The following is a 57,671-nucleotide window of genomic DNA, read 5'->3' as shown; positions in this document are numbered from 1 at the left end:
TTTCTCGTCAAATCCTGAAGAAAGATCGACCCTGTTCACATAATATGAGTTGATCACGATCTGCATGACTCTTTTCAATTCATTTCCCTCTATATCTTTTAAGGGGTTTTCCTTATAAAGCTTCAATGCTTTTTTAACATCTCCCGCAACACTGTTCAATAGATTTCGCAGGTAAAATTTTTCGGACTTATCCGCGATTAATTCACAGTCCTTGAAAGCATCGCTTATTAAAACTGGTTTATATTCTCTTAGTCCGATCTTTCCGGCGATAGTTGCCTTGTGCAGCGATTGCCGGACATAACCTGACATTTTTCGATTGCCGATGTCATCAAGGACAACCTTCATTTCTTTTTTAAAGGTTCCATCTGCTTGCTCTATAAAACGAATATTTTTATTCGCCTTTTTCCCATAGAGTTTTATATTTTTCTTAAACGAAACGACAATACCTTCCATATTTTTCATCGTTTCACTGACAAAGCCTTTCCAGGGCTTTTTAAATTTTCTGGATTGCAGATAATCTCCTGCTTTAGCCGATTCCAATAATTTTGGAAGTTTTTCCTTTAAATCCTCATCGGTCGGTGCTCTTCGGTATTGAGCAGCATTCAGATCGTTCAGGTATTTAATATGGCTGCGGGTAGTAGCTGCGACGATCAGGGCATCCAGTGCATGGTGTCTGTGGTCGATCCGCTTTTCATATCCTTTTAACCTCAGGAATCTCCGTCCCATCGCTTTTCCATCCTGATCTGTCTCCTCCACATACCAGGCATAGGGCTCACCTGTTTTCTCCTGCAATCTTTCAAAACGCCATCTGACCAATTCTTTCATTTTTTCACCCAGCCCCCAGGACGATTTTAATTCACTGGTTATATTTCCCGAAGTTGAAATGATCGGATCTTTCTGGTTTTCTGCGACAGGACCCAACAATTCGTGGAGTTTTCGGTTGATATAACGGGTATCCACCAAATGACGGTTCGAAAAACTATCAGGCACATCCTCACTCAATAATAAGCGTTTTTTCTTGCCATAGAAGTAGTGATTGATATGGTTTTCATAATCAGATAAGGAGAGACTCTCTTTCTGCCTGGCCTTTTTAATGTATTCGAAGGCCGTCATATTGTCCTTTTCCTTATTTAATTCCGTCTCAACAACAACCTTATTTTCAAAGGAATCATCGAAAAACCTTGAACGGGGGATAATATGGTCGATATCATAAGCTCTTGTGAATAATTGTGAGATGGGAATAGGTTTGCCGCTATAGGGCGATAAGAATTTCTGGTTGGCCCAGAGTTTATATTTTTGAATTTCATCTTTCGTCGGTTCCCCGGGTCTCCGGAATTTTATGTTCTGAAAATCAAGCTTGGCTGATTCATCTGCTTGTTTCTCCCATAATTTTAATCTTTCAATATCACCAAAAGAATCCGGGTTTCCCCATCTCAATTCACGAAGAATCGCTGAAATCCGCTTATTCTCATTTTCATTTTCGGCAATAACTTTTGAAATTTCCTGCCTTTCTTTTGCATTCTTTTTAAGATCCCGTGCCAGCTCGATATGAATCTCATAGGGCCTTCCATGTGTTTTCCAAATGTCCTGCACCAACCGGAGGGTTTCATTGACTACCTGCTCGACAATAGGATTGCGCAGATTTAGCGCTTCTTTAGGTACGACCTGCTCCGGCCTTTCAAAATAAGCCTGGTTCCGTTCACTATGAACTCCATAAACGGCATAGGAGGCCATTGGGACCATTAATCCCTGACAGGCTATTTCAGAATTCAAATTGTATTTAATGAACAGATCCCTGACCTGGTTGCTGATACCTTCATCGAATTCGCCGGAAAAGATTTTGCTCAATCGCTCCCTGGTATCTTCGCTAATGCACTCCCAGGACCAATATTTCCCAGCGCGCATCAACGGCAATAGTTTGTTCATGGCCTTATGAGAAAGTGAACCATACTGCTGTTTAAAGGCTGGCGCTTTTGAAATGATTTCTGCCTTTTCTTCCGGAATTTGTAATTGCCTTTGTAAGCCAGATTTAATATTTCCAGATTCCTCCAGCGAATAGAGAATATGCCAGAATAAATACAATTTATCAGGCTGATTTAATAGTTTTTCGCCCTCTGTCTGATAATCGGCTTTTTTTAAAGCCTTTCGTATAAGGGCTTTTGTCTCATTACCGGGTAATAATTTTCCTTCATTTTGCCGGTAAAGATTTACGGAATATTCGCTTTCACTCAACCCAAACTCTTTGAGAATTTGTTTTTGCTCCACCTTTTCTTTCCTGGAAAAAAGCTCATATAACTTTTCGATACCCGAAGTATTCAAATATTCCTGACTGATATCGTTATCTAATTGGAGCCTGCCATTTATATCCCGGCTTTCCCGTTTTAAAATACGGATATTGTTAATGGTCTGCCAAATACGAAACTCCTGAAATACGGGACTACTGATGGGCGCTGCCTTAATCCCGCTTTTCTTACCAGTTAAACGGTCCCGATAGTCTTTGAATTCCAGGCGGCAATCAGCAATGCTGCTCTTTTTGCTTTTAAGAGGTCGTTGAAAATAAATGATATCATTAATGAATAGATGAAGCAGGTCCTTGTTCTTAATTTCCTTTTGCTTTTCCAGATTTTTTGTGTAAAAATCTTCAGCGATCAAGGACATTCTCTGGGAATCATACAACGAAGGGTTGTATTCGATTTGTTTTTTAAGAATCGCCTCCAACTCATCGACATAAAACTGCCGGTCAATGGAAATATCCTTAATAATGTAGCCGGGATTCTTTTTTAATTCCTGGAAATAATAATTGCCGGGAAACTGGTCTCCGGATCTGCGAATGGCTTCTTCCCTGGCTACCTTTTGTTTGGCCCACAAATCCGCATCGGTATTATTCAGCTTTCTGAATTCATATCGCGCTGGTTCTTTTTTTGTCGGAGGAATCCAGGTAATCTCCAATTCCAACTCCTGGTTTACCCATTCCGGCTTTATTTTTCGGGCGATGTTTCCATATCGCCCATCTGCAAGCTCTACCTTATAAAGGACATTTCCTTTTATCTTTTCAGCAGTTTCTTCAACCGAAACAATGGTCACTATTTCTACTTTTTTCTCCCGCCTGCCTCTCCCGGATTCATTTTCCTCCTCCTCCTCTTGCGGCATCTCATTTCCGGCCTTTCGATTGCTTTTAAAGCCACGTCGTTGATTCATATGATACAGGATACGGGCAAGCTCATCCTTTTGTATGGGTTCGGTAAGGGCCTTGTGCCGGAGATAATAGACCACCCAATCATCGGAGATATCTTTTCTGCCAAAGGCTGCCTGCATTTCCCTCAGTAAATTTTCGGATACCGGCATTTGGTTGCCCACTTTAAAAGTCTCAGGCATCCAACCCAGGATCTTCATGGCGTCAATCAATCTTTGCCGTCTTAACTTATAGCGATACTTTAGTCTGCGGGCACCCCGGGCCTGCCTCCTCCCTGCATTTTTGGAAGCCGCCTGACCTGTTTCATATTTACTGAGCAGATCACTATCGGTGGGAATTATCCGACTGCCCATTCCCAGGATCTTTCCGGTTTCATTGTTAAAATCTCTTTCTATGAGGGACCATCCGATGGAGTTAGTGCCTATATCAAGGCCAAGGATTTTTTTCATAAGCGGTCTAAAGAGTAATTAGAAAATAAAAAAGCGGAATAAAAGAAGAAAGCAAATCACAACTAGTATCACTAAAACTAATACTTGACAGGAATTTTCTACTTAAATATCCGCTAATTTCATTATATTTATCGAGAAGGGGATGGATTCGAACCACCATATTACAGTTAGAATTCTGTTTCATTATCCTTTATGATACCCCTCAAAATAAACCATCTGGAGGGTGGTTATTTTCTCAATAAAGTTACGTATTAGTTTGTGATACTAACAAATAAAATAATTTTTTATTTTAATACATAAATTGTTATATATTTGCAACGAAGCAAATCACAATAAGGATTATTCCGTAGTGAACACTTTTACAGTAGTCCCACCGCAAGGTGGGATTGTTGTTTTAAGTCTTTTCGCCATGAAGCACGATTGCCGCATATCCGAGCCTCAGCGATCCGTCCTGCGTATGAGTTTCCAGCAGGGAGTATAATTCCTGTTGGGTCCTGATGCGGGTTGCTTCATCCGCTTTGGCCATGGCTGCCACTACAGGGGCTGCGACATCCATCATGATTTCCCAATACTTTTCTCTCGTCTCATAATCACTGTGACCAGTTAATTCTTTTTCGATGAGGTGACTGAAACCTGCCTTGGCCAATAAGCCTGTCATAAGACCGGGAACTGCGCAGCGGAACATGCCAGGAGATCCTGGAACGGGAGGCGGCAATTCAATATTTTTACCGACCACCTTCATCATGGCTCCGATCCAGAAGTTTTTCTCAGGCGCACCCCAAACGGAAGTAGCCATTCTGCCTCCCGGTTTAAGGACGCGGAACATTTCTTTTGCCGCAAGTTCCATATCCGGGAAAAACATAAAACCCATCCGGCAACTGATCACATCGAAGCTGTTATCGGCAAAGGGAAGTTCACAGCAATCGGCCAGTTTTGTTTCATAGTTGGTAATGCCTTTTGCCGAAGCGTGGGAGGCAGCTATAGATAACATATCTTCCGAAAGATCGGTACCCGTGACCTTCCCCTTGCTTACAAGCCCCGCAATGGTCAGACCCGGCTCTCCGGTGCCGGTGGCAATATCCAAAACCTGGTCTGTTTCTTTTACGCGAAGGAGTTCTATCATGGTTTGTCCCATGGGCCTTAAAAACTCCATATTAAAAACATCCCATTTTCGCCAGCCCGGTGAGAATTTGTTCCAGGTTGTTTTTTGATTTTCTCTGATTTGTTCCAGTTGCGATTCCATAATTATAAGATTTGCTGATTAAAGTTTTTTAGGTGGAAGATTAAAACAGTGGCTGTTTAAATTACATATATAATCAGAGTGCCCCAATAAATCTATCCCAAAGGCAGGGCGGGACTTTCCTTTGGCCGTATAAATCAGACAAAAGGCTCAAAAAAGAGAATTAAATTCTTTTTATTTTAAATTTTCAGTATTTTATTCTCTTTTTTGGTATATTTGCCAAAAAGAAAATGGAGCCCATTTTGGATAATATTGATCTTAATATTCTGCAATTAATGCAGGAGAATGCCCGTATCCCGAATGTAGATATGGCCAAAAAACTGGAGATGGCTCCTTCGGCTGTATTGGAACGGGTTAAGAAACTCGAGCAAAAGAAGGTGATCCGGAATTATACCGCCAATATTAACCCTGCTTCGATAAATCAGAAACTCCTGGCCTTTATTTTTATAAAGACCAATGATGGAATGGGGTGCAGTGTTACGGGAACCGCCCTGGCTAAAATACCGGAGGTCCAGGAGGTGCATAATTTAGCCGGGGAAGATTGTTTTCTAGTCAAGGTGCGTACGGCCGATTCTGCCAGCCTGATTGCGCTGATGAGGAATGAATTCGCCAAAATCCCGACTATTCAATCTACTAAAACGACCATTGTTCTGGAAACGGTGAAAGAAGATCAGAAACTGCTGATCCCGATCGCCAAAAAATAAAGTTATGACCGCTATTGAAAAAAAACCTGTTTCTACTGCAAAAGTAGTTCTTGCATTCGCTATCGTGTACATAGTATGGGGATCCACTTACTTTTTTATTCGTTTGTCCCTTGTCCATTTTCCCCCTTTTTTGTTGGGCACTTTGCGTTTTCTTTTGGCCGGGGTTATCATGCTGGCCTATTGTAAAATAACAGGGGAACGGATTTTTGAATGGTCCGTTGTTCGTCCGGCTCTTGTGAGCGGTCTGTTGCTCCTGTTCGTGGGAAATGGAGCCCTGATCTGGTCTGAACAATATCTGGCCAGCTCCCTGGCTGCCATTCTACTGGCTGCCGGGCCCATCTGGTTCGTTCTTTTGGACAAACGAAAATGGAAGGAGAATTTCAGCTCAAAGGAAACTATTATAGGTCTGATCATTGGGTTTATCGGCGTGATCGTATTATTCGGTGAAAGACTGTTGCAAACGTTTGCTCCCGGCTTGTCTGGTACGGGTGCACGGGCAGCCACTCCTGTACTTTCCCCCGGGCCTGCTGCAACCTCTGGTACCAACTGGGCGGTCATTGCTATGGTCGTTCTTATCCTTGGCTCTATTTCCTGGGCAGCCGGCTCCCTTTATTCCAAATACAAATCAACCGGAAGTTCAAATTCGGTGAATGCGGGCTGGCAGATGCTGGCAGCAGGTATTGCTTTTTTTCCGACAAGTATGCTAAGAGGAGAGTTTGCTTCTTTTCACCTCCAGGAAGTAAGCTTGTCATCCTGGCTTTCCCTTTTCTATCTGGTGACTATGGGCTCTCTTGCAGGGTATAGCGCTTTTGTCTGGTTGCTGCAGGTGAGATCTGCCACCCAGGTAAGTACCCATGCTTATGTAAATCCGGTGGTGGCCGTCCTCCTGGGAACCTTTTTCGCCGATGAACATATGTCAGCCTTCCAATTGCTTGGTTTAGCGATCATCCTTATCAGTGTGTTATTGATCAATCTGTCTAAATACAAGGCCTCCATACCTAAACGGCAAAAAGAAGGGATTGCATCCAACGAAGGATCACGACGGCTTATGAATACCTGAAGAACAGGTAAATGATACAAGTAATTACGCTGTTTATACTAGTTATACCCTCTTGCCAATGAAATTATAGACATAGTATTGGCTTATTTTGACTGGAAAAGGATATTTCGCTAAATTTATCGTTGCAAATTCTGCACAGGTTTACTGTTACCGGAAGGACGGTAGGTAAAAACTTTTTCAAAAAATAAGCCATGGATTATTCTAACATACGGGAGCAGGCAGAACATTACGTACGGACCTTCTTTGAGACGCATGATACTAAGCGATTTATCTATCACAATCTTTATCATACGGTGCATGTGGTGGAGGCCTGCTCGAAAATAGCCCATCATTATCACCTGCAGGAAAGGGAATTATTTATTGTTACCGTAGCTGCCTGGTTTCATGATATCGGTTATCTGCAAGGTGGTTCAAATGACCATGAGGAGAAGGGCGCATCCACGGCTGCCGCCTTTTTGTCGGCAAACGGAGTGGATACAGAGGATATCGATGCTGTAAAAAAATGTATCCTGGCCACAAAATTACCGCAGAGCCCAACAAATTTATTGGAAAGTATTGTCTGTGATTCCGATCTGTTCCATCTGGGTACGGACGAGTTCAGGGAGCGGAATAAACTGATGCGAAAAGAGGTTGAAGTCTCTCTTGATAAGAAGATTGACAAGGAAAACTGGCGCAGGGGTACGATTCACCTTCTGGAAATTCATCACTATCATACCGATTATGCCAGGTCCTTATTGGATGAGAAAAAACAGGAAAATCTGGCCAAACTAAAGGAGAAGGACGCTCATTCGAAGGAAAAAGAAGCGCAATTGCAGGAAAAAGAAATGCAATTACAGGATAAAGAAGCAAGTTCGTTTGTTCCCAAGGGACCCCGGGAAAGCCTAAAAGATCCTTCTTCCCCATCCGGTTTGGCAATTGCTCCCTCCATAAATTCCTTGGCCGGCCCTTCCGTCGATCCTCCTCTTGATCCTACCTTCGATCTTTCTGCTTTTGACCCGGGGAGCAATCCAATATCCCTTACGCGGTCTCAGACTCCCATTGAACCAAAGTACAAAGAGGAAAAGTTCAAAGAAAAAAAATCAAAAGAAGAAAAAAACAGGGAGGAAAGATGGAAAGAGGAGAAATCAAAAGAGGAGAAATCAAAGGATGATAAATCGAAAGAGGATAAGGATAAGAAAAAAGAGCCTAAGGATGCAGGAAGAGGAATCGATACGGTTTTCCGGATCGCATCCAACAATAATCAGCGGCTGAGTATTCAGGCGGATAATAAGGCCCATATCATGATCACGGTCAATTCCATCATTATTTCGGTGTTGCTGAGCCTGCTGTTACGCAAGATCGAGGATCACCAAAATCTGGCAATACCCTCTATTATATTGTTAACAGTTAATCTTGTCACTATTATTTTTTCCATTCTGGCCACCCGGCCTCATATTCCGGAAGGCACTTTTACCAAGGCTGATCTGGATGAAAAAAAAGTGAACTTATTATTTTTCGGGAATTTTTATAACATGAGTCTGGAAGATTATGCCGAAGGGATGTGGCAGATGATGGGTGACCGGGATTTTTTGTACGGCAGCCTTGTCCGCGATGTTTACTACCAGGGAATTGCCCTGGGAAGGAAATTCAAGTGGCTCCGTGTATCCTATAATGTATTTATGTTCGGTTTGATCATATCGGTTATAGCCTTTGTTTTTGGGGCATTGGCCTACCCAGGTAAATAAGTGTCAGATAAGACTACCCCCAATAGATTTGGATAAAAAATAGATTTGGACTAAAAGACTATGCAAAATGTTGTGCTAAATATAGCTGAGGACCTGGAAGGAGCGGATTTGCTGGATTCCCACCTTTCCTTTAATGGTTTTATCCGTTTCTTAAAAGAAAGAGCAGTTCATGAGAAAACCATGAAGGTTAAATTCCTGGAATATGTTATCGATACGTTTGAAAAAAAACTGTCCGGAAAAGATATACTGACCATTGACGAGATCGGGAAATATGAAGACCTGATGCAATTGATCTATGCTATCATTTTTCCAGCCATTGAAGAAGAAAGTCATAATCTATGGTCATTAAGTCTTCCTTTAAAACCAACCATATTTTACGCCACCCAACCTTTTTATGATCTGTTGAGAGATCAAAAAACGGGAAACCTGCGGTCCAAGCTGATAGATCAGGAGAACCGGCCCCGCAAAAAGATCAACCTGGAGTTTATTTATTCCTTTATCTTAAAAAAATTATATAATTACCGGTATATCCCTGCCAACAGCATGATTCACTCCATCTTTAACGAGGCTACCGGAATAACAAAGTTTTACCGGCTTAATATAGACATTCGTTTTGTGGAGATCATTCCAAAGGGCCCTTTGCCGGAATTGGACTTTAAGGTGCTTGGTTCTCATTTATACGACTCTTCGGGAATCAAATACCTGACGGAACATCTGCCGCTGAGCCTGTTCCGGTTTGAAGGGATCTCGGCTATTTCTGTGGTGGATATTTCGGCGGATTATGCCCTGGAGAATATTAAGAATATAATTCTGGATCGTACCGGTTGCGGAAGGGATTCTTATTACGAGCAGGTGATCCAGTCCCTGAAAATCCTTGCCGGAAAAGCCGGCGTTGAATTTGGGCTGATTCCCTTCCTGAAGGTCAACGGTAAACCTGTATTTTCAGGTGATAATTGTGATCACAGTATCCTGGCCTCTTCCGCCAAAAAATACGGTGAAGCCGAAATGGCCTATTTATCCCTGGCAGAAAATTATACGCAGGAACCCCGGTTACTTTTTTTCGAGACAATGCCCGCATCCCTTCCGGATACGGATATTTTTCTTAAGGTGCTCAAACAAAACGGGGTAAAGGCATATGGGATGCTGCCTGTTTTTCATAATAAACACCTGGCCGGTGTACTGGAGGTTTATTCGAAGGAGGATGACGTGCTCGATCAGGCCCTTCTGTCCAGGCTAACCATTGCTCTCCCCATATTGGCGCAGCTCCTGCAACAAAGCATCGACGAATTCGAATCCAAACTCACCCGGATAATCAAGACCAATTTCACTTCCATTCAGCCTGCGGTGGAATGGAAATTCAATGAGACGGCCTGGCTGTATTTAAAAGATCATCATTTGGGAGACGGAGGAGAAAAAGGTTCAGGCATCGATACCATTTATTTTAAGAATGTATATCCTTTATACGGAGCGGTCGATATCCGCAATTCTACGGTGGAACGCAACATGGCACTGAGAAAGGATCTGCAGACGCAGTTCTCCCTATTGATAACCACATTGTCGGCTCTGCAAAATGAATCCAGTCTGGAATTGGTAGATGAGTTGATCTATTTGTGCCGCAACTGGCAACATTCGTTATCCGATTCATTGACCACGGCGCAGGAAATGAATCTGAACGCTTTTCTGAAAAATGAGATCGAATTCTTTTTTTTACATCTTAAGGAAAGCAGACCGGATCTCCTTGCTTACATGGATCCCTATCTGTCGGCGATCGATGAGACGACCGGAATAGCCTTTGAGAACAGGCGGGCTTTGGAAACGTCCATTCAACTGATCAACAAGACGATTAATGGCCATCTGGAAGCCGCCAGGGACGAGTTGCAACAGGCTTATCCCTGCTATTTTGAAAAGTTCCGGACCGATGGGGTGGAATATGATATTTATGTAGGTCAATCCATTGCGCCTGACCGGCCTTTTGATATTATCTATCTGAAGAACCTGCATCTGTGGCAATTAAATTCAATGGCGACTATTGCGGAATTGACACATTCCCTGCTGCCGGGACTGCCTGGAAAATTGTTGACCACCCAGCTCATTTTTGTACATTCCAATTCCATCGATATCAGTTTTCGCAAAGATGAGCGAAGATTCGATGTGGAAGGCGGATACAATATCCGGTATCAGATCGTAAAAAAACGGATTGACAAGGTGCATATTGCGGGATCCAATGAAAGGCTGACCCAACCTGGTAAGATTGCCATTATCTACTTTAATGACCAGGAATCGGAAGAATATAAGCTTAATATAAAATATCTGCAGGAGCGAAATGTACTGAACGATGACCTCGAAGAACTGGACCTGGAAGAATTACAAGGGGTTACCGGGTTAAAAGCCTTGCGCGTAGGAGTGAGATTGGGATGAACAATAATTCGGCCTGATCTTTTAAGAACGGGAACAATAACATAAACCAGTTTGTATGGGTAATAGATATACAGGCAGCAGGTTCAGGCGATGTGTATTGATGGGTTTGGGGTTATTGTCGTTTGCCCTGGTTGTTTCCGGTTTTACGGGGTGCCAGGATTCCTTCCCGGTCAGTTCGCCTCCCGGATACGATCTGGGAGCCCCGAAAAAATTTATCATGAGTGAGGCGCTCCAGGAAATTTCAGGAATAACGTTTTTAAAAGGGAATAGTGATAGCCTGTATGCCATCGAAGATGAGACGGGAAAAATCTTCTTTTTCCATCCTGGAGATGGAAAATATAGTTATCAGAAATTCGGAGACAGAGGGGATTATGAGGACGTGACGATCCTGAATAATAAAGAGTTTGTGGTGTTGAGAAACGATGGTTCTTTATTTGTTTTTCCGGTTAGTCTGCTAAAGGATGGGAAGATTGACCAGGTCCGTGCATATGATCAGATCCTTCCCCCCGGAGAATACGAAGGCTTGTTTGGAGATGATAACGGTAAGCTGATCGCCCTGTGCAAAAATTGCCCGGATGTGGATCAGGGAGGAGAAGTAACCGGATATTTGCTGGCTAAAAATAAACAGGACCAACTGGTAGTTACTGGCAATTTTAAGATAGATGCATCGATGCTGAAAAAGAGCGGGGGAAAGAAAAAAGTAAAATTCCACCCCTCCGCCATTGCCCGGCATCCACTGACCCGTGAATGGTATATTCTTTCATCGGTCAACAAGGTCTTATTGGTGTTGGATGACGGATGGAACGTAAGAGCCTCCTATCCCCTTAATCCATCCCTATTCAAACAACCGGAGGGGCTGGCCTTTGATGAGAAAGGAAATTTGTATATTTCGAATGAAGGTCAGGAGGGGAATGCCAATGTTTTGCTGTTTGCGTACCATCAACCCAAATAATAGAAGTAACCAATATAACACCGACAACTAAAACAATATGGCAAGACTTATGCCCGGGCTTATGGGAAGAAAAATGCTAACCCTTTTCCGGGTAAAAAAGGTTTTGAGTAAGATTGCCTTTTTGATGGTTCTCCTGACTCCTGGTCTGGTCATGCAGGCGCAGGGGATAACTCAGGGAGCATCTAAGGGAACGACTCATGGAAAAACACCGGGAATTGATCAGATAGCAGCAAACGATCCGGTAACCCAGCGTTTGTTCCTCGTAGGAGATGCCGGAGAGCTAAAGGATGGCAAACACCCTGTTTGTGATTGGCTGAAGCAGCATGTGGATTGGAACGATTCGAATAATGTGCTGATCTACCTGGGAGATAATATTTACCCACTTGGTCTGCCTTCGAAAAACAGTAAACAGTATGAGCAGGCCCGTAGTATACTGGATTACCAGGTTTCTGTCGTGAAAGGGAAAAATGCCAAAGCTTTTTTTGTCCCGGGCAATCATGATTGGAAAAGGGGGAGGCGCGGAGGGCTGGACCAGGTAAATAATCAATCCGACTATATAGATTCCCTCGATCTTCCCAATGTTCAGTTCCTGCCGAAGAACGGATGTCCGGGACCGGTAGAGGTGACGGTGGGCGAAAAAATTGTAATGGTGTTTATGGATAGCCAATGGTGGCTACAGGGGGATGACCGCCCGGGGGCCGGATCCGGCTGCGATTGTAATAAAGAGGGAGAGGTCATTACGGCTTTAAAAGATATCATCAGCAAGTATCCGGACAAACTGATCGTACTGGCCATGCATCACCCCTTTTATACTTATGGCGGGCATGGCGGATATTATACGATCAAACAGCATATTTTCCCCTTTACGGATCTGAACCCGGCTCTCTATATTCCTTTGCCGGTGATCGGTTCGCTTTATCCGCTCTCCAGGCAGGTTTTCGGGAATATACAGGATACACGCAATGCCAATTATAAGGAACTTATACAGCGGGTGGAAAATGTCATCAAAGGGCATAAAAATGTAGTGCAGGTAGCCGGTCACGAGCATGCGCTGCAGCTTATTCAACATGATAGTGTTTATTATGTGGTTAGCGGGGCAGGTTCAAAAACCACCCGTATCCGAAAGGGTAAATATTCTTTATTCGCCGAACAGGCCGAAGGTCTGGCCGTTATTGAAATGCATGCGAGCGGAAAATCCGCCATCCGGTTCTACACGCTGTCCGCCACGGATCTGAGCCAAACGGCTTTTACGGCCTCTATCCCTGCCCTGGCGCCTCCTGTTACCGATACCTTAGCCCTGGCAAAGAATTTTCCCGATTCTGTTACCTTGGTACCCGTGCCTTATTTTAAAGCAGGCCGTTTCAAACGATTCCTGTTAGGAAATAATTACCGGACCGAGTGGACTAATCCTATCAAGGTAAAAGTTTTCGACATGAAGGGTTGGACCCCCTTACGCCGGGGTGGAGGCAATCAGACGAAATCACTCCGTCTGGAAAATAAGGACGGCGTTCAATATGTGATCCGGGGGGTGGAAAAATTTATCACCGATGATGCCTTGCCGGAACAATTAAAAGGTGCGGATTTCGTCAAGGACCTGGTATCCGATGGCGTATCTGCTTCTTATCCATACGCGGCGCTCTCCATCCCGCCTTTTGCCAATGCAGTGAACGTTCCGCATTCCAACCCGGTATTGGTGTATATGCCGGATGACCCCCGGCTGGGAAAATTCAGAAGTGATTATGGGAATACCTTCAATTTATTCGAGGAACGGGAACCCGGAAATGGTAAAAAAACCTATAGCAATGATGACCTGGTTAAAAAACTGGTGAAGGACAATGATAATGCCGTCGACCAGCAAAAGGTGTTGCGGGCAAGACTGATGGATATGTTCTTCATGGATTTTGACCGGCACGAGGATCAATGGCGATGGGGGGCGGAAGATAATGGTAAAGGGAAAACGTATTTCCCGGTTCCCCGTGACCGTGATCAACCCTTCTTCATCAATGAGGGTGTCATTCCCTGGGTAGTAGGATCTGCCTTTATATCACCCCAGCTCCAGGGTTTCCGGGCAAAGGCGCGAAATATAAAAACCTATAATTACAATGCCCGGAATTTCGACAGGAGTTACCTGACGGAGCCGGATGAAGCGGAGTGGCATAAGATGGCGGAGTCCGTGCTGGCAGTTATGACCGATTCGCTGATCGAATATGCCCTTAGGGAACAGCCCGGATCCGTGCAGCCTTATTCCATGGAATCCATCATTGCCAAACTGAAGGAAAGACGGAAATACTATATTGACGAGATGATGGCCTATTACCGGTTCCTCTCCCAAATCGTTACCATCTACGGCAGTGATAAAAAGGAGCTCTTTGATATCCTGCGTAAAGAGGACGGGTCCATGGTAGTGACGGTCTTTAAGGTGAATAAGGAGGGAGAGGCGAACAAAAAAATCTATGAACGAACCTTTAAGGAAGGGGAGACCCGGGAAATCCGTTTGTACGGATTGGGGGAAGACGATCGGTTTTATGAGCATGGCGCCGGTGCACATGGGATTTTGGTTCGCCTGATCGGTGGTCCCGGTGAGGATCATTTTGAGAATGAATCGGACGCTCCGGGAGGAAAGACGAGGGTTTACGATCTGAGTACGGAAAAGAGTGATTTTGCCGGAAAAGGAAATCTGCGCAGCTTTTTATCGAAAGATCCATCGGTAAATGCAGTGAACCGCCTGGGATTTAAATACAATGTAATGACACCCATTATCGATGCCGCCTTTAACCCGGATGATGGCCTGTTCCTGGGGCTTCAGTTCAGGTATACGACCCAAGGTTTTCATAAGGTACCGTATAAACAACTGCATATTTTATCGGTCACGCATTCGCTGGCCACCAAGGCCTATAATTTCAAGTATTATTTTGAGGCTACCGATGCGATAGGAAAACTGGATCTGTTGGTGGGCGCCAGCGCCAATGCACCGAATTACAGTACTAATTTCTTTAAATACGGGAATGAAAGTGTTTTTCAACACGGGCATGAAGACGCTATCCGGTTCTATCGGACGCGGTTCAATCTTTATGATGCAGGCACGCAGCTAAGGGCCAATCTCACCCCTTCTTTTAGTTTTGCGGTGGGCCCTGTATTCCAGTATTTTACGATGGACAGCAGTGAAAATACTGGACGCTACATCGACCAGACCAATGTTAACGGCCTGGACCGGGCCCGGCTTTATGCCTCCAAAGCTTACGACGGGCTGCGGTTTACGGCCACGCTGGATAGCCGGAATAATAAAATAATGCCGAGCAGCGGGATCAACTGGCAAACCAATTTCAGCGCCTATAATGGCCTGAGTCATCTCAGCAGTAATTATGCGCAACTTAATTCGAACCTGTCTTTTTTCCTGAGTTTTAACCGTCGCGCAGGCGTGGTGATTGCCTCCCGCGTCGGCTGGGGAAAGACTTTTGGCAACTATGAATTTTTTCAGGCCCAATACCTGGGCGGGACGGATAATCTGCGCGGTTTCCGGAAATACCGTTTTGGCGGTGATGAGATCGTCTATCATAACCTGGACCTGCGGGTAAAGCTAACCGATTTTACCACCTATCTTTTCCCAGGATCCTTCGGTTTTCTGGCCTTTAACGATATAGGCCGGGTCTGGCTCAAAGGAGAGGATAGTCATCAATGGCATGACGGATATGGCGGAGGACTCTGGGTCGATCTGCTGAAGACCGTTGTATTGACGGCCTCTTATACCCGGGGAACAGACGGAGGGCTTGCCCTGATCAGTTGGGGGTTTCAGTTTTGAGGGAAGAGCCGCTTCTAAGGGAAGAGCCGCTTCTACAAGGAAGATCCGCTTTTGAGGGAAGATCCCCGGATGATCAATTCCGATTTTATGATTATCGTTTCGGGATGACGCGGCGAGGATACACCTGACAATTGGTCGATCAGGCTGCGCGCGGCCCTTTCTCCCATTTCTTCCCCCGGATAATTAATGGTGGTGAGTTTGGGATCGATCAGTTTTGAGATGACATCGTTGTTAAAGCCTACGATGGCAATATCCTGTGGTACGCGGACTCCGGCTTCTTTGAGCGTTCCCTGAAAGATAGCGGCGCAAAAATCATTGGTGATAAAGACCCCGTCCGGCCGCGGATCCATTTTCAGGACTTGTTGTGCACAGCGGATGGCCGCTTCTTCGCCCAGGTCGTTAACCAATACCAGGGCAGGGTCGTAGACCAATCCATATTTCTCCAGGGCTTGCTGATAACCGGCCAAACGTCCTGCGTATACATTACGGGTCAGATTTGCCGTGATATGTGCGATCCTTTTGCAGCCTTCCAGGGCCAGGTGTTCGGTTGCTTCGAAACCGGCCATCTTATTGTCGATAATGACCCTTGTTCCATAGGGATGTTCTTCCACCCGGTCAAAGAAGACCATGGGAATACCTTTTTGCATAAAGGGTTCGAAATGATCCAGGTCCTTGGTATCAAAAGCCAGGGAAGCTATCAAACCATCCACTCTTTTGTGAAAAAGGTTATGGGCATTGGCGGCCTCTTTCCGGTACGTTTCCGAGGAATGTCCTATGATCAGGTCGTAACCGGCTTCGGCGGTTACCTTTTCAATTCCCGCCAGGACGGAGCTTATAAACTGGCTGTTCAGTTCATGAACGATGATCCCGATGGTACTTGTCGTTTGTTTGCGTAGATTGCTGGCGAAATTGTTGGAGCGATAACCCATTTCCTTTGCCATATCCGTAATCCGCTTCCTGGTCTTGAAATTTATAGCGGGATGGTCTTTCAGGCCCCTGCTGACGGTTGCAGGAGACAGTTCGAGTACGCGGGCAATGTCATATATGGTGATCTCTTTTTTGGACATCATGGTTCTTTAGGGAATTATTACCCCAAATTTAAGCATTTTAAAAATATTATTGCAATCGGTTGCAATTCGAAAAAACAATCTATATTTACCTGCCATTTTTTATTTCGGATGAAGGTTTTTTTAATTCGGACGAACGTTTTAGTATTTCAGATGAATCACTCATTAGTCTTTAAATATAGGAAATAACCATAATCATGTTGTTATTAGGGATCGATATAGGTACCTCATCCATTAAAGTGTCTGTTGTAGAGGCGGGTTCTCAGCAAATAATTGCCAGCGCACAATACCCGGATACGGAGACGACCTTTTTTTCCAAACAACCGGGTTGGGCCGAGCAGTCTCCTGAAACCTGGTGGGAGCATGTTCAACAGGCGATCCTGCGTATGCATAAGGGCGGCGGTTATAACCCTCAGGATATCGCTGCTATAGGTATAGCTTATCAGATGCATGGTCTGGTGCTGGTTGATAAAGACCAGCAGGTGTTACGCGACAGCATCATCTGGTGTGACAGTCGTGCGGTTCCTTATGGGGACAAGGCGTTCAATGCCATAGGGGAAGAAAAAAGCCTCGAACACCTTTTGAATTCTCCCGGCAATTTTACGGCGGCCAAACTGGCCTGGGTTAAAGAACAGGAACCGGCAATTTATGAAAGGATCGATAAAGTCCTTCTTCCCGGTGATTTTATTGCCATGCGGCTTACCGGAGAAACGACTACCAGTATTTCGGCCCTGTCCGAAGGTATATTCTGGGATTTTAAAGAAGATGCCCTGTCTGAAGATGTATTCCGTTATTTCGGGTTCGATAAAAAAGTGATACCTGCTATCAAGCCCGTTTTTTCGGCCCATGGGACAATCAAGCCGGAGGTGGCGAAGTCCCTTTCTTTACGGAACGGAATTCCAGTGACCTATAAGGCAGGTGATCAACCGAATAATGCCTTATCGCTGAATGTGCTGGAACCGGGGGAGGTCGCTGCCACAGCCGGTACGTCCGGTGTGATCTATGGAGTAAGCGATCAACTGACCTATGACCCCGGGTCCCGCGTCAATAGTTTTGCGCATGTCAATTATACTTCCCAAAAGAAACGGATCGGGGTACTGCTCTGTATCAACGGTACAGGTATCCTGAACCGCTGGATCAGGGACCTGGCAGGACCTCTTGCCAATTACGGCCGGCTTAATGAAGAGGCTGCCCGTATCCGGCCAGGAAGCGAAGGGCTGGTGATTCTCCCTTTCGGGAACGGAGCAGAAAGGATCCTGAATAACCGGATCATCGGTGCACATATCGAAAATATCGATTTAAACCAGCATGCTACTGCGCATCTATACCGTGCAGGGCAGGAAGGGATCGCCTTTGCTTTCCGGTATGGATTGGATATCATGCGATCCAGTGGAATGAATCCTTCCGTAATCCGTGCCGGCAGGGCCAATATGTTCCTCAGCCCCGTATTTACGGAAGCCTTTGTCAATGCGACGAATGTTCCGGTGGAATTGTATGATTGCGATGGCAGCACGGGGGCAGCCCTGGGCGCAGGGATAGGTGCGGGAATTTTTGGGTCGGAAAAAGAAGCTTTTGCCGGGAGGAAACCGCTGGAGCTGGTCGAACCACGGAAGGCTGATGTGTATAACGAAGGATACGAACGATGGAAAGCGGCCCTGGAAAGCCATTTGGGCGCCTAAATGATAATTTTTGCAAACGAAACAGTTCAAACAAAATAGTTCAAACAAAAAACGAATGTTATGTCAGTGATCATCGGAGAGAAAGAATTCTTTAAAGGAATCGGGCAGATCAAATACGAAGGCACCGGTACGGATAACCCCCTTGCTTATCGCTGGTATGACGCCGGCAAACTGGTTGCCGGCAAGACGATGAAAGAGCATCTGCGTTTTGCCGTTGCCTATTGGCATTCCTTCGTCGGGAACGGAGCCGATCCATTCGGCGAACCCACGCATGTGTATCCCTGGAATGAGAACAGCAACGCGGTAACACGAGCAAAGGATAAAATGGATGCCGCCTTTGAATTTATAACCAAACTGGATCTTCCGTATTATTGTTTTCATGATGTCGATGTAGTCGATTACACCAACGACGTCGTCGATAATGAAAAAAGGTTGCAGGCGCTGACGGCCTATGCCAAGGAAAAACAAGCCGCCAGCGGCGTGAAACTTTTGTGGGGAACCTCCAATCTGTTCTCCAACAGGCGTTATATGAATGGGGCGGCGACCAACCCGGATTTCCATGTACTGGCGCACGGCGGAGCCCAGGTAAAAGCTGCCCTGGACGCGACGATCGAACTGGGTGGAGAGAATTACGTTTTCTGGGGCGGACGTGAAGGGTATATGAGTCTGCTCAATACAAACATGAAACGCGAACAGGAACACCTGGCCCGTTTCCTGCATACCGCTAAGGAGTATGCACGCAGGCAGGGTTTTACCGGTACTTTTTTTATCGAGCCCAAACCTTGCGAGCCTACCAAACATCAATATGATTATGACAGCGCTACGGTCATCAGTTTCCTCCGGCAGTATGACCTGCTCGCCGATTTTAAACTGAATATCGAAGTAAATCATGCCACCCTGGCCGGCCATACTTTCACCCATGAATTGCAGGTTGCGGTGGATGCGGGTATGCTGGGATCCATCGATGCCAACCGCGGCGATTATCAGAACGGATGGGATACCGATCAATTCCCCAATAATATCAACGAACTGGTAGAAGCTCTCCTGATCATCCTGGAAGGCGGAGGTTTTAAAGGGGGGGGGATCAATTTCGATGCCAAACGAAGAAGGAACTCAACCGACCCGCAAGATCTGTTCCATGCGCATATCGGCGGGATTGACACCTTTGCCAGGGCCTTGCTGGTGGCAGATAACATACTGCAAAAATCGGAATATAAAAAAATAAGGGCGGACCGGTACGCCTCTTTCGATAAGGATAAAGGGGCCGCCTTTGAAAAAGGGTCTCTTTCCCTGGAGGACCTTCGCGAATTTGCCATCGCTAACGGAGAACCTGGTGTAATAAGCGGACGCCAGGAATACCTGGAAAATCTGATTAACCGGTATATTTAACTAAAATACGAGCTGCCATATGCAAACCCTACACGCCCTGGACTACCTGGTTTTCCTGGTCTATTTCCTGATCGTCGCCTTTTACGGCTGGTGGATCTACAACCGTAAAAAATCCGTCCAGGCCAACTCAAAGGATTATTTTCTGGCCGAAGGCTCGCTTACCTGGTGGGCTATCGGCGCCTCTCTGATCGCCTCCAATATTTCTGCCGAACAATTCATCGGCATGAGCGGCAGCGGTTTTAAACTGGGTCTCGCCATTTCCACCTATGAATGGATGGCGGCGGCTTCCTTGCTGATCGTAGCTATCTTTTTCATTCCGGTTTACCTGAAGAACAAGATCTATACGATGCCGCAGTTCCTCAGCCAACGGTATAACGACCGGGTGGCCATGATCATGGCTATCTTCTGGCTGACCCTGTATATTGTCGTAAACCTGATGTCTATTCTTTACCTGGGTGCTCTTGCCATCAGCGGGATCTCCGGGCTGAATATATACCTGTGTATCGTGCTGCTGGCCGTATTTGCCGTCATCATCACTTTGGGTGGAATGAAGGTGATCGGCTACACGGACGTGATCCAGGTGTTTTTTCTTATCCTGGGCGGTCTTGTGGCCACTTATATCGCGCTGAACCTGGTAGCGGAAAAATCCGGCCAGACCGGGTTAATAAATGGATTTAAATTACTGACCACCGAAGCGAACGATCATTTTCATATGATCTTTAAGAAGGATAACCCCAATTATGTCAGCCTCCCCGGTCTTTCCGTCCTGATTGGGGGTATGTGGATCACGAATCTGAACTACTGGGGCTGTAACCAATACATCACACAACGGGCGCTTGGCGCCAATCTGAATACGGCCCGCAGCGGGATCCTTTTTGCGGCTTTCCTGAAATTGCTGATGCCGGTAATTGTGGTTTTGCCGGGGATAGCGGCTTACGTGTTGTATCAGAAAGGTATGTTCCATACCGAGATGCTGGATTCAAAAGGAGTGGCGGATGTCAATAAAGCCTATCCGAATCTGCTTACGCTCTTGCCTGCCGGGTTAAAAGGGTTGGCTTTTGCCGCACTGACTGCTGCTATTGTGGCCTCTCTGGCCGGTAAGGCAAACAGTATTGCCACGATTTTTACGCTGGACATTTATAAGAAAGCCATTAACCGCGAAGCCAGTGAGAAAAAGCTGGTAGGAGTGGGAAAGATAGCGGTGATCGTTAGTATGATCCTGGCTATTCTGCTCTCGCTGGTAATAGGAGAGAAATTGATGGGAGAGGGTAAACAAGGATTTAATTATATCCAGGAATATACCGGTTTTGTTTCACCGGGGATCTTTGCGATGTTCATCCTGGGTTTTTTCTGGAAACGGACAACTTCCAACGCCGCGCTTTTTGCAACGATCGGCGGATTCGTCCTTTCCTGCGTATTAAAATTCCTGCCCATGTGGGTCGATCTCAGCTGGCTGACTCCATATGGATTTTTCCAGCCCAATAACGATAATAAAGGCATATACGAGATCCCTTTCCTGGACAGGATGGGTTTTGTTTTCCTTTTCTGTATTATCGGTATGGCTATCATTAATTTTGTGGAGAATAAAAGAGGGGTTAAGACAAACGGACTGGAAGTGGATGCCAGCATGTTCAAAGTATCCAAATCTTTTGCCGTCGGAACGATGGTAATTATCGGTCTGTTGATTGCGTTATATACTATTTTTTGGTAGACAGGACCGGCCAAGGGCCGGTCGCCTGAAAGGCCATCATAAGAGATAAAAAAAGGGACGCTGATGGCGCCCCTTTTTTTATATTGTAATGTGGGACTTTACCAGATAGATACTCTTAAACTATCGGGGCGGTACATTTTGTTGCCCGGCTTAACGCCAAAGGCTTCATAAAAGGCCGGGATATTGGCCATGGGACCATTGACTCTTTCTTTGGATGGGGCATGCACATCGGTCATCAGTTGTTTGGCCAGGATCTCTTTTCTTTCCAGGCTTAGCCATCCGTAGGAGTATCCCAGAAAATATCGTTGAAGCGGTGTAAGGCCTCCGATCTTTTCCCCTTTTTTGTAGGCATCCGTTTTTGAAAGGGCGTCCAGCCCGAGCAGAAGACCTCCCAGATCTGCAATATTTTCTCCCTGTGTAGCTTCTCCGTTAACATGAAGGGTATCGACAGGAGTGAATTCTGAGAATTGCCGGATGATCCTGGATGTCCTTTCTTTGAATTGTTTCTCATCTGCGGGCTGCCACCAATTCTTCAGGTTTCCCTGTTCGTCATACTGACGGCCCTGGTCATCGAACCCATGCGTTATTTCATGACCAATGGTAGAGGCGGCGGCATACCCGTAAACAAAGGCGTCATCCAATTCTTCATCCTTTTTCCCCGGAACGGTAAATATGCCTGCCGGCAATACGATCTCATTATTGCTGGGATTATAATAAGCATTATAAGTCTGGGGTGTCATGTCCCATTCCGTCCGATCGACGGGTTTGCCTAATTTGTTTATCCAATAACGATTCCACCATTCTGCTGCTCTTTCCATATTCAGGACAAAGGGCCCCCGGTCTATTTTCAAAGCGCTGAAATCTTTCCATTTATCGGGGTAACCGACCTTTTTGGTGATATGCGATAGTTTGCTAAGGGCTTTTTGTTTGGTACTGTCGCTCATCCAGGTCAATTGCCTGATCCTTGTTGCATAGGCATCCCGGATCCCTTCGACAAGATCGCTATAGCGTTTTTTTGACTTTTCGGGAAAATATTCTCTTACGAATAATTGCCCCATTGCTTCTCCCATTGCATTTTCCTGGGCGTCCAGTACCCTTTTCCAGCGGGGTCTGGGCACTTTAACGCCGGACAAAGTCTGTATATACAGGAAGCGATTGTTGAAGGTCTTCTGATCAAGATAAGGGGCGGCTTCCCGGATCACGTGAAAGGTCAGGTAATTCTTCCAATCCTGGAGAGGAGTCCTGGTTATTTCTTCATTCAATGAGGTGAAGAATTCCGGCTGGCGAACGATCAGGGAGTCCAGGTGGGTGATACCCATATTTTTGATCCAGGACTGCCAGGAAACTGAAGGGGATAGCTTTTGAAGATCGGCCATGCTCATCTTATGATAATTGGTATTCGGGTCACGGAGATCCTCCAGTTTCCGGGAGGCTTTGGCCAGCCTGCTTTCCAATTGAAATACCTTTTCTGCCTGCGTTGCGGCCAGGCTGCTGTCCCTGCCGAGTTGGAGGAAAGTAACGAACAGATAGTGCTGATAAGCCTTCCTTACCTGCACCGTTTTTTCATCGGTTTTAAAATAATACTCCCTGTCCGGCAAACCCAACCCGCCCTGTATCAATTGATAAGCCATCTGATCGCTGCTTTTGTCGTCCTGGTTGATCCCATCTTCGAACAGGACATACAGGGCCTTCCGGTGAAGGTCAGCCGCAACCCGCATGAGCTCTTCAGGGTTGCTGACGGCGCTGATCATATCCAGATGGCTTTGAATTGGTTTTATACCTTGTCGTTCGATATCAGCCGAATCCATTCCACTTGTCCAGAGGTCGCCGATCTGCTGGGTGACGCTGCCCGGAGTTCCATTTTCCGAAGCAGCCCGTTCGCTGATCGTTCTCAGGCGCTGGTAGATATCCTTTTGTACCATTTGACCAATGCCCCAGCTGCTTTCTTCCGGCGGGATCTGGTTTTTTTTCAACCAGCCTCCATTGGCATAGGCAAAAAAATTGTCAGTCGGGCTTACGGTGGTGTCCAGGTTTTCTGCCAGAAAATCGGGTATTGCCTTTTTCTCCGGGGTTTGACAGGCTGCCCATAATAGAGTAACGACAGCTAAGCTGCAAATTATTTTGATTTTGGTTTGCATACGGCTATTCAATTTTGCATACGGTGGTTAGATCCATCCAAATTTCCCATTCCTTGCTCATTGCGAAGGAGATTCTTGATCAACGGGATAATTAGCAAGACAGAAGGAGGGCTATACTCAGGTGTTTGGGTAGAAATTGGTTATATGCTGCGATTGATTATCTGCAGCAATCTTTTTTGCGGATAAAAACTGCTTTCAGTAGTTTGAGCAGAAATGTCCCTATGGATTGAAGTGCGGTCATGCAGCAAAGATACCCACTTATGACCGTTTGGCAAGTATATAGTCAATGACTGAACCTACGGTGGTCAGTTTTTCAGCATCTTCATCGGTGATTTTTATACTGAATTCTTTTTCCAATTCCACAAAGGTTTCCAAAACATCTAAGGAGTCGAGGCCAAGGTCATTGGTAAAGGAAGCGTTTCTGTCGAGGGATGATTCTTCTACTCCGAGTTTTTCCACTATGATCGTTTTGATCTTCGACGTAATTCCTGATGCACTAACAAGGGTGTCCATATACAATTTTCTGTTTTAACTAGGGGTACAAAATTAATACTAGAGCCGTTGTTCTTAACGTAAAAACCATAAATTTAACACGGCCGAAAGGCTCATTAACAATTAGACAACAATTGCCCGTTTACGGGGGGATTTTTGTTTCACCATGAAAACCAGTAGAATAGAGCGAAAAGAACAAATAATCTATCCATTGATCAGTTCGATGCCCTTTTCGGTGATCCTGATCTTTCTTTCCTTGTACAAATGTCCGGTTGTCATTTTGAAGGTTTTTTTACTCATGCCGAAAAAGGAATAGATGTCTTCCGGGCTTGATTTATCATGATAAGGGAGTTTGCCTTTATTCTCTGCCAACAAGCGTAATACTTTTCCGGTAGCGTCTTCCACTCTTTCATAACCAGGACGGCCGGCGACCACATCGATCTGGGCCTCGCCGGTTGGAGTGGTATCCGCAGGATATATCTTCTTTATAAAACCGGGGAATCGGTCTCCGATCATAATATCCTGGTAGATCTCGGAATTATGCAGGACGCCGGTGTGTTTATGGTTGACAATGACCAGCCAGCCAATATCGGTGCGCCGGAAAGCGGTAAGATCTACCAGGTCCTTTTCATTCACGCTCAGCTCTTCATTACTTAAGAATGGTTCTATTTTTTCGGTTGCAGCCAGTCTACCGGTTTGTTCGTCAAGGTAGATCCTGACCAGGTAGTCGCCCCCCGTCCGCATGCCTGTCAATTGTTTGGATTTCGGCACAAAAATATCTTTCATCAGGCCCCAGTCGAGAAAAGCTCCCTGGGGTGTCGTATTCACTACCCGCATTTTGACGATTTCTCCCAATACGCCCTTTGGCTCCTGTGTGGTAGCGATCACACGGTCCTCTCCGTCATGGTAAAGAAATACTTTCAGGGAATCCCCGATTTTGGCTCCTTTCGGAACAAAACGGGTGGGTAATAAGATGCCTGCCCCGCCATCGTCCAGGATAAGGCCAAAAGCGAGTTCTCTAAGGACTGTCATCTCATTATATTCTCCGATCTGCGGCATACCTGCTTATTAAAGTGGAAAGAATGGTGGTTATCAAACGATTCCCTGCAAATTTAGGTCATATTCACGAGTTTGACGGGAAGGGGAATATTTAGGCCTATGTAAACAAAATTGTTAAATAATCCTTATTTTGCAAGCCCCTTTTAGCATAACCGTTACCAAACGGTGATTTCCTCTCGCAAATATCTTCTATATTTTATTAATTTTTAAACCACATTCGTTATGCAGAATCTGGATCTTTTTCATTATTTAAAGGATGAGGCGATCAAAAACAAAACATTCAAATATGGCGCGTTCCCAGTTATAAATGATACGCATGATATTCAATTTCTGGAAGAAGGGCATGTCTTGGAATATTATTTATTGGACGGGGAAACAAAAACGGTCAGTTGGTTTTGGGGACCGGGAGAATTTATTATGCGAAGCTCAGGTCTCAGTCAAATAGAAGCGATGGACGATTTAAAGTTGATTAGTCTTTCCTCAAGTAATATTTCCCAAATGTCTGGATTGTCTTCGGAATTTAACAAGGATTACCGGAGTGTTCGAAGTGAACATAGTCAACGTATAAAACAAAGAGTAAACGATCTGAAAATATTATCTGCCGTTGAAAGGTATGGGCAGTTGCTGAAAACCAAACCCTGGGTCTTTGAAATAGGAACGGAAGAGGATATCGCTTCTTATTTAAGGGTTCCGGTAAGTAAGCTCCGGTCTTTTAGAAATAATAAGGATTAGAAGGATCTGTTAAAAAAAAGGCAGTCTTCTGTGTTTTTCAACATGGAAGACTGCCTTTCCGGAAAAACAGCCTTTCCGGATTGTATCAAGAGTTTTATTCAGGGTGAATTTTATTTCTTTTTCTTTTTGGATGGAGCTGGTGAGTCCGCCGTACTTAGGTCCTTTACCCGCATATGTCTGAATTTAACCACGTCGCCATGCCCCAGGAAACCCAAATGTCCTTTGGTGTTCTTTAGACCGGGATGATCTTTTTTATCCAGGGTACCATTCTTAATGGCATCGGAGATATCTCCGTCAAGGATGGTCGTTCCGTTCAGAATGACCTTGATATGATTATCTACGGCGGTGATCTCTTCCACGTTCCATTCTCCTGTCGGTTTCAGGTAACCGCGTTTGGCGGGAATGACACCGTAAACGGAACCATGATATTGGTATTCGTGAAGGTTCTTATAAATGGGTGCTTCATTATCCAATACCTGGATCTCCATACCAACATAAGCAGCATCGCCTTCGAGCGGCGCACGGATACCTATGCCATTATTCGCTCCGGGGGTAAGCTGGAATTCAAAACGATAGACGAAGTCGCTGTACTCATTTTTGGTATAGAGGTTGCCATGATCTCCTTTTTTAGGATAGATGGCGATATGATCGTCCTCAATGACATAATCTGTTGTGTTGCCTGTCCATTGGTACATGTTGGTTCCGTCAAACAAAAGATCGAAACCTTCCTTTTTTTCATCCTCAGCAAGCGTGTAAGGAATAGGTCGGGGGATCTCCCGGACATACAGATCGCGGTACGCTACATGACGGCCATGTGCCTGCAGTTCGATCTGTTCTTCGGGGAAGATGGGAGTCTTACGATCCCAATAGTTTTCCAAAATGACATTATCCACGGTGAGTTCTCCATTCAAATAAACGGTTACCCGGTCGCCTTTCATGATGATATGAAAACTATTCCAGTCGCCGATGGCATTATCGGCCAGTTTCAAGGGTTTGCTGGGATAGACGGCATTATTGTATAATCCACCTGAACCTACCTGGGCACCCACATCCCTGCGGGAGGTATCCCAGATCTGTACCTGGGGCGAACCGCGAAGATAGATACCGGCATCTCCGTCCGGATCGATCTTCCAATCCACATACATTTCAAAGTCGCCATATTTTTTTACGGTACAGAGATTTTCTCCTGAGCCGCTGAATTCAAGCTGTCCATTAACCGCTTTCCAGCTCTTGCGCATATCTTCATCAGCTTTTTGCTGCTCTTTTTCCAGGGTGGCTGCATCCATTTTTGCCCGCAGAATGGGATTGGCGACCAAGCCTTTCCATCCGGAGAGATCGGTTCCATTGAACAGGGATACGATGCCTTCACCGGCCGGCATTTCCGCCAGGTATTTGCGGATGGCCTGACGCTGGTAGTCGCTATCCTGTCCTTTTAATACGGAACTGGCTTTTTCAAGCAATTTGCGGACAATCTCTCCCGATAAGGTCTTATCGGCCAGTGCGATGTTCATGACGGCCAGTGCGGCGTCCTGTTGTAAGGCGGCATTATCCAAAAAATTTCCAGCAAAAAGCAAGGCTATAAATGTTTTGCATTTACCGGCCTCTTTCAGGATCAATTGTTGCTGCGCGGTTGTTTTTGCAATTTCCATGGCCTGGCGGAGGATTAGTAATTTCTGCTCCGCCGGATAACCGGAACGGCTGGTCAGATGTACGATTCCCGTTATGGCCTGATTAATATAGGCTTCATCGCCAGCCTGGCGGGAGATTTTATTCAGGGATAGAATGGCGCTGGCATCGGGCCAATTGGATAAAGCGCTTACCACCGCTTTTTTTGCCTGTTCATTGCCTGCTTCGAATCCGTTCGATACGATCTGCTGAGCTTCTTTACCTCCTACGGCCGCCAGGATATCGAAGAAAAGATATTGTTTACCGGCAGTCGCCTGTTTCATTTCCGTTAATATCCGGCTGGTCCGTTGCGCACTATCCCCGATGCCGGCGCTACCGGCAATGATAGCCTGTTGTACCGCATGAATCTCACCGGGTTGATCACGGGTTACCAATAAGGCAAATAATTGAGGAAGGGTCTGCGGTGTGGCGAGATCTTTCAAAGCGATAAATGCAGCCTTGCTGACCGTGGTGTCCGTACTTTTTACCAGGGGCAAAACATCGTTCACCCGGCTATCTGCACCGCGGGCAGCCAAAACTTCAACGAGGGCTGCCTTGGCATGGGGCGCCGTAGCAGCCAGCGCACTGCCGATTTCGTCGGGAATGGTATTCCCCTTCATGATCAGGAGCGCATTTTTTACGGCTGCCACTTCTGCCGGATCATCTTTTTTCAAAACGGCAAGTAAGGCTGGCAAGGCTTGTTGTTGTCCTATCTGGCCGGCTGCCTTTACAGCTCTTAACCGGACGCTTGACTCTTTATCCTTCAAGGCGTTGAGTACGGCGGGTAAGGCTCCCGACTGACCTGTATTGCCCAACATGGTTATGATCTCTCCTTTGACGGTTGTTGAGGAACCGGTTAATTTTTTTACCCAGGCTCCAGTTGCTTCTGCATCGGTAAAGGGGCCTGCATATTTAAGGGCTGCTTCGCGGTACTGCTCATTTTTATCATCCATCGCAACGATCAGCAGGGGTATGCTTTTATTTCCCTGGATGGTGACGAGCAGATTCAGGGCTGCGCAACGTGCCGCTACTTTTTGATCTCCTGTCGCTTTCGTCAGCAATTCACCTGCGATTTTTGTCGCCTGGATGTTTTTTCCCGTTGCGATCAATTGCCGGGCATAACTGATATAAGCATCGGTTGCACCGGTGACATCGTATCCATAGCCGGCTTTCTCTGCAGCCTTGGCCAGAATACGTTCCGAACCCGGATCGCCGATCCTGGAAAGAGCGTATAAGGATAATTTCGTTAATTTTTCGTTCTTGCCTGTCGCCGGATTAGCGGCCAAAGCGCTGATAAAAGAAGCTGCGGTCGCCGAACGGGTATCACCTAATGCCTCGACCAGGGTAAGCTGTCTGTCGTCTTTCGCATTTTGAAGAGCCTCCAGCAAACCTTTATTGGCGGCCGGGGTATTGATGGCTACCAGGCTCCTGGCGGCCGGATCACAGAGACGTTCGTCGTTCAGATAAGGCGTGAGAAAAGATACGTTTCCGTCCGTAGCGGTTATTTGCAGCTGACGGATGATAAAGGCCTTGTTCTCTTTATCCGCAGTTTTGGTAAGGGCCTGGCAGTAAGCCCGGGCGCTGCTTTCACGAAGCGTCTCGTTGCCTGTTTGCGTGGTATAATAGGAGAAATTCCCCAGCGCATATTCCAGACGGGTATTGTCCCCGGATCCCGGTGCTGCAAGCATCGAAGCCATTTCGGTCAGACCGTCCTGCCCCAGGGAGGAAATGGCCGTCATGGCCGTTTGTAATTCTTCTTTATTGGAAGCGGGGATTCTGGCGAGCAGATCCGCGATCTTCGTGGTAACGGTCCGTTGATCCGTGGCCGTCTGTGCGGTAGCGGTAGTAAAAGCACAGAATAGTAATAATGCCGATAAAATATTTTTCATGTTGTCGTTGTCGGTTTGTCGGTGTCGTTGTTGGTGTCGGTTTACGTTCGCTGTGTCGGTTTTCCGTTCGCTGTGGTTAAGCTTTCGGTTGTTTCAGATCAGATAACCCATGGCGCCCGCATTTGCCGGTGAATGAGTGCGTTTGCCCCTGCATCGTCCGGAAAGGTTTGGGTGACAGGATCGAACTTTAAGCTGCGTCCAAGTTGCAGGGCGATCTTACCGAGGTTGATCAGCGTACAGGACCGGTGACCGTTCTCTTCATTCAGGGCAAATTTTTTCCTGTTCTTCACGGCATCCACAAAATCGGTCACCTGAGGAGCCGGATCAGGAAAGGCAGCCAGTTTCTTTTCGAGGTCGGGAATGGTGGAATGGAATCCAGGGTATAATTTCCCGTTTGGTCCTTCTATGTAAGCGGCATTCTCATCGGCTCCTTCTCCATCCAAAATGATCTGGCATCCATCGGCATAAGTGTAGGTGATCCTTCTCCAGGTACCAACAGCATCCGGATGCTGCTGCGGGGCATCAATCTCTATGGACACAGGGCTTGTATCGTCTTTTCCCAGGAAATACTGGATAGGATCGATATAATGTTGTCCCATATCACCCAGGCCCCCTCCATCATAATCCCAATAACCCCGGAAGGTCTGGTGTACACGATGGGGATTATAGGGTTTATAGGGCGCCGGTCCGAGCCAGCGGTCATAATCGAGTTCTTCGGGAACGGGAACCTGTTCCAGGTTCGTCTTGCCAACCCAATAGAATTTCCAGTCGAAGCCGGTATGTCGTCCAACGGTCACCTTTAAAGGCCAGCCTAACAGGCCGCTTTCTACCAATTTCTTAATGGGTTTGACCGTAGTGCCCATTCCATAGAAATTATCTTCAAAACGGAACCAGGTATTCAGACGGAAGATCCGGCCATATTGCTGAACCGCTTCTACCAGACGTTTGCCTTCTCCAATGGTTGCCGTCATAGGTTTTTCGCACCAGATATCCTTTCCGGCACGGGCCGCATCCGCAGCAATGATACCATGCCAGTGAGGAGGCGTGGCGATATGTACGATATCTACCTCCGGTAGTTGGATCAGTTCCCGGTGATCTGTAAAAATTTTTAATCCTTTGGCTGCGCTTCCCAACAGGTCTGTAGCTTCCCGGAGGTGTTTTTTGTCCACATCACAGATGGCAACTACCCTGGTACCGGCATAACCGAAATGACCGCGACCCATTCCGCCAACGCCAATAACGGCCTTGGTCAATTGGTCACTGGGAGGAATAAAACCCTGTCCTCCCAATACATGCCTGGGAACGATCGTAAAGGCGGCAAGGGCTCCCAATGAACTTTTGAGGAAGGCCCGCCGTGAATTTTCTTTTTTACTCATGGAATTTGATTAACGAGAATTATGGAGTTAAAAGGTCTGAATCGTCTGCATCCAACGCTATTACATTCAATCCTATAAAAATGAAGCATTTAATTCAAATTAAGCGCAAGTTTCCGGATTAAAAAAATGCTCTTGCCATGCAAACGATTGCGTAAAAACCTGTAGATTCACGTTTCTATGATCCCTATGCATTCAATACATCGTTTCAACCGTTTTCTTTTAGGATTGGGAAGCGCCATTTTGTTGATGGGAGCAAACTGGAATTGTACGGGCCGGGGTGGAAAAACCGGACCGGCTGCAGATAGTGTTTCCGGAATTGCCCGGACGGTTCCTGATAAGGAGGAGCTTGCCCGGTTGGATAGTACACGGGCTGACAGCGCCCGTGCTGCCCGTGCCTATGCCGATAGTGCCGCTGTCAGCAATGCCCGTTTTGTAATGATTTACAACAATGAGGATACCGGCAAACACAAAAATATTGTTTTGCCGGATGGGACAACCATCAAAATGAGTCATGAAACTACGATCCGGATCACGAAAGCGTTCAATAAAACCAACAGAGAGGTCCAATTGGATGGAGAGGCTGTATTTTCGGTGAAAAATCAGGCCGGGCTGCCTTTTTTCCTGTACACTAAGAATTTACAGATCCAGGTTTTGGGAACCCGTTTCCGGGTAGATGCTTATGCCAAATTTGCGGGAGAAGAAGTCGATGTCCTCTCCGGTAAATTAAAAGTCAGGAAGTCCTATCATTCCACCACCGATAATGAACCTGAATTGCTTCAAGCCGGGGAAATGGTGATGATCAACCGGGATATCGATCTGATGGAAAAGGAGAAAGTGGATTCTACGGAATTAAGAACCTGGGACATCTGGAAAGAATAATTGGACTTTTGCCAGGAGGGTTTTTACTCGCCCTCGTCTTCTGCAAAGGTCAATACATAATTATTGTTATCGACGATCGAAAATTCAGTTGCTCCATAAAAGGTCTTTTCTAATCCATTGACTACAGGAACTCTGTTCCTGATCTTTTCGAAAAAGGAACGGATATTTTTTAGTTTGATATAGAACAGCAGCGAGCCGCCATCCTGCCTGCTTATTTGGGGCAGATCTTCTCTCAGGGTTTCGGCAGCCTGGAACATGATGTGCACATTGTTACAGACCATCAGCGCCCAGATCAGCTCTTCCTTTTCGCCTTCCGGTACGGTATTGATCAATTGAAAACCAAGCTGGGTGTAAAATGCAATACTGGCCTTCATATCCTTGACAAAGATGTTGGGTGAAAACGATTCCATAGTAGATTTTTTTTATGAGTTTTATTCTATCGCTTACTGGTAAAGATAATAAATTTTACATCAAAAAACTAATAAAATTAGTATTTTTATTACCATTATTTTTAGTTTTTTGAATAGAGTGGTTGCTTCTGAATAGCTATTGTTGCTTCTTTTTCATTATCTTATAATTATTCTATTCTGCCGGTTACCTGGGTTCTGGACAAAACACTTATCTTGTAATCAATGCTTCTTGTCTTATCATATCAGATAGCGGATAGTATCGATATAAAGTCCTTCCGGGCAAGTTTTAAGGAGGGTATCCACCATTTTGATGCGGATGAGTTATTTTATAAGACGGCAGAGGAATCCTTTGTCTATGTATTTAAATATGGAGTGGTTTGTTTTCTTAACTATGATCAAACGAGCGCCAATGAATATTTGAAACGGATCGCTCCTTATTGTAAGAACCTTTTCGAACAGAAGCTCAGTGAAGAGTTCGAAGTCCAGACTAATGCCCGGGAAAATAAGTTCGGTTATAATAAGATCGAGATTATAAACGCGGAGGTGGAAACCCTTCGTTTAATTATGCTGAATGTCAGCCAATCTGTGGCTCTCGATTATTATTCGGAACTGACCAACCTGCTGCTGGAAGAAACGAACCGGCATACACAAAGCCTGGAGAAAAAGGGAAAACTGGATGTATCTGGGAAAAACCTGAAAAAATATATCGGGAAAACCCTTAACCTGAAGAACCTCATCGCTGAGAATCTCTATATTTTCGACTCCCCCCCTGAAACCTGGGATGATGAGAACCTGAATAAAATCGATCTCGGGCTCAAGCGGACTTTTGACCTGCAGGAGAGGTATAAAGATATACGGGAAGGGTTGCAGATCATTAAAGAAAACCTGGAACTATTTAAGGATCTCCTGCAATACCGGCAAAGTACCGTCCTGGAATGGATAATTATCGTTCTCATCTTTATGGAGGTGCTCAACCTTCTCATAGATAAGTTTTTCAAATAGTCACTGCTAAGACGTTTTAGTGTATTCCTTACGCATTATGCCAGGTTGGTATTGCTCCGGGCTTACCCCTAATTTATTCCCTGTTTTTTATAAAGCCATGTTATAGATGAATAAAACTAATATGTTTTTATTTAATTGACTAATAGCTAGTTATAGTTTTGGTTTTGCTTGTTCCGGGCATTATTTCTTATACAATCCGAATATAAGTTGTTATTGGCTCCGTCAATTTTTTCCTTTGATCTGTAAAATTGAAGCCCAGTTTTATTTGCTTGTTGTATGAAAATGAACCAAAACAAAAAAAGGTTCCACCCGGAACCTGCTGCCAAAAATTCATCTTTCCGATCCCTGACAGTTTTATCCCGGGCGTCACTGCGGAATCTTTTTACACCTTCTTACGACTTTTCCTTATTGAATCATCTTCCATCATTGAAGAACCTTTCCTTATTGAATCACCTTTTCTTATTGAACCATTTTCCATCATTGAACCATCTTCCATTTATTAAAAATAACAAACAACTGTTTATGAAAAAAACGCGATTGCTTCATAAAATGCTCCTTGGCATTTTTTTCCTGTTGGTTTTACATCCTGCCCAGGCGCAGGATAAAACCGTCACGGGAACTGTCAGTGATGAAAAAGGGTCACCGCTTGCGGGCGCTACGATCAGGGTCAGAGGATCCGAACATGGGACAAATACCAATACTACCGGAAATTTTTCTATCAATGTTCCGGCTTCGGCGACCCAATTATTGATTTCCTATATCGGGTATGCCACCCAGGAAATAACTATTAAAGGAAGTACTACGTTTCAGGTGAGTCTGAAATCGCTCAGGGAAAGTCTCAACGAAGTGGTCGTGGTGGGTTATGGCACACAAAGAAGGAAAGACCTGACCGGCGCGGTTTCCTCGGTTAAAGGAGGCGCAATCAAGGACCTGCCGGTAACCAGTGTAACCGAAGCCCTTCAGGGGAGAGCGGCCGGTGTGGAAGTGGTTAAGAACTCCGGTATGCCCGGCGCCGCATCTTCGATCATTATCAGAGGTCTTTCTTCGCTTAATCAGCCGGTTCCCTTATATATCGTCGATGGGATCAGACAGCCGGGAGATAATATAAATGTTCAGGACATCGCTTCGATCGATATCCTGAAAGATGCCAGCGCGGCTGCTATTTATGGTTCTGCTGCGGCAGGGGGTGTTATCCTGATCACCACCAAAAAGGGAGCAGGCGCCAAACCTTCCATCAACTTTAACGCCCGTTATGGAATAACCAAACCGAAGTTGATCCATCTGCTGGATAAAACCGGTTTTATTAAACTGAACAACATCATTGCTCCCCAATTTTTCGCAGGAGCTACGCATACGGATACACTGGCCAATACGGATTGGGTAAAAGAATTATACGGTGATGCGACCGAGCAGAATTATAATCTTTCCGTTTCCGGTTCTTCGCCGGTGGTGAACTATCTGCTTTCCGGGTTTTACAATGCCCAAAAAGGGATCTATATTAAGAACTATTCCAACATTGGGGGAGCCCGTATCAATACGGACTTTAAATTAGGAGATTTTATCAAAATAGGAGAGCAGTTGTCCATTTCACAACGTAAGACAGCGCCCGTTGTAGGTTCCGAAGCGCAATTGCATAATGCCCCCTTCCGGACACAACCGATCATCCCGATCTATAACAAGGATGGTACCTTCGGAACTGTTCCTCCCGGATATAATGGTCTTGCCTTCGGCGGACCGAATCCTGTGGGTTCGGCCCTGGCTGCCAATGCGCTGGATTATCAGAACAATTTGCAGGCCAATGCCTATGCGGAGATCAAATTACCGTTGCATTTAAGTTTCAGGACTAATTTCGGATACTCGTATTATCTGGAGACCCAGGATTATTTTCAAAATTCCTACAGTTTCGGGGCGGTAAGCCAGACTACCAATTCCCTGAACAAACTCTATTTCGAGAATAAACAGGTATTGAGCAATTTCGTCCTGACGTATGACGAACATTTTGGAAAACACAGCGTCAATGCCGTTGCGGGGTATGAGCAGATAAGGAATACTTCGAATTCGCTGAATGTGATCTCTACTTCCGTTGGATTACCGGATTATTCCATCGTTCCTACTTCAGGGACGCAAAATACGAATCAGGGAAATTATGATCCGAACGGTCTGGTAAGATCCCAATTCGGAAGGATCAATTATAATTATGACAGCCGCTATTATATTTCGGGATCCCTCAGACAGGATGCCAATTTCACGGTATTTGGACCGAATAAACAAAAGGGTACTTTCGGAGCTGTTTCTGCGGGCTGGAATATCAGTGATGAATCGTTCTTCAAAGGATTGTCTCCCATTATTAACTCGCTTAAATTGAGGGGAAGTTATGGAACGCTGGGTAACAGCGCGATCCGGCCTTACTCTTATGCGGCCACCTATAGCCAGTTCCAGGGAACGGTAGGGCAGGGCTCTTTATCCGGTGCGAATTTTGCGCCCGGCGCCCCTCTGTATATCGGTAATGCCATCAACGCGATCCCTAATCCAAATCTGCATTGGGAAACGGCCTATGAAACAAATATCGGTCTGGATGGAGAAGCGCTCCAGGGCCGGTTGTATTTTTCGGTCGAATGGTATAACCGTACCACCAAAGACGTTTTGTATGCATTGCCGCTTGCACTCAGTTCCGGATTTACATCGCCTTATCTGACCAATATCGGTGAGATCAGTTCGAAGGGCTGGGACATTTTGTTAGGGTATAAGGATAAAGCGGGCGATCTGGGCTACGATATCAGTGTTACCGGTGGGTTTAACAAAAATAAGGTGGTGAACCTGGATGGTATTACGACTGATGCCCTCTACGATGGTTATAACTATTATAATAACGGCAATGAAGGGTATGGGATCATGCCGAACCTGCCTATTACGGTCACCAAGGCCGGTCTTCCCTTTGGTTCTTTCTACGGTTATAAAACCCTGGGTTTGTTCAAGACTGATGCGGAGGCTGCTGCCAGCGCACAACCGAATGCGCATGCAGGTGATCTGATCTTTGCACATGATCCAAAGAATGGAGCTAAACTGAGCAACGACGATAAGCAGGTTATCGGTAATCCCAATCCTAAACTTGTCTATGGAATAAATATCCGTTTGAATTATAAAGGATTCGATTTGGCCATGTTATTCAACGGAGTTGCCGGTGTCGATCTTTTTAATGGCGTGAAGGCATATGAAATGTTCCCCTTCTCCACGGATGGTAATACGACCAGCAAGGTTTTCGGAGATTCCTATGTAGGATCGAACGGTCTTACTTCCCAGCCCCGTCTTGGCGTAGCCAACAGTAACGGAACTTTTTCCCTGGACCCCAATAAAAATTATACTTCCGTGAATAGCTATTTTGTAGAAAGCGGAAGTTACCTGAAGCTGAAAAATGTTCAGTTGGGCTATACTTTCTCCAACCGGTTTTTAGAAAAGGCAAAAATGAAGAGCCTCCGTTTATTTGTAATGGCCAATAATCTTTTCACCATCACCAAATATTCCGGTCTTGACCCCGAAGTAGGAAGCTCATTCTCTCATCAGGCGACCATGGGTTTTGTGGGAACAAATATTGGCGTCACCACCAGGGGACTGGATGGCGTATCCCAATATCCGCAAACCAGGATCTATTCTGCAGGACTGGATATTAATTTTTAACGAACCCATTCAAATCTACTAAAATGATCAAAAAAATAATAGCTGCCTTACTGGTGATCGTGACCGTTACCGGTTGCACAAAAGATCCCTCCCTGGTGAGCCCGACCAATCAGTATTCCACCGGCAATTATCCCGGTAGTCTTAATGACCTGAACAGTATACTTGCGACTTGTTATTCCACGCTGAGGGATCCCAATCTTTTTGGTTTTAACCTGTTGCCCAAGGTGATGGCGAACTGTACGCATACGGCCTATTGCAACTACAATGATAACGGAGGCTGGGCGGAAATGGCCAATACCAAACTGGGCATTGCCAATTCTTATTCCCTGGGTGCCTGGCAGGGATTTTATACAGGAATCAAGAACTGTAATACCTTGTTGAAAGGCGCGGATTTTTACGCCGCCAATTATTCAAAAGGAACGGACGGTCAGACGGTGGACTATATCCGGGGGCAGGCCTATTTTCTGCGTGCCTTTTATTATTTCGAACTGGAATGTCTTTTCGGTGAAAGTTATTTGACGGCAACCGGAGGCGGAGAGAAAATGGGCATTCCTATTTTCGACAAGGTTCCTTCTGGTCTGGACAGTACACAAAAACCACGGAGTTCGGTCAAGGAAGTCTGGGATTTTATAAAGAAGGATCTTCAGCAATCCGCAACCTTACTGAAGGGCCAGCATTGGGCGGGTAACGATATTGGCAGAATTACGGAATGGGCCGCCAAAGGTCTTTTGGGAAAAGCTTATGTCTTTACCCAGGATTGGACCAGTGCCAAGACTATCTTACTCGATGTGATCAACAATAGCGGTAAATCGCTGATGCCATATGCCAAATACCGGGATGCTTTTATCGGTATTCCTGCCAATGAGTTTAATGAAGAATCGCTTTTTGAGCTGAATATCGATTATGATTCCAAAGGAAACTATGGGGTATACGGAAGCGCACCCAATTCGACCAGCATCAACGGGCTGATCTGGTCCCCATGGGTGATCGGTTACGACGGGACGGAAGCAAGCGGCAATGCCCTGGGTTATGGTAATGAAAATATGCATGATAAAAATGTGCTTCGTTTTGGGTTTAATATCGGTACTTACCAACTGGTTAATAATCCTACCTATGATGCTGCCTACAATCCCGGCAAGAGCGGGTATATGAGTTCCAAATGGCCAAAAGTGATCATGGACCCGGCTTATAAAACACAATCTTTGGCGGTCAGAACCACCAAATCTGCCGATCCCCGTTTGTTTGTGAACGGATTACAGCCCTGGGTAGACTCGGTTATTTTCCTTACGTCGGAAGGATATCGTCCCGTATCCAAACCTAATTATTTTGCCGGACAGGCTCCTGTTTATGCCTGGAGTTTCCGTAAATATGCACCGGTATTCAACAGTGTGAACAATGTTCCCGGAGGACAGGCGGATGGCGCCAATCTCTATCTTTTGCGTTTGGCAGATGTATATCTGTTGTATGCAGAAGCCTGTCATCAATCCAGCGATGATGTGAATGCCCTTGAATTTGTCAACAAGATCAAACGCAGGGCCTATGATTACCCGGTCGATGTCGTTTCACCGGTAGATTATCCCAGCCTTTCCAGCCCGACCAGTGCTGCGAATGCCGGCGATCCGGTATTGGGTAATAATCCCCTGTACTACGAACGTTGGGCCGAGCTGTTCAATGAAGGACATTGGTGGTTCGATATCTGTCGCTGGCATCTGGGATCATCCGAAGCTTCCTTTTATGTAACGGCGCTGGCTCAGGGTGATAACCCGATGACCTTTCCCGATAAAACCTATTCATGGCCTATTCCGCTGGCAGAGATCAATTCGAATGCCAAGATATCCGGGCAGCAAAACCCGGGTTATAATTAATAAGATATGACCGGGCAAACAGTGCAAAGGCTTTGTTTTTTGCACTGTTTGTTTCCTAGTATTCATCAGTTTGAATGTTTAGTAGTATGAATTTATTACGCCTGAACCTGATACGCCTATATTTTATCCGGCTGAATTTTATCCGGCTACATTTATTACTTGTCGCCCTGAATATGGGTTGCACAGGTATGCAGGCACAGGACACTCTGAAAAATACTGCCGAATTAAGTCTTCCCCTTTCGGCCCGGAAAATGGTGATCGCCCATTGTATGACCAATATCATTCGTTATAAAGGGCATAAATTCGAGAACAGTTGCGATCCGGAGTATTATCAAAGGACGGGAAATATCACCTCGCTTATTGGAGGTCTTACACAGGTATTGCCTATGGAAGATACCTTGCTGAAGGAGGCCTCTCTCGACAGCGCCGTTGCTTTCGAAATGCGGGCGGCGATAGCCAGCGGAATTGATGGTTTTCAATTTTATTACACCTTGCATTCTCCGGGTTGGGATGATATCATCAAGGCTTATTTCAGAGTGGCCGGCCGGGGAAATATCGATTTTAAATTTACCTTTTGCCTATCCCATCCTTCAGGTGGTAATGAACAAACCCGGATCGCTGAATTCGCGCAACGGATAAACAGTATTCTGGATGAAGTGGGAAGAAATAATTCACATTGGCTGCGGACTCCCGATGGAAGATTGATCGTGTATTTATGGTACGGAGACGGGCTTGCGGATATTCCCGCTGATCCAAAAGGGTTACCTCAACCCTTTTATATTGCCAACGCGTATAAAAAACTGGCCGCCTCTGTGCAGGATAAATTCGCCTGTATATTTACGATCAATGAGCAGATAACCGAAGAAAAGCTGAACAGTTATCTCGATTATTTTCCTGCCTGCTGGATCTGGACTTTACCTTATACGAATGATTATATAGGGTACAGGGTTGCTGCTGCCTGTAAAAAAAGGAGCCGGACATTTACTGGTTCGGCCTTCTGCGATTTTTACACTTCCAAGCTTCTGGAAAAAGGTACCTGGAATATCCTTAGCGCCCGTGCTGCGGCCGAAGCAGGTGTGGATAAAGCCGAACGTAAATATATCGTGACGGGGCTTTCTTATAATTTCCGGAAATTGCTCGAGTTCGGTATCGGGCAGGATGCGACCCTGCTGAATGTCATTACCTGGAACGATTATCCCGAAGGACATCATCTGGCCCCGGAGATCAATCATAATGAAGGCTTTTCTCTTCTGCTCAATTATTATAAAAGCGTATGGCAGCAAAAAACGTCGCCTTACCAAAAGAAAGATCTTGCCATGGTGTTCTTTAAAAAGTACAAGCGGAACACTATTCCCCAACCTTATAATTTTAAAGTAGTGGATATTGAAAAAGGGATCGATCCGGAAATTGAGGATTCCGTGGAGGTGATCAGCCTGCTTACCGGGCCTTCGGTGCTGGTGGTAAATCGCCGGTCCGTTCCTGTTCCCGCCGGATTTTCAGCTACAAGGTTCAGCCAGGAAGAAGGTGCTGTGGAGGTCAGTGTGTACAGGGATAAAAAGACGGTCCTTCATTTTTATACACCGGAAAAGATTACCTTACATCCCTTCCGGACCGACCGCCTGACCTATTCATACAGCAGCCTGTATGAGGATTTTTACCAACCAATTGTCGGAAACCTTTTTCCCCACTCCGGGAACAACCTTTCGTCAGCGAATCAACATCAATAACAGCATCCGAAATCAAGAGCCCTTATGATAGTAAAAAAAACGTTTGTTTATCTGTTTAGCCTCCTTTTGTTACAAACCGCAGAGGCGCAGGAAAAACCGATCGAAGCCGGAATGGGTCTTGTAAAGCTTCAGTTCCAGCTCAAAGAAAACGGCAGGCCTGTCTATACTGTTTCCTTCAACCAAAAACCGGTTATCCTTTCCTCGCATCTTGGTTTTGCCTTAACCGAAGATAGTAGTTTTTATACCGGTTTTCAATGGACCGGAACGGAACGAAAATCGGTGGATGCCAACTGGCAGCCGGTTTGGGGGGAAACAAAAAATATACGCGATCATTATGAGCAGCTGGTTGTCCATTTACAAAAGAAGACGGCCCCATTCCGTCAACTCAATCTTATTTTCCGGGTATTTGAAGACGGAGTAGGATTTCGGTATGAATTCCCCAAACAGCCCGATCTAACGTATTTTGTGGTTACGGATGAAAAGACGGAGTTCCACTTCGCGGGTGATCATAAGGCTTTCTGGATCCCCGGCGATTATGATACCAATGAATATCCTTATTCCATTTCGAACCTGAGCGGAATCGACAACAGGGAGCTGGTAAAAATATCAACGGACATCGCCGTGCGGGTGGCGCCTGATGCCTATGCGGTTCAAACGCCTCTGATGATGAAGACCAGTGATGGGCTTTATATCAATATTCATGAGGCGGCGCTGACCGGTTATCCCGCGATGCAGCTGCATGTCGACCGGGGCAGTCTTATCTTGTCTTCTGCCCTCGTTCCGGATGCAGTTGGTAATAAGGCGTATTTACATGCCCCTTTTTCTACTCCCTGGCGAACAATCATCGTTAGCGATAAAGCGACGGATATCCTGGCTTCTAAAATGATCCTGAATCTGAATGAACCTTCCCGGATAGAGAACACATCATGGATCCATCCCATGAAGTTCGTAGGTGTCTGGTGGGAAATGCAAACGGGGAAGAGCACCTGGAGTTACTCCGATTTCCCGGATAGTGTTTCTCCGTCCGGCGGGCTCATCCCCAATGGCCGGCATGGCGCCAATACGGCCAATGTCAAAAGGTATATCGATTTTGCGGCAAAAAATAATATCAAAGGTGTACTGGTCGAAGGCTGGAATACCGGCTGGGAGGATTGGTTCGGTAAATGGAAAGAAAAGGTCTTCGACTTCGTAACGCCTTACCCCGATTTCGATATTAAGGAGATCACCCGTTATGCCGCCTCCAAAGGGGTGAATATGATCATGCATAACGAAACATCCGGATCGGCGACGAATTACGAACGGCAGCTGGATACGGCATACCGGTTCATGCGTGCGTTGGGTTACCATTCCGTTAAGACCGGTTATGTCGGTAAGATCATTCCCCGTGGTGAACATCACGACGGACAATGGATGGTGGATCATTATACCCGTGTGACGGAAAAGGCCGCGCAGTACCAGGTGATGGTAGACGCCCATGAGCCGATGCGTCCCACCGGGCTTCAGCGTACCTATCCGAACTGGATGGCCAGCGAGGCAGGCAGGGGCAATGAATACAATGCCTTCAGTAACGGGAATACCCCTGAACATGAGACCATTCTTCCCTTTACCCGGTTGATGGGCGGTCCCATGGATTATACACCGGGTATTTTCCGTATCAAAGGGTATTCCGATGTGCCGGGTAGACAGGTGCATACGACGCTCGCCAAACAGCTCGCTCTCTATGTAACGATCTACAGCCCTGTACAGATGGCGGCGGATCTGCCGGAGAATTACGAAGCCCATAACGACGCCTTCCAGTTCATCCGGGATGTTCCGGTCGACTGGGATGATACAAAGGTGGTGGAAGCGGAACCCGGAGATTTTGTAACGATTGCCCGTAAGGAAAAAGGGAAGGACAATTGGTTTATCGGAGCTATTACTGGCAGTCATGGCCGCCAGGCAAAGGTTCTCCTTAACTTTTTGACGAAAGGGAAAAAATATCAGGCAATAATTTATAAGGATGCGGATAATGCCGGATGGAAAACAAATCCCGAGGCATACGTCATTGAAAAAAGAACGGTGGACAGCAGCACCTTGCTGTCTTTAGCCCTGGCAGAGGGGGGAGGAGCCGCAGTAAGTATTTTTGGCTTATGATCATGATCATTCAGAACTGAAAGAAGATATTCAGAGCGACCGGATCTCCATAATCCGGTGCTCGAATTCTTCATTGGGAACGAAAGATTTGTTCTTGATCTTTGTCTTGTAGGTATTGATGGTATTGACGGAGTATTCCAGGATACGGGCAATTTTTTCATTGTCATGAATACCCATACGTATCAGTGCGAATATGCGCAGATCAGTGTTCAGGAATTCATGCTCTTTTAACTGGATCTGGTCCTCTTCGCGGAACAGGGCATTAAATCCTTGTATAAAATCGGGGAATAGTTTAAGGAAAACCTTGTCGAAATTCTGCAGCAGTTCTTCTTTTTCTTTTTTCAGATTGGTGTTGTTCACCAGGGTAATGATATCCTCCCACTTGCGATAGGCTATTTTCTGCTCCAGGGATTTTTTGAATTTTTCGATTTTGGCAAAAAACTCGGAATCCGCATTAAAGAAGTAGCCGATGTATTCTTCTTTTATCTTATTGGCTTCGGATAATTTATTATTGGTTTCCACCAGGCGTTGATTGATGGCCTGTTCCTTAATATGCGCCTGGGTGATCACCTTTTGAGCGGCCTTCAGTTTGTTCACCTGTTTGAATACGATGATGGCCAGACCGATCACCAGTAACAGTAACAGGGTGGAGATCACCGAATAGATGATCAGTGTTTTCTTTTGCCCTTCCACACGGCTTACTTTTTCTCCTTCGATAAGGGGAAGAATGGCACTCACCTGTACTTTCCGTTGCCGAGCGCCATAGAAACTGGCATCCCCGATGGCTACCTCGATATAGGAAGAGGCATTTTTTACATCTCCTTTTTTATAAAGCAGCTGGGCCAGGTTGAAGATGGCCGCTGTTTCTTTGGTGGACGATTGGATGTCGGCAATAGCGGCCCGGATCAGCAGTTCGATGGCTGAATCGGGCTGACCGTTATAGATATAGATATCACTTAGCGTGGAGGCGGTAAGAGCCAGTTCATGAAAAGAAAGATCCGGCCTGGCCATAAGTTCTGTAAAATCTGCCTGTGCCATGATCCGGTTATTGGACTTTATTTCTTTCAGCCCTCTGAAATAGGAATAAAGAAAAGATCCTGCAGGATAAAGCACCAGGGCAGAATCCAGGTACCGGTTCCCTTTTTCAATATAGGCAGGCGTATTATAGGCATCATTGTCAAAATCGCCGAGGTCATAATAAAACCGGCCGGTAAGGGCATAAAATTCTGCCTTGACACTGTCCGGTACATCTGAGATATCGATCTTATTCAGAGAATCCAGGGTTTCTTTGAACATTCCGGCCGACAAGAGGGAAAAACCAAGTTTGAGCCGGCTGGAAACAATACGGGGGTGATCTTTTAACTGCAGGGCGGTTGCTTCCATTTTCCGCGCATACTGAAAAGCGGAATCATAATTAAAAACCTTGTATTCTTCGTACAACTGGTGATAGATGGAAAATAGGGCGGGGAGGTCATCGTTCTTTTTTTCAATAAAGGATTTTTTAAGAAGCTCGATGGCCCTTTTTTTCTCTGCGTCGTATTTTGGGGCGGCTTCGATAGCCTGGTTGAGCTCCTTTAGCAAGCGGCCATGATTCGGCTGGCAAACAGCAGTATAGGAAAGGAAAAGCAGCAAAAACCCAGAATACAGCAGTTGTTTCATCCGTTCATGTTGATTTTTTACGGGTCGTATGGATCGGGAAAGACTTTCCTGATTTTTTCAGCGTCAGGTAAAGCTCAAATGTAATATAAAACTAAAAAGGGGCGGGTAAAAATCGGGAATCATTTATAAAATAAAGGCTGATGGGTAAAGGTTTTGATTTTCTCAATTAATTGTAATTTTGGGTATGGTCACTGAAAAGGATAAAGTTTATCTGGTACAAGCGATCGAACTGGCAAAGGAAGGGGTTGAAAAGGGTCTGGGAGGGCCTTTCGGATGTATCATCGTTAAGGATGGGCTTGTTATTGGGAAAGGCAGCAACCTGGTTACTTCCACCAATGACCCCACCGCTCATGCAGAGGTGGTGGCTATCCGGGAAGCCTGCCTGGCCCTTGGAATCTATCAGTTAACCGGCTGTACGGTATATGCTTCCTGTGAACCCTGCCCGATGTGTCTCGGAGCGCTCTACTGGGCCAGACCCGACCGGGTGGTTTTTGCGGCTACTCACCGGGAAGCTGCGGAAGCCGGATTCGACGATGCATTTATTTACCGGGAGATCAATCTGCCGATGGCTGAAAGAAAGATCCCGTTCGAACACCAGCCACTTTCGGAAGGGCATACTCCATTTGCCTTGTGGAAGAAAATAGGGAACAAACGATTATATTAAATAATCACGCAGACAGATCGTTACAAGTTTCCCCGCCTCCTACACTGTTTTAACAAACTCTCGCAATATGATCTCCCTCGTTATGCCTGTCGGTACCAGAAAACCGAAAACGTTAATACGGCTATTCCTGCTATTACTGTTGACTCATTTCTCCTTATTCAACCCCATTTTTTTATCGGCGCAATCTATTAAAATCGTGACCAATCATGTGGGGTATGAGAACTCCGGTGCCAAGCATGCTATTATAGTTGGCCGTCAGTCTGAAAGCATCGATGCATTCCAATTGGTTGGCGCGGAGGGCGGAACGGTTGTATACACGGGAAAGCCGGTATATGCGGGACCCGTGAGTAAATGGAAAAACTGGGTTTTCTGGACATTGGATTTTAGTTCTTTCCGCGATGAGGGGGATTTCCGGCTGCAGATAAGACATGAGGGGAAGACGGTTTCTTCCTATCCATTTGTTATCGGCAAAAATGTGCTGGAAAGATCTACGATCTCGGATCTGATCTATTATTTCAAAGGGCAGCGTAGTTCGGGTTTGTTAGACCAGGCCGATCATCATCTTTTATTAGCTGGAAAGACGGCCGATACGATTGATGGTCATGGTGGGTGGTATGATGCTACGGGGGATTACGGCAAACACCTTTCTCATCTTTCCTTTTCTTCCTATTTTAATCCTCAGCAGATTTCCCTCACGGCCTGGACATTATGGAAAACATATGAATGGCTTCATCAAAAAAGCGGTACGGATTATCGCCAGTATTGCCGCCGGTTATTGGATGAAGCGGTCTATGGAGCAGATTACCTGACGCGTATGCAGACAAAAAATGGATCTTTTTACCGGAGCGTTTCTGCACCGGGCGCCGGGAAACTGGCCAGGGACAGAGTGATACGAGGCGAGGACAAGGGATACCGGATCAAAAAATCCGATAAGGATCAGACTTTCGGAAATAATAACCCGGCCGGTGACTGGCGGGGTTATCAGGCAAGTTACCGTTCAGGCGGCGGGATGGCTATTGCGGCGCTCGCTATCGCCTCGACTTATGATACCTGCGGTGATTTCAGTAATGCCGCTTATTTACAGGCGGCTGAAAAGGCCTTTGTCTTTCTGGAAGGAAATAATACGGCGATGACCAATGACGGAAAAGAAAATATCGTTGATGATTATTGCGCCCTGATGGCGGCAACGGAGCTGGTGAAGGCTACAAAAAAAGAAGTTTATAAAAAGGCGGCGGAGAAAAGGGCGATCCGCCTTATAGCCCGTTTGCAAACATGGAAGGGATATACCGATTATTGGCGGGCTGACGATCAGGACCGTCCTTTCTTTCATCCGGCAGATGCGGGGCTGCCGGTGGTCAGTTTGCTGAATTTTTATCCTTTGGCAGGAAATGATCTGCAGCGTCGTCTGAAAGAAGTGGTGAGAAGATCGCTAAGGCATGAATTGGCTATTACCCATGAGGTGAATAATCCATTTGGTTACAGCCGTCAATTGGTCCAGGATACGGCCGGTAACCGCCACAGTGCCTTTTTCTTTCCTCATGGAAGCGAAGCTTCTCCCTGGTGGCAGGGTGAAAATGCACGGTTAGGATCCATGGCTACAGCAGCGCGGCTTTCTGCAGGATTGTTCCCAGAGGATAAATCCTTTCAGGATAGTCTTAGGAATTTTGCCCTTGACCAGCTGAATTGGATTTTAGGTTTGAATCCTTATGATGCCTGTATGCTGCAGGGTACCGGTCATAATAATCCCGCTTATGCATTTTTCGGCACGTTTGAATATACCAATGCCCCTGGTGGGATTGTAAATGGAGTCACTTCCGGATTAGAAGATGAAGAGGGTATTGATTTTAACCTGGCTTATGCCCAAACCGGAAAAGATAATGACTGGCGATGGGTCGAGCAGTGGCTGCCGCATGCTTCCTGGTATTTACTCGCGGTTTCCGCTGGGGAATGAAGGGAAAACAGATTAAGGAAAACAGATTAAGGAAAACTGATTAAGGAAAACTGATTGATAACAGACGGGGCTCTCCAATCCTGGAGAGCCCCGTCTGTTTATGTGGTATACGAATCCTAATTTTTCTTGTAGGTTTGTTTGTATACTTCCCAGTTGTCATTGTCTACCGATCTCAGGATCAAGGTAGATGTCTCATTTTCCAAAGAAACATAATAACAGTTCTGCCCGTCACCGTTGAGTTCGAACAATTCGGTGATCCAATATCGGGCATAATCCTTTTTCAGATCTATCATCAGGTTGAGGGGTAACTGTGAGGATAGGATATTCCGGACAACAGCCAGTAATTCTCCTTTATCTGAATAGAAGGCGAACAAAACCATGTTATTCATCCGGAAAGTCAGTTTGGTGAACTTTCCATTGACTTCGGTACTTACGATCTCGGCATTACGGAATTCCTTTTTGAAGGAGGTTTTCACCTGCCAGCTCAATTCATCTGTTTTGGAGATTGGTGTGGCAAAACTGTAAGTAGTACATACGGTTAATAATAAGGCTAAAACGAAGGCGGCTTTTTTACTCCTGTTGACGATGGTCTGGCGGAGTGTGTTGATCTGTTTCATAATGTTATTTTTAGAAGTTTTAAGTTTTTATTGATTTTTTGTTTTTCTTGTTCCTTTGCATAACAAAGATAGGTGGTTTGATAGGTACTATGCAATATATAGTACATTGAATGGCATGATACCGGGATGAACGGTAAGAATCAAGGGATGAGCTGCAAATGCTGCGGCTAAAACCCTATTTTCTGTTTGTTTTTTATTCATAATGCTGTGTTTTTGCTTTTTGATCGAATTACTTGTTTCGACACCAGGGAGAATGCCATCGGGATGCCATAAAATTGAATAGCTGATAATCAATAAGTTATGATTTTAGCGGATTTGGGGGGCGTACGGTTTTGCGAACCGACTGTACGGTTTTGATATGACTTTGACTTGTCCTGGTATAGCTATACACGTGAAAGAATAAATCCTACAAACGGCTATACAGGAGCTTTTAGAAGGCTATTTAGGCCGTGAAGGACCAAGATACTGTTTTTTTGATGCTCTGACTTGTCCTGGTATAGCTATACACGTGTGGCTTTCGATCGTGTGAGCTTACAGACCGGGAGTGAATTTATTCCGGAGAAGAATTCCAAAATCGGTCTTGCAAATTTTGGATTCTATCCAGGCGGAAAAGTCGAATATCCGGAGGATCTGGATCTCGTATTTATCGGTCATGATCGCCTCGAATTGCCGTTGGAATGGCTGCCAAAGGGCTGACCGTTCTTCTTTCGAGGAAGAACCTGCGCCCGGGGAGAGCCGGATAAACCGGAAGATGATCTTTTCCAATTGATAAGTCTTGCTTCTGCTGTTCTTCATTCCCCGCCTGACTGACCGGATCTCAGCTTCAATGAAATCATCGTTGTTCAATTCATATTGTACCAGCAAATGGATCAGCCTGAATGTCTGGTATATGGGAAGGTTATAATAGCGCCTGCTATCCAGCAGCACTTTACTCAGATAGTGGTGCGCAGCGCCCATATCTTTGTTGCTGAAATAGATCAGAGCCGTATACAGGTAGACTTCGGCCTGTTTGTCCGGATCAATGACGGATATGTTTTTGAATAAAGTTTGCCCGGAGTTTTCTTTCAGACGGATGACCTTTTTAAATTCCCCCCTGTCCAACAAACCTGCCACTTCATATACATACGTAACTTTTTGGATCATCACCTGCAGATAGACGGAGTTCTTTTTTAGTTGCTGGAGTTTGCGGATAAAATAGTCAAGGTCATTATACTGCCGTATGGCCCGCAAGCTTTGCAGGATTCCCTCGATGACAAAGAGATAATCCAGGGGCGAGTCGATCCATAAATGCTGATGTTCTTCCAACAGGGAATTCAATTCATAGTAAGCCTTTAGTGCCGGTTTGTAGTCATTAATGGCAATAAAGTACTGAGCCTGGAACAGCAGGTGGATCTTTTGAGTCTCGAAGGTTTCGATCACCGGGTTGGAAACCAGCCCGATCTCGCTTATGACCAGGTCGTTCAATTCTCTTTTATGTTCTTCAGTCCTTATATTGCCTTTGTGTACAACCCGGTGTCTGAGTAATTCATACAGGGAAGTATGCTGGTGATGTGTCCTGGCATATTTCAGCAATTCCTGGACCTTCATTTGTTTCTGAATAAGCCGGGGTTCTGTGATGTTATGAAAATTCAGATTGGACAGGTAATTCAATTCCATCGTGGCGGCCCATAACTGAACAATATATTGCTCAAATTCTTCTGCAGCTGACTGTATCTTTTCCAACTGGTGGAATCCTTCTTCATACAATGATCTTTCAAAAAGGATATCTACTTTCAGCAATCCGGTCATCAGGTATGTGCTTTTGTCTTCCTGCATCCTCAGCCGCAGCAAACAGTCGGTGAGCACCTTGTAAAGATGTTTGACAGTGGTTTCATATGACGCCTTTGGCCTTGTCTTCAGAAAGACTTTTTTCAGTACTTCATCTTTTTCAGCCTTTACAATGATGGTAAATAGATGCAGATAATCTTTGGGGCCTTTTTGAAGGGCAGTTTGCAGTTTGAAATAACGTTTTTCGGTTCTTGAAAGGGAGTTGATCAGCAATACAAGACTAGCTGTTTTGGCCATATTCAGGGTGATTAAAGGGTTTGGGGCTTTTTTATTGGGGATTTCCTGATTTTATACCTTTTATACGTGGGATTGTCTGTTTTGAACAATCTATTTTGATCTGTTCGTGGTGTTTTTTTTCGATAATTTCCCATTTTTATTGCCTTTTGCGTTCACCAAATTAACGAAAAGAGAAGAAAATATGAATTCAGGATTGTCTATTATGTATATTAATTGGTATCGATATATTTTCATCAACCTATACATTTGAAGGAGAAATCTAAAAAACGGGTTATCAGAACCCTGGAAATCAGAAAACGATTAAAGCCATTATGAAGCCATCCATCTTAGTTATCGGAAGTTCGAATACCGATATGGTCATTAAAGCGGATCATCTTCCTGCTGCTGGTGAAACGATTCTGGGAGGTGTGTTTTTTATGAACCCTGGCGGAAAAGGCGCTAATCAGGCCGTCGCTGCCGCCCGTCTAGGAGGAAGGGTAGGATTTATCGCCAAAACAGGCAACGATATCTTCGGTCGGCAATCCATACAGTTGTTCGAAGAAGAGGGCATCAATACGTCTTACATTATTTCCGATCCCAAACATCCTTCCGGAGTCGCCCTGATCACCGTGGACGCTAAAGCGGAGAACTGCATCGTTGTAGCCTCCGGCGCGAATGCTACCCTGAATGCAAACGATCTTCAAAAGGCCAGGGATTATATCCGGGAAGCCTCCATTATCCTGATGCAACTGGAAACTCCCGTGGAAGCACTGGAGTTTGTGGTTGGTTTGATGGCCGGTACCCAAACCAGGCTGGTCTTAAATCCTGCGCCTGTTTGCCCGCTGTCGGATGCCCTCCTTGGTAAAATATCCATTATCACTCCCAATAAGAAGGAAGCAGAAATGCTTACCGGTATACAGATTACCGATGACCAGTCAGCAGAAAATGCTGCCAGGGCGCTAATCGCAAAAGGGGTGGAAACGGTCGTTATTACGCTGGGCTCACGGGGCGCCTTGCTCTTCCAGGGAGAGGCAGGTAGGATGATAACCGCACCAAAGGTGGAGGCAGTGGATACTACGGCGGCCGGCGATGTGTTCAATGGAGCATTGGTGGTAGCCTTGTCTGAAGGAAAAGAGATGGAGGATGCCGTTAGTTTTGCCTGCCGGGCCTCGGCCATCTCGGTGACCAGACTTGGGGCGCAATCTTCGGCTCCATTCAGAAAGGAGCTGGATGCTTTTACCGGTAAATGACCGATGGGAAATGTGATTGGCTGAAAATGAAATGAGCTGTAGATAAAATATTGTAGAAAATATAATTCATTGCAAATAACCAACGCTTTATGAAGAAAAAATTTGTTTGGATAATGGCAGGCCTGCTTTCTATGGCCGGTCTGGCCGCTGATTCCGGATTCGCACAAGACAAGACAATTGTTCAAAAAAAACCGGTTAATCAAAACAAGAAGGTAATAACGCAATCGGCGCTACGGGATAAGATCAGAGGAGGATGGGCGGGACAGACCATCGGGGTGACCTTTGGGGGACCCTATGAGTTCCGGTTCGATGGTACCTTTATCCAGGAATACCAACCTCTGCTCTGGTATGACGGATACCTGAAAAAAACCATGCTCGATAATCCTGGTCTGTATGATGATCTCTATATGGACCTGACCTTCGTGGATGTTTTTGAAAAATACGGACTGGATGCGCCGGTGGATTCTTTTGCCAATGCCTTTGCCAATGCGGGTTACATGCTGTGGCATGCCAATCAGGCTGGCAGATATAATATTCTGAACGGGATAAAGGCACCGGCATCGGGGAACTGGGCGAACAATCCTCACGCCGATGATATCGACTATCAGATAGAGGCCGACTATGCGGGACTCATGAGCCCAGGCATGCCCAATACTGCCAGTACCATCAGCGATAAGATCGGGCATATCATGAATTATGGTGACGGTTGGTATGGTGGTGTTTATATAGGCGCGATGTACAGCCTGGCTTTCATCACCAGTGATATCGAAAAGATCGTGGGGCAGGCGCTGAAGGCCATCCCAATAAAAAGTACCTATTACCAATGCATCGCAGACGTGATCAAATGGCACAAACAGTATCCGGATGATTGGCGTAGTACCTGGTTCGAACTGCAAAAAAAATGGGCAGAAGACAGATTTTGCCCGGACGGTGTTTATCATGCTTTCGATATCGACGCTAAATTGAATTCGGCTTATGTGGTCATGGGGCTGTTATACGGCAAAGGTGATTTTTCCAAATCCCTGGATGTAGCGACAAGGGCAGGGCAGGATGCAGATTGTAATCCCTCCTCTGTGGGTGGGATATTGGGAACAGTGCTGGGCTATGACAAAATCCCTGCCTATTGGAAACAGGGTCTGAAGGAGGCGGAAGACATCGATTTTAAATATACCACTATCTCGCTGAATAAGGTTTATGCGATCGGGCTGAAACATGCTCTTGCCAATATAAAACGCAACGGCGGTTCGGTCGATGGGGAAAATATCACGATAGCGGTACAGGATATTGCTACCGTCCGGTTTGAACAAAGTTTCCCTGGTCTCTTCCTGGTGACCAAAGTACCTTTCGAGCAGGAGAACATTCGGGAAGTCTCCTTTGATTTTGAAGGGACGGGTCTTTTGATCAATGGAAAGGTTCATAAGAAGAACGAAGACAGTCCTGATAAAATCTGTGAGGCGGCGATCTTCATCGATGGGAAACAAGTGGAACTAGTCAGGCTGCCCACTTCGCACATCAAAAGGAAGGACGGTCTGTTCTGGAATTATCAATTACCCAAAGGTAAACACCAGGTGATTATCCGGGCTGTCAATCCGGAAGAAGGATATGAGATCGACTGCTCTGATTATATTGTTTACAATGACCAGCCTGGAGCCGCTGGATCCGTATCCGGCAATCAAAACAAGGGTGGTAACCATTCCGCTAAAAAATAATTTATGTTCATCATCCAACATTATTCCACCGCAGTCCTGTTTTGCATCATCACCATGCTCTGCTGGGGTTCCTGGGCAAATACGCAAAAATTAACGGCGAAGACCTGGCGTTTTGAGTTGTTCTACTGGGATTATGTGATCGGGATCTTTTTTTTCTCCCTGATCTCGGCCTTTACGCTGGGAAGCCATGGCGACCAGGGCAGACCCTTTTTGGAGGACCTGCAACAAGCAGCATCGGGCAATATCGGCAGCGCTTTTATCGGAGGTATCATATTTAACGCGGCGAATATTCTTTTGGTGGCCGCTATTTCCATTGCGGGCCTGGCCGTCGCCTTTCCGATCGGTATCGGCCTTGCCCTGATCCTTGGCGTGCTGGTCAATTATTTCGGTGCACAAAAAGGGAACCCTACGCTCCTGTTCGCGGGAGTGACGCTGATTACGCTGGCGATCATCGTCAATGCGATCGCTTACCGCAGGAAAAGCGGCAATAATAAAGATAATAAAAAGGCCTCCTCCCGGGGGATTTTCCTGGCATTGGCCGGTGGTTTGCTGATGTCGTTTTTTTACCGTTTTATTGCGGCTGGCATGGACCTGGAAAATTTCGAAAATCCGGCTATTGGAAAAATGACCCCATATACCGCCGTATTCGTTTTCTCCGCCGGAATACTGGTCAGTAATCTGCTGTTCAACTCTGTTTTGATCAAAAGACCATTTGCCGGTGAACCGACCAGCTATGCCGCTTATTTCAAAGGGAATTTTAATACGCACCTGGTGGGTATTCTTGGCGGATTAATCTGGGGTATCGGCAATTCCTTTAATCTTATAGCTGCCGGAAAGGCGGGACCTGCTATTTCCTATGGATTGGGTCAGGGAGCTACATTGATTGCGGCATTGTGGGGCGTTTTTATCTGGAAGGAATTCAAACAGGCCCCGAAAGGCACCGGTAATTATATTGCCGCCATGTTCCTTTTTTTTATCCTTGGTTTAGGGCTGGTCATTTATGCAGGGCTGTGATCCGGGGCGCTGTGAGAATCGTTTCATAAAAAAATGAGCGTACATCATCCACAAACAACTCGGGTTCTTCCAAAGCTGTAAAATGACCACCTTTAGGCATTTTGGTAAAACGCTGAACGTTTGCCATACGGTTAGCCCATTCTTCCGGATAGGGAGCATCGGCCGGGAAAAGCGCCACCCCGGTTGGGATCTCCACCCGCTCCGGTTTCTTTGGCCCGGTCAGCGACCAGGAAGCTCTCGCATTTTCACGGTACATCCGCATCGATGGATTGATGGTTTGCGTCACCCAGTAGATCATGATATTGGTAAGCAATTCATCTTTGCTGAAGCTGTTATCCAGATCTCCCTTATTGTCGCTCCAGGCATGGAATCGCTCAACGATCCAGGAAGCCAGCCCAACCGGAGAGTCATTAAGGCCGTATCCAAGGTTTTGAGGTTTGGTCGATTGAACAGTAAGATATCCGCCTTCTGTGAACATCCATTGCTGGATGAATTTTCCATATTTCTGTTCTGCGGGTGTCATTTTTGACCAGTCTTCGGTCCCATTGGGATAATCCACATCTGTCAGATGTATGGCTTTCACCAGTTCCGGATAATTATTCGCCAATGCTTTGGTAACACCGGTTCCCAGATCCCCGCCAGCGGCATAAAAAGAGGTATAACCCAGGGTATCCCTCATGAGTTTTGCCCACAGGCCGGCAACCTTGGCGCTATTAAGCGCAACTTTATCCGAGAAGCCAAAACCCGGTAAGGATGGGACGATTACATCGAAGGACTGTTCCGGATCACCTCCATAACTTCCGGGATTAGCCAGCATCCCTATCACTTTATAATAACGGTAGAAGCTATCGGGCCATCCATGGCTAAGAATAAGCGGTTCGGGGTTAGTGCCTTTTCCCTTTACATATATGAAATGTATTTTTATTCCATCGATATCCGCTATGAATTGGGGAAAATTATTCAGTTCGGATTCATGCGAACGCCAATTGTATTCGGTTTGCCAGTAGGTAACGAGTTTTCTTAAATAGGCGGGATCGGTTCCGTAATTCCAGCCGGCATGCTCAGGTTCGTCCGGCCAGCGGGTGTTCCTGAGTCGTGCTGCCAGATCGTCTAAAATTTCCTGTGCTATTTCTATTTTAAAAGGTTTAACTAGTTGTTTCATCGTAAAATTGTTTGAGTTCAATTAGAGACTTAAGGCTTCAAATAAAATTCTCTTAAACAAAATTACTGTCCGGGAAGGGTCAGGAATTGTAAAATTCGGTCGTTTTTGTTCGCATGCAGTTCGGATGGATTTTGTCCGGTATGCTTTTTTACTTCTTTTATAAAATGTGACTGGTCAAAATATTCGTTTTGCGGATAGAGTTTACCGGCTCTCAGATCAGTATAAGCTGTCGAGCAGCGAAAAATATTATTGTATGCTTTTAAGGAAAGCCCCAGCCGGTCCTTACAATATCTGTTTATTTGTCTTGCGGTCCAAAATACCTGATCAGCTAAATTTTGTACGTGTAGCGAGCCTTTTGATGCGTAAATAAGGTCGAAGATGTTTAGCTTTCTTTTATCGATCGATTTACTGTTATCCAGTAGCGAATGTATTTTTTCTGACGTGATCTTTATAAAGTCCCCGAAATTGTCCGGTGAGATTTTGTCAATTGCCCAAAACTCCTTTGGTAATGGCCGGCTTCCATTCAATATACCCGATATACTGCTTTTAAGGATATATTCAGCAGCAAGTGGTTTGAAGACAATGCCCAAAAAAGTCCTTCCCGATAGTAAATGGATATCGGTTTGTTGAGTGTACAAACCAAATAAGGTAATGTTTACCATTGAACCTTCCTGCATTTCTACGATCAGATCGAAATATCCATCCGGTAATACGGTATAGGTTATATCTGTTCCGCGGTTATGTGTCCGCCAGAAATGTTTTACAAATGGCTGAAGCCTTTCATCCGGGTATATTTCCTGGTAATCCAGGTTTTTGTTTTCGCTCATGGATGCTTACAATTATGCAATTGTAATGCCACCAGTGACAAGAGTATGTCAGCAGGGATAAGTTTGGATCTAATCCCCGGAAGATCTGATCCCGGGAAATCCTGGAAAAGAGGGTTTACTCCGTTCTCAAACTTTTAAGGATTAACCTGCATTTTTATTAATCCCATTTCAAGTCCGTCACTGGTTGCCTTGACGGTAAAGGTTCCCTTTGATCCTTTTTTTGCTTTAACGATCACAAGAGCCATGCCATTGATGCCTGACGTTCATGGCTATTGAAAGGTTTAAAATCCGTTGCATCGCCGTTATCAGTGGCAACAATCTCTCCTGGACCTTCCACTTCGAAATTGATCAGCGGATGGGAACGGGGAACGGTCCTCTGTTCCCGACGTGAAAGCTAAATATGTAAAGGAAAATGTTGTTAAGAATAGATATGCTTGAGAGTAATATAATTTTCAGGTATCCGTATAACTGATTAAGTATTTGAAAATCAAAATGTTGTGGGGTTTCGAATAATAGACAAAAAGAAGTAAATTTGTATAAAGTCGATATTATGGATCTTATTATAGATTTTGACGGTATTAATGACACTTCCAAGCAGGATTGGTTACTCCGTACTCTGAAATTGATGGGTATAGGGTTTCAAACTGCGGAAAAGCCTCAAACGCTGGAAGAGTACAATAAAGACCTGGAAGATGGGGATATGGAAATTGAAAAAGGTAACTTTATGACTAACGAGCAACTGAAGAAAGAGATTAAGTCATGGTAACGGTATGGACGCAGCAAGCAATAGCCGAATTAAAAAAAGCATATAAATACATCAGCCAGGATTCTCCGCAAAACGCGAAAAAAGTGATTGATGAAATAATTCTCCTAACCGACAAATTACCGGATCAGCCGGAAATATTCCCTCCCGATAAGTTAAAGAAGAATAATGACGGTAGTTGGCGAGCTTTTGAAAAGTTTCGGTACCGGATTTCATACCGCATAACTGCGAAAGATATTCGAATTGTTCGTATGCGGCATACAAGTAGGACCCCTCTTCAATATTAGCACAATACAATGGTAACTCTAATTCTTGTGGCCGAACTTCGGGGGAGCCGTCACTGGATGAGATCTTCAGGTAAATACCAAATCCAATAAAAGTACCCAGCCAGCTTACAAATGAAAAAGCGGAAAATCATAAATGATTTCCCGCTTTTTTGGGTGGAGAGTATCGGGGTCGAACCGACGACCTCTTGCATGCCATGCAAGCGCTCTAGCCAACTGAGCTAACCCCCCCTTTTCCCTTTTGGGACTGCAAATATATATGATTTTGGGTAAAAATAAATTTTGGAAGGGGATAATTGTGAATCTTACCTAGTTTTGCATATGGAACTATCCAAAAAAGATATTGAAAGCCGGCAGGATGTTCAAAGGCTGATCGATTCGTTTTATGCCAAGGTAAGGATGGATGGGACGATCGGTTACATTTTTAACGATATTGCCAGAGTTGACTGGGAGCACCATTTGCCCATTATGTATGATTTCTGGGAGGGCGTATTATTTCAGAAAACAGGTTATTCCGGCAATCCTATGGTTGTCCATAACTTGCTGAACCAGAAATCCCCCTTACGGAAAGCCCATTTTGACCAATGGAAAAAGCTTTTTCTGGAAACGATCGGAGAAAATTTTGAAGGGGAAAAAGCGGAATTGGCCAGGCAAAGGGCCGTATCCATTGCTACGATGATGCAGCTGAAGATTGCCGGCAACCCCTGAATTAAATAAAATTTATCATCATCACCCGTTAATACCCTTATATATGGGAGTCTGGAGCCAAATAGCCGAATATCTTTATATAAAGAAGAAGGACCCCAATGCTCCTCATGCTGGCTGGATAAAATACATGCATGGGATCAACCGGATCACCATATTTATATTTCTTTTAGGGCTGATCTTTATGTTCGTGAAACTGCTTTTCTTTAAAAGGCACTAGTGTCTAGTCTATTTTGTAATGTCGTATAAATGCCGTACCTTTTTCTTCCAAAAAGAGTATGGTAAAGTATAAAGTGACCCTTACCCAGGAAGAAAGGGAGGAACTGGGAGGGATTATCAGCAAAGGTAAACATAGCTCCCAGGTATATCGGAATGCCTATATGCTTCTTAATTGTGACGAGGGGAAGTATGGGGAAAAGATCACCAATAAGGAGATTTGCCGGGTATTAAAAGTGAGCATGCGGATGATAGACCGGGTTAAAAAGCGGTTTGTAGAAGAAGGCTTCGAAACCTGCATTGAACGCAAGCCTGCTAGCCGGACGCGGGAGCGAAAAGCCGATGGAGAATTGGAGGCCCGGCTGATAGCGTTGAGTTGC

General features: G+C 45.5%; 42 protein-coding genes and 1 tRNA gene (1 of these 43 running past the window's edge). 26 read left to right on the top strand and 17 right to left on the bottom strand.

The features are described from left to right. Both cas9 and ACX0G9_RS23880 read right to left on the bottom strand, forming a co-directional pair. On the bottom strand, nucleotides 1-3,642 hold the 5' portion of the coding sequence (cas9, locus tag ACX0G9_RS23885) for a type II CRISPR RNA-guided endonuclease Cas9 (RefSeq protein ID WP_459067488.1). 663 nt of this gene lie to the left of the window's left edge; only the first 3,642 of its 4,305 coding nucleotides appear in the window; it begins with the start codon at nucleotides 3,640-3,642; its stop codon lies beyond the left edge, outside the window. Nucleotides 3,643-4,036: 394 nt separating this feature from the next. After that, entirely contained in the window at nucleotides 4,037-4,885 is an 849-nt protein-coding gene (locus ACX0G9_RS23880; RefSeq protein WP_459067487.1) for a class I SAM-dependent methyltransferase, read from the bottom strand. A gap of 227 nt (nucleotides 4,886-5,112) precedes the next feature. Here ACX0G9_RS23880 and ACX0G9_RS23875 point away from each other — a divergent pair, with 227 nt between their 5' ends. From ACX0G9_RS23875 to ACX0G9_RS23850, 6 genes are all read left to right on the top strand, one after another. After that, nucleotides 5,113-5,586 (top strand): Lrp/AsnC family transcriptional regulator, encoded by a 474-nt coding sequence (locus tag ACX0G9_RS23875; protein ID WP_459067486.1) that lies wholly within the window; start codon nucleotides 5,113-5,115, stop codon nucleotides 5,584-5,586. A gap of 4 nt (nucleotides 5,587-5,590) precedes the next feature. Beyond that, the gene (locus tag ACX0G9_RS23870) at nucleotides 5,591-6,646 is read left to right on the top strand and encodes an EamA family transporter (RefSeq protein ID WP_459067485.1); all 1,056 of its coding nucleotides are present in this window, start codon (nucleotides 5,591-5,593) and stop codon (nucleotides 6,644-6,646) included. A gap of 191 nt (nucleotides 6,647-6,837) precedes the next feature. Beyond that, nucleotides 6,838-8,370 carry a Pycsar system effector family protein gene (locus ACX0G9_RS23865; RefSeq protein ID WP_459067484.1) on the top strand — a complete coding sequence of 511 codons (1,533 nt, stop codon included), beginning with the start codon at nucleotides 6,838-6,840 and terminating at the stop codon, nucleotides 8,368-8,370. Nucleotides 8,371-8,442: 72 nt separating this feature from the next. Next, on the top strand, nucleotides 8,443-10,788 hold the full coding sequence (locus ACX0G9_RS23860) for a GAF domain-containing protein (RefSeq protein ID WP_459067483.1): 2,346 nt from the start codon (nucleotides 8,443-8,445) through the stop codon (nucleotides 10,786-10,788). 55 nt (nucleotides 10,789-10,843) lie between these two features. Beyond that, entirely contained in the window at nucleotides 10,844-11,740 is an 897-nt protein-coding gene (locus tag ACX0G9_RS23855; protein ID WP_459067482.1) for an SdiA-regulated domain-containing protein, read from the top strand. A 37-nt stretch (nucleotides 11,741-11,777) separates the two neighbouring features. After that, a complete protein-coding gene (locus tag ACX0G9_RS23850; RefSeq protein ID WP_459067481.1) occupies nucleotides 11,778-15,539 on the top strand; it encodes a metallophosphoesterase family protein in 3,762 nt (1,253 codons plus the stop codon). A 32-nt stretch (nucleotides 15,540-15,571) separates the two neighbouring features. Here ACX0G9_RS23850 and ACX0G9_RS23845 read toward each other — a convergent pair whose 3' ends face one another. Continuing rightward, nucleotides 15,572-16,609, bottom strand: a complete 1,038-nt coding sequence (locus tag ACX0G9_RS23845; protein ID WP_459067480.1) for a LacI family DNA-binding transcriptional regulator — start codon at nucleotides 16,607-16,609, stop codon at nucleotides 15,572-15,574. A gap of 194 nt (nucleotides 16,610-16,803) precedes the next feature. Between ACX0G9_RS23845 and ACX0G9_RS23840 the strand changes: the two genes are divergently transcribed. From ACX0G9_RS23840 to ACX0G9_RS23830, 3 genes are read left to right on the top strand one after another with little or no spacing between them, the layout of a single operon-like run. After that, entirely contained in the window at nucleotides 16,804-18,285 is a 1,482-nt protein-coding gene (locus tag ACX0G9_RS23840; RefSeq protein WP_459067479.1) for a xylulokinase, read from the top strand. A gap of 60 nt (nucleotides 18,286-18,345) precedes the next feature. Beyond that, nucleotides 18,346-19,674: a xylose isomerase gene (xylA, locus tag ACX0G9_RS23835; RefSeq protein WP_459067478.1), complete on the top strand. Its 1,329-nt coding sequence runs from the start codon at nucleotides 18,346-18,348 to the stop codon at nucleotides 19,672-19,674. 19 nt (nucleotides 19,675-19,693) lie between these two features. Continuing rightward, the gene (locus tag ACX0G9_RS23830; protein ID WP_459067477.1) at nucleotides 19,694-21,385 is read left to right on the top strand and encodes a sodium/sugar symporter; all 1,692 of its coding nucleotides are present in this window, start codon (nucleotides 19,694-19,696) and stop codon (nucleotides 21,383-21,385) included. Between the two features lie 98 nt (nucleotides 21,386-21,483). Here ACX0G9_RS23830 and ACX0G9_RS23825 read toward each other — a convergent pair whose 3' ends face one another. The 3 genes from ACX0G9_RS23825 to ACX0G9_RS23815 form a co-directional block, all read right to left on the bottom strand. Continuing rightward, nucleotides 21,484-23,523, bottom strand: coding sequence for a M13 family metallopeptidase (locus tag ACX0G9_RS23825; RefSeq protein ID WP_459067476.1), 2,040 nt, complete (start codon nucleotides 23,521-23,523; stop codon nucleotides 21,484-21,486). 258 nt (nucleotides 23,524-23,781) lie between these two features. After that, nucleotides 23,782-24,036 carry an acyl carrier protein gene (gene acpP, locus ACX0G9_RS23820; protein ID WP_459067475.1) on the bottom strand — a complete coding sequence of 85 codons (255 nt, stop codon included), beginning with the start codon at nucleotides 24,034-24,036 and terminating at the stop codon, nucleotides 23,782-23,784. A 183-nt stretch (nucleotides 24,037-24,219) separates the two neighbouring features. After that, complete coding sequence (locus ACX0G9_RS23815; RefSeq protein ID WP_459067474.1) at nucleotides 24,220-25,074, bottom strand: CvfB family protein; 855 nt, start codon at nucleotides 25,072-25,074, stop codon at nucleotides 24,220-24,222. Between the two features lie 222 nt (nucleotides 25,075-25,296). Here ACX0G9_RS23815 and ACX0G9_RS23810 point away from each other — a divergent pair, with 222 nt between their 5' ends. After that, on the top strand, nucleotides 25,297-25,806 hold the full coding sequence (locus tag ACX0G9_RS23810; protein ID WP_459067473.1) for a cyclic nucleotide-binding domain-containing protein: 510 nt from the start codon (nucleotides 25,297-25,299) through the stop codon (nucleotides 25,804-25,806). Nucleotides 25,807-25,916: 110 nt separating this feature from the next. On the opposite strand, the gene ACX0G9_RS23805 is transcribed toward ACX0G9_RS23810, so the two are convergent. Together ACX0G9_RS23805 and ACX0G9_RS23800 are read right to left on the bottom strand one after the other, a co-directional pair. Beyond that, complete coding sequence (locus tag ACX0G9_RS23805; RefSeq protein WP_459067472.1) at nucleotides 25,917-29,360, bottom strand: family 16 glycoside hydrolase; 3,444 nt, start codon at nucleotides 29,358-29,360, stop codon at nucleotides 25,917-25,919. Between the two features lie 98 nt (nucleotides 29,361-29,458). Continuing rightward, a complete protein-coding gene (locus ACX0G9_RS23800) occupies nucleotides 29,459-30,736 on the bottom strand; it encodes a Gfo/Idh/MocA family oxidoreductase (protein ID WP_459067471.1) in 1,278 nt (425 codons plus the stop codon). Between the two features lie 186 nt (nucleotides 30,737-30,922). On the opposite strand from ACX0G9_RS23800, the gene ACX0G9_RS23795 reads away from it, so the two are divergent. After that, the gene (locus ACX0G9_RS23795) at nucleotides 30,923-31,615 is read left to right on the top strand and encodes a FecR family protein (protein ID WP_459067470.1); all 693 of its coding nucleotides are present in this window, start codon (nucleotides 30,923-30,925) and stop codon (nucleotides 31,613-31,615) included. A 23-nt stretch (nucleotides 31,616-31,638) separates the two neighbouring features. On the opposite strand, the gene ACX0G9_RS23790 is transcribed toward ACX0G9_RS23795, so the two are convergent. Then, on the bottom strand, nucleotides 31,639-32,025 hold the full coding sequence (locus ACX0G9_RS23790) for a VOC family protein (RefSeq protein ID WP_459067469.1): 387 nt from the start codon (nucleotides 32,023-32,025) through the stop codon (nucleotides 31,639-31,641). A gap of 222 nt (nucleotides 32,026-32,247) precedes the next feature. Between ACX0G9_RS23790 and ACX0G9_RS23785 the strand changes: the two genes are divergently transcribed. The 5 genes from ACX0G9_RS23785 (at nucleotide 32,248) to ACX0G9_RS23765 (ending at nucleotide 42,427) form a co-directional block, all read left to right on the top strand. Continuing rightward, complete coding sequence (locus ACX0G9_RS23785) at nucleotides 32,248-33,027, top strand: RMD1 family protein (RefSeq protein WP_459067468.1); 780 nt, start codon at nucleotides 32,248-32,250, stop codon at nucleotides 33,025-33,027. A gap of 522 nt (nucleotides 33,028-33,549) precedes the next feature. After that, nucleotides 33,550-36,702, top strand: a complete 3,153-nt coding sequence (locus ACX0G9_RS23780; RefSeq protein ID WP_459067467.1) for a SusC/RagA family TonB-linked outer membrane protein — start codon at nucleotides 33,550-33,552, stop codon at nucleotides 36,700-36,702. A 23-nt stretch (nucleotides 36,703-36,725) separates the two neighbouring features. Continuing rightward, entirely contained in the window at nucleotides 36,726-38,567 is a 1,842-nt protein-coding gene (locus ACX0G9_RS23775) for a RagB/SusD family nutrient uptake outer membrane protein (protein ID WP_459067466.1), read from the top strand. 86 nt (nucleotides 38,568-38,653) lie between these two features. Then, nucleotides 38,654-40,294 (top strand): hypothetical protein, encoded by a 1,641-nt coding sequence (locus ACX0G9_RS23770; protein WP_459067465.1) that lies wholly within the window; start codon nucleotides 38,654-38,656, stop codon nucleotides 40,292-40,294. Between the two features lie 24 nt (nucleotides 40,295-40,318). Continuing rightward, nucleotides 40,319-42,427, top strand: a complete 2,109-nt coding sequence (locus tag ACX0G9_RS23765; protein WP_459067464.1) for a glycoside hydrolase family 97 protein — start codon at nucleotides 40,319-40,321, stop codon at nucleotides 42,425-42,427. A gap of 30 nt (nucleotides 42,428-42,457) precedes the next feature. Here ACX0G9_RS23765 and ACX0G9_RS23760 read toward each other — a convergent pair whose 3' ends face one another. After that, nucleotides 42,458-44,086: a DUF6377 domain-containing protein gene (locus ACX0G9_RS23760; RefSeq protein ID WP_459067463.1), complete on the bottom strand. Its 1,629-nt coding sequence runs from the start codon at nucleotides 44,084-44,086 to the stop codon at nucleotides 42,458-42,460. A 184-nt stretch (nucleotides 44,087-44,270) separates the two neighbouring features. Here ACX0G9_RS23760 and ACX0G9_RS23755 point away from each other — a divergent pair, with 184 nt between their 5' ends. Further along, the gene (locus ACX0G9_RS23755) at nucleotides 44,271-44,750 is read left to right on the top strand and encodes a nucleoside deaminase (protein WP_459067462.1); all 480 of its coding nucleotides are present in this window, start codon (nucleotides 44,271-44,273) and stop codon (nucleotides 44,748-44,750) included. Between the two features lie 67 nt (nucleotides 44,751-44,817). Continuing rightward, a complete protein-coding gene (locus ACX0G9_RS23750) occupies nucleotides 44,818-46,701 on the top strand; it encodes a glycoside hydrolase family 9 protein (protein WP_459067461.1) in 1,884 nt (627 codons plus the stop codon). 116 nt (nucleotides 46,702-46,817) lie between these two features. Here the strand turns inward: ACX0G9_RS23750 and ACX0G9_RS23745 are convergent, their stop codons facing one another. The 3 genes from ACX0G9_RS23745 to ACX0G9_RS23735 form a co-directional block, all read right to left on the bottom strand. Further along, the gene (locus ACX0G9_RS23745) at nucleotides 46,818-47,318 is read right to left on the bottom strand and encodes a hypothetical protein (RefSeq protein WP_459067460.1); all 501 of its coding nucleotides are present in this window, start codon (nucleotides 47,316-47,318) and stop codon (nucleotides 46,818-46,820) included. A gap of 87 nt (nucleotides 47,319-47,405) precedes the next feature. Continuing rightward, nucleotides 47,406-47,612, bottom strand: coding sequence for a hypothetical protein (locus ACX0G9_RS23740; protein WP_459067459.1), 207 nt, complete (start codon nucleotides 47,610-47,612; stop codon nucleotides 47,406-47,408). Nucleotides 47,613-47,849: 237 nt separating this feature from the next. Further along, a complete protein-coding gene (locus tag ACX0G9_RS23735; RefSeq protein ID WP_459067458.1) occupies nucleotides 47,850-49,382 on the bottom strand; it encodes a hypothetical protein in 1,533 nt (510 codons plus the stop codon). A gap of 311 nt (nucleotides 49,383-49,693) precedes the next feature. On the opposite strand from ACX0G9_RS23735, the gene rbsK reads away from it, so the two are divergent. The 3 genes from rbsK (at nucleotide 49,694) to ACX0G9_RS23720 (ending at nucleotide 53,334) form a co-directional block, all read left to right on the top strand. Then, on the top strand, nucleotides 49,694-50,611 hold the full coding sequence (rbsK, locus tag ACX0G9_RS23730; protein WP_459067457.1) for a ribokinase: 918 nt from the start codon (nucleotides 49,694-49,696) through the stop codon (nucleotides 50,609-50,611). A gap of 89 nt (nucleotides 50,612-50,700) precedes the next feature. Continuing rightward, nucleotides 50,701-52,320: an ADP-ribosylglycohydrolase family protein gene (locus ACX0G9_RS23725; RefSeq protein ID WP_459067456.1), complete on the top strand. Its 1,620-nt coding sequence runs from the start codon at nucleotides 50,701-50,703 to the stop codon at nucleotides 52,318-52,320. A gap of 3 nt (nucleotides 52,321-52,323) precedes the next feature. Then, a complete protein-coding gene (locus ACX0G9_RS23720; protein WP_459067455.1) occupies nucleotides 52,324-53,334 on the top strand; it encodes a GRP family sugar transporter in 1,011 nt (336 codons plus the stop codon). Here ACX0G9_RS23720 and ACX0G9_RS23715 read toward each other — a convergent pair. The 3 genes from ACX0G9_RS23715 to ACX0G9_RS23705 all read right to left on the bottom strand — a co-directional run bounded on the left by ACX0G9_RS23715 (nucleotide 53,315) and on the right by ACX0G9_RS23705 (nucleotide 55,660). After that, nucleotides 53,315-54,496: an epoxide hydrolase family protein gene (locus ACX0G9_RS23715; protein ID WP_459067454.1), complete on the bottom strand. Its 1,182-nt coding sequence runs from the start codon at nucleotides 54,494-54,496 to the stop codon at nucleotides 53,315-53,317. The genes ACX0G9_RS23720 and ACX0G9_RS23715 overlap by 20 nt on opposite strands. A 62-nt stretch (nucleotides 54,497-54,558) precedes the next feature. Continuing rightward, a complete protein-coding gene (locus ACX0G9_RS23710; RefSeq protein ID WP_459067453.1) occupies nucleotides 54,559-55,323 on the bottom strand; it encodes a DUF6597 domain-containing transcriptional factor in 765 nt (254 codons plus the stop codon). 232 nt (nucleotides 55,324-55,555) lie between these two features. Then, nucleotides 55,556-55,660 carry a hypothetical protein gene (locus ACX0G9_RS23705; RefSeq protein ID WP_459067452.1) on the bottom strand — a complete coding sequence of 35 codons (105 nt, stop codon included), beginning with the start codon at nucleotides 55,658-55,660 and terminating at the stop codon, nucleotides 55,556-55,558. Nucleotides 55,661-55,873: 213 nt separating this feature from the next. On the opposite strand from ACX0G9_RS23705, the gene ACX0G9_RS23700 reads away from it, so the two are divergent. Continuing rightward, nucleotides 55,874-56,089 (top strand): hypothetical protein, encoded by a 216-nt coding sequence (locus tag ACX0G9_RS23700; protein ID WP_459067451.1) that lies wholly within the window; start codon nucleotides 55,874-55,876, stop codon nucleotides 56,087-56,089. Continuing rightward, nucleotides 56,083-56,373, top strand: a complete 291-nt coding sequence (locus ACX0G9_RS23695) for a type II toxin-antitoxin system RelE/ParE family toxin (RefSeq protein WP_459067450.1) — start codon at nucleotides 56,083-56,085, stop codon at nucleotides 56,371-56,373. The genes ACX0G9_RS23700 and ACX0G9_RS23695 overlap by 7 nt, the downstream gene beginning before the upstream one ends. Nucleotides 56,374-56,527: 154 nt before the next feature. Here ACX0G9_RS23695 and ACX0G9_RS23690 read toward each other — a convergent pair. Next, nucleotides 56,528-56,601 (bottom strand) — tRNA-Ala (locus ACX0G9_RS23690). 90 nt (nucleotides 56,602-56,691) lie between these two features. Here ACX0G9_RS23690 and ACX0G9_RS23685 point away from each other — a divergent pair. The 3 genes from ACX0G9_RS23685 to ACX0G9_RS23675 all read left to right on the top strand — a co-directional run. After that, a complete protein-coding gene (locus ACX0G9_RS23685; RefSeq protein WP_459067449.1) occupies nucleotides 56,692-57,078 on the top strand; it encodes a group III truncated hemoglobin in 387 nt (128 codons plus the stop codon). A gap of 43 nt (nucleotides 57,079-57,121) precedes the next feature. Next, entirely contained in the window at nucleotides 57,122-57,295 is a 174-nt protein-coding gene (locus ACX0G9_RS23680; protein WP_459067448.1) for a DUF6728 family protein, read from the top strand. 58 nt (nucleotides 57,296-57,353) lie between these two features. Next, nucleotides 57,354-57,671: helix-turn-helix domain-containing protein (locus tag ACX0G9_RS23675; RefSeq protein ID WP_459067447.1), on the top strand; the 318-nt coding region annotated here is incomplete at its 3' end.

Source organism: Flavitalea flava, from assembly GCF_054461575.1.
Note: the sequence above shows the minus strand (reverse complement) of the source record. Positions and strands in the feature narration are given on the sequence as shown.

Bases quoted from the DNA above. Each gene is read 5' to 3' on its own strand.
- ACX0G9_RS23870 (WP_459067485.1), top strand. From the start codon at position 5,591: ATGACCGCTATTGAAAAAAAACCTGTTTCTACTGCAAAAGTAGTTCTT.
- ACX0G9_RS23805 (WP_459067472.1), bottom strand. From the start codon at position 29,360: ATGAAAAATATTTTATCGGCATTATTACTATTCTGTGCTTTTACTACC.
- ACX0G9_RS23875 (WP_459067486.1), top strand. From the start codon at position 5,113: ATGGAGCCCATTTTGGATAATATTGATCTTAATATTCTGCAATTAATG.
- ACX0G9_RS23745 (WP_459067460.1), bottom strand. From the start codon at position 47,318: ATGAAACAGATCAACACACTCCGCCAGACCATCGTCAACAGGAGTAAA.
- ACX0G9_RS23825 (WP_459067476.1), bottom strand. From the start codon at position 23,523: ATGCAAACCAAAATCAAAATAATTTGCAGCTTAGCTGTCGTTACTCTA.
- ACX0G9_RS23775 (WP_459067466.1), top strand. From the start codon at position 36,726: ATGATCAAAAAAATAATAGCTGCCTTACTGGTGATCGTGACCGTTACC.
- ACX0G9_RS23865 (WP_459067484.1), top strand. From the start codon at position 6,838: ATGGATTATTCTAACATACGGGAGCAGGCAGAACATTACGTACGGACC.
- ACX0G9_RS23800 (WP_459067471.1), bottom strand. From the start codon at position 30,736: ATGAGTAAAAAAGAAAATTCACGGCGGGCCTTCCTCAAAAGTTCATTG.
- ACX0G9_RS23795 (WP_459067470.1), top strand. From the start codon at position 30,923: ATGCATTCAATACATCGTTTCAACCGTTTTCTTTTAGGATTGGGAAGC.
- ACX0G9_RS23840 (WP_459067479.1), top strand. From the start codon at position 16,804: ATGTTGTTATTAGGGATCGATATAGGTACCTCATCCATTAAAGTGTCT.
- ACX0G9_RS23750 (WP_459067461.1), top strand. From the start codon at position 44,818: ATGATCTCCCTCGTTATGCCTGTCGGTACCAGAAAACCGAAAACGTTA.
- ACX0G9_RS23830 (WP_459067477.1), top strand. From the start codon at position 19,694: ATGCAAACCCTACACGCCCTGGACTACCTGGTTTTCCTGGTCTATTTC.
- ACX0G9_RS23810 (WP_459067473.1), top strand. From the start codon at position 25,297: ATGCAGAATCTGGATCTTTTTCATTATTTAAAGGATGAGGCGATCAAA.
- ACX0G9_RS23715 (WP_459067454.1), bottom strand. From the start codon at position 54,496: ATGAAACAACTAGTTAAACCTTTTAAAATAGAAATAGCACAGGAAATT.
- ACX0G9_RS23725 (WP_459067456.1), top strand. From the start codon at position 50,701: ATGAAGAAAAAATTTGTTTGGATAATGGCAGGCCTGCTTTCTATGGCC.
- ACX0G9_RS23815 (WP_459067474.1), bottom strand. From the start codon at position 25,074: ATGCCGCAGATCGGAGAATATAATGAGATGACAGTCCTTAGAGAACTC.
- ACX0G9_RS23785 (WP_459067468.1), top strand. From the start codon at position 32,248: ATGCTTCTTGTCTTATCATATCAGATAGCGGATAGTATCGATATAAAG.
- ACX0G9_RS23700 (WP_459067451.1), top strand. From the start codon at position 55,874: ATGGATCTTATTATAGATTTTGACGGTATTAATGACACTTCCAAGCAG.
- ACX0G9_RS23780 (WP_459067467.1), top strand. From the start codon at position 33,550: ATGAAAAAAACGCGATTGCTTCATAAAATGCTCCTTGGCATTTTTTTC.
- ACX0G9_RS23720 (WP_459067455.1), top strand. From the start codon at position 52,324: ATGTTCATCATCCAACATTATTCCACCGCAGTCCTGTTTTGCATCATC.
- ACX0G9_RS23765 (WP_459067464.1), top strand. From the start codon at position 40,319: ATGATAGTAAAAAAAACGTTTGTTTATCTGTTTAGCCTCCTTTTGTTA.
- ACX0G9_RS23710 (WP_459067453.1), bottom strand. From the start codon at position 55,323: ATGAGCGAAAACAAAAACCTGGATTACCAGGAAATATACCCGGATGAA.
- ACX0G9_RS23755 (WP_459067462.1), top strand. From the start codon at position 44,271: ATGGTCACTGAAAAGGATAAAGTTTATCTGGTACAAGCGATCGAACTG.
- rbsK (WP_459067457.1), top strand. From the start codon at position 49,694: ATGAAGCCATCCATCTTAGTTATCGGAAGTTCGAATACCGATATGGTC.
- acpP (WP_459067475.1), bottom strand. From the start codon at position 24,036: ATGGACACCCTTGTTAGTGCATCAGGAATTACGTCGAAGATCAAAACG.
- ACX0G9_RS23735 (WP_459067458.1), bottom strand. From the start codon at position 49,382: ATGGCCAAAACAGCTAGTCTTGTATTGCTGATCAACTCCCTTTCAAGA.
- ACX0G9_RS23855 (WP_459067482.1), top strand. From the start codon at position 10,844: ATGGGTAATAGATATACAGGCAGCAGGTTCAGGCGATGTGTATTGATG.
- ACX0G9_RS23880 (WP_459067487.1), bottom strand. From the start codon at position 4,885: ATGGAATCGCAACTGGAACAAATCAGAGAAAATCAAAAAACAACCTGG.
- ACX0G9_RS23760 (WP_459067463.1), bottom strand. From the start codon at position 44,086: ATGAAACAACTGCTGTATTCTGGGTTTTTGCTGCTTTTCCTTTCCTAT.
- ACX0G9_RS23685 (WP_459067449.1), top strand. From the start codon at position 56,692: ATGGAACTATCCAAAAAAGATATTGAAAGCCGGCAGGATGTTCAAAGG.
- ACX0G9_RS23790 (WP_459067469.1), bottom strand. From the start codon at position 32,025: ATGGAATCGTTTTCACCCAACATCTTTGTCAAGGATATGAAGGCCAGT.
- ACX0G9_RS23770 (WP_459067465.1), top strand. From the start codon at position 38,654: ATGAATTTATTACGCCTGAACCTGATACGCCTATATTTTATCCGGCTG.
- ACX0G9_RS23850 (WP_459067481.1), top strand. From the start codon at position 11,778: ATGGCAAGACTTATGCCCGGGCTTATGGGAAGAAAAATGCTAACCCTT.
- ACX0G9_RS23845 (WP_459067480.1), bottom strand. From the start codon at position 16,609: ATGATGTCCAAAAAAGAGATCACCATATATGACATTGCCCGCGTACTC.
- xylA (WP_459067478.1), top strand. From the start codon at position 18,346: ATGTCAGTGATCATCGGAGAGAAAGAATTCTTTAAAGGAATCGGGCAG.
- ACX0G9_RS23695 (WP_459067450.1), top strand. From the start codon at position 56,083: ATGGTAACGGTATGGACGCAGCAAGCAATAGCCGAATTAAAAAAAGCA.
- ACX0G9_RS23680 (WP_459067448.1), top strand. From the start codon at position 57,122: ATGGGAGTCTGGAGCCAAATAGCCGAATATCTTTATATAAAGAAGAAG.